The following is a 56,718-nucleotide window of genomic DNA, read 5'->3' on the forward strand; positions in this document are numbered from 1 at the left end:
GGCCGCTTTGGACGCCCTGGCCGTAAAAGGGCGGCTTGTGGTGATGAGCTACCAATCTTTGGAGGACCGGATCGTCAAGCGTGCCCTCACCGCGAGGACGCGCAGCACCGGGCCGGTCGATCTGCCGGTCGAACTGCCCGGGACGGGTCCGACGCTGCGGCTGCTGACAAGGGGGTCAGAACCGCCCAGCGAGCAGGAGGTCGCGGACAACCCGCGAGCGGCTTCGGTGAAGCTGCGCGCGGTCGAGCGCCTCGACCGGAACGACGGAACGCCCGGGGCCGCCCGCGAACGGCCCCGACTGTCTACAACGCACGGGGGACGAGGGCGGTTACGCCCGGGGGAACGGGAAGAGGGGGAGGGGAGAGCATGAGCGAGCGCATCCAGACGCCGCGGCCGGGGGGCCGGGCCGCGGACGAGCACCGCCCGGTGGCCGGACGGCGCGACACGGGATCGAGCCGCGATGCGGACGCCCCGGGAAGTGCCGGCCGGGGGGCGCGGCAGTTCGCCGGAGCTGAGGACCGGGCGGCGGCACGCCGGTCCGACACGCGCCGGTCAGGGACCCGTAAGAACGAGGACAGCCGGACGCCGGCCGAGGTCCGCCGGGAGCGGGCCGAGGCGCGGGAGGCACGGGAGGCGGCCCGCCAGGCCCGTCAGGCCCGGGCCGCCGGCAAGAGCCCGGCCCGCGAGCGCAAGCCGGTCGTGCCCGGCCGGGGCCGCCGCGACGTGCAGGCGCCGGTCGACGGTGCGGCCGCGCTGCAGATCGAGGTGACCGAGGCCGAGCCGATCCGGGTGACCGACGCGCCCGCCGCGCCGCGCCTGCGGGTCGCTCCGCCGCCGCCGATCCACGGTGGACCGCGGGCGCCCTTCGTCGCCGGTGTGATCGGCGTGGTGATCGTCGGGGTGCTCGGCATCCTGCTGATCAACACGAAGACCAACGAGAACTCGTTCCGGATCGCCGACCTGCAGAAGCAGAACACCGCCCTGGAGAACCAGCGGCAGGATCTGGACAACCAGCTGGTCGAGGCGTCGAGCATCGGCAACCTGGACGCCGCGGCCCGCCGGCTCGGCCTGGTGCGGGCGAACATCCAGGACGTGGCCCAGCTGCGCCTGCCCGACGGCAAGATCATCCGGGTGCCGAAGCCGGCCCGCGGGCCGATCTCGGTGACCCACCCGGACGCGGTGACCGACAAGGGCAGCGAGAACATCTCGCCGGCCGACGGCACGGGCCAGAACACCGGCACGGGCACCGGCCAGAACACCGGCACCGGTCAGAACGCGGGCACGAACACCGGCACCGGGCGGTAGAAAACGATGCCGCCGCGAGCCGACGACACTCCACCGCGCCGGGGCGCTCAGCCCCGGCGCGGTACGTCTCGTGACGTTCCCGCCGAGGGTGACGAGACGCCGAAGCCCAGCCGCGGGTTCGGTGGCATCGGCGACGCGCGGGCCTACACCCCGCGCGGCCGCACCGTGGCCGAGCGCGACCAGCGCACCCGCTCGCCGCGGGCCGGGCGCACGACCGACCCCTTCCGCCCCGCGCTGCAGGTGCTCGACGGCGGTCAGCCGCCGCGCCGCGGCCGCCCGGTGACGGAGGAACCGCCCGCCGAGAAGCCCACCGCGAGGCCCGCCAAGCGAACGCCGGAGAAGAAGCAGCCTCCGCGCAGCCGCCGCCCCGAGATCGAGGACGACGAGGACGACGAGGTCCGTCCCGCGCGCCGCACCGGCGGGCGGGTCGTGGCCGACCGCGAGCGGGTCCGCACCACCGCCTCCAAGCCGGCCCGGACGACCGCGACCCGGCCGGCCCGCTCGGGTCGTCCGACGGCCTCACCACGTACGGGAAAAGCGGCCGGACCACGACGGACCGTGAGCGGACCGCGGGTCGAACGGGCCGTGCGCGCCGTCTCGGCCGAACCGCCCAAGCTCGCCAACAGCACCCGGCGGTTGCGGGTCGGCGCCGTCCTCGCGCTCTCCCTGTTCGTGATGATCGGTATCCGGCTCGTGGTGCTGCAGGTCGCGTCCTCCCCCGAGGACGCGCAGATGCTGATGGACCTGCGCAAGGACCGCCTGGCCGAGGTCACCCTGCCGGCGCCGCGGGGCAGCATCCTGGACCGGGACGGCAGCGTGCTCGCGCACAGTGTCGAGGCCCGGTTCATCGGCGCCGACCCCGGCCTGGTCAAGGACCCGGCCCAGACCGCGGCCATCCTCAGCCCGATGATCGGTGTTCCCCAGTCGAAGCTGATCCCGCTGATGACCCCGCACGAGCGGCCCGGCGGCGGCGAGTCGCGCTTCGAGTTCCTGGCCCAGGGTGTCGACATCTCCACCGGCGACCGGATCGCGGCCATGAAGCTCGACGGCATCGTGGTCAAGGAGGACGAGCGGCGCGACGTGCCGAACGCCAACCTGGCGGCCAACCTGATCGGCTGGACCGGCTCGGACAACTCGGGTCTGGAGGGGCTCGAGGCCCGCTACGACTCGCTGCTGCGCGGCACCGACGGCGAGCGCGTCTTCGAGATCGGCAAGGGCGACCTCAACAAGCCCATCCCGGGCGGGTACGAGAAGTACACCGAACCCCAGCCGGGCACGTCGCTGCAGCTGACCATCGACGGCGACCTGCAGTACGAGGTGCAGCGCATCCTGGGCGAGCAGGGCAAGCGCACCAAGGCCATGATGGCCGCGGCCGTGGTGCTCGACGTGAAGACCGGTGAGGTGCTGGCCCAGGCCAGCTACCCGACCTACAACGCGGCCAAGCCGCTGGACGCCACCCCGACCGAGCGGGAGGACGCGGCCAGCAGCGTCGTGGCCGACCCGGGCTCGGTCCACAAGGCCTTCATCTTCGGCGCGGCCATGCAGGAAGGGCTGATCGACAAGAACTCCACGCTGGCCATCGGGCCCGCCCTGGAGCGTGGTGGCTACCGCTTCCAGGACAGCCACCAGCAGGACAAGGGCACCCTGATGACGATGCCGGGCCTGCTGGCCTACTCGTCCAACGTGGGCACGATCCTGATCGCGGACAAGCTCGGCAAGCAGAAGGTCTATGAGTACCAGCAGAAGTTCGGGCTGGGGAAGGCGACCAACGAGGGCATGCCGGGTGAGGCCGAGGGCAAGCTCCTCACGCCCGACGAGTGGAGCGGTTCGGCGTCCGGCTCGGTGCCGATCGGCATGAGTGTGGACGCCACGCTGATCCAGATGGCGGCCGGGTACGCGGCGATCGCCAACAACGGCACCTACATCCAGCCGCACCTGATCAAGTCGATGATCTCGGGCCGGGACGGCGAGGTCACCGCGGCCGGCAAACCCGCGTCGCACAAGGTGCTCGACCCGGGCGTGGCCTCCGACCTGCGCGAGATGATGGAGTCGGTGGTCGACAACGACGGCGCCACCGGCACCCAGGCCGCGGTCAGCGGCTACCGCGTGGCCGGCAAGACGGGCACCGGCAAGCGGCTCATCGACGGGCAGTACACCAGCGCCAACTACGGCTCGTTCATCGGCATGGCGCCGGCCGAGAACCCGCGGTATGTCATCGCGGTGTCGGCCGACGTGCCCAAGGGCACCGGCGGCGACGTGGCGGCCCCGGCGTTCTCCGAGATGATGTCGTTCGCGCTGCTGCACTACCGGGTGCCGCCGTCCTCGACGCCGGCGCCGAAGTTCAAGATCCATCCATGAACCTGCGCATGGCGTTTTCGTGGCAAAGCCGGGCACGGGGTAGGGTCTGACGCCGTGCCCGGCATTCCCCGTCCCGAAACCGTTACGCCGTACCGTCTGGCCCGGCTGGCGGCTCTTCTCCCGGCCACGCTGACCGGCCCGGATGCCGGCGTCACGGGTGTGACGCACGACAGCCGCGCGGTCCGTCCCGGTGACCTCTACGCGGCGCTGCCCGGTGCGAACCGGCACGGCGCCGAGTTCGTCAGCGACGTGGCCGCGGCCGGAGCGGCCGCCGTGCTGACCGACGCCGACGGCCACGCCGCCGCGGTCGCCGCCGGTCTGCCGGTGCTGGTCGCCGACGATCCGCGGGCGGTGCTCGGCACGGCCGCGGCCGCGATCTACGGCGACCCGTCGGGCCGGCTGACGATGATCGGGATCACCGGCACGGCCGGCAAGACCTCGACCGCCTATCTGGTGGAGTCGGGCCTGCGGGCGGCCGGCGTGACCACCGGGCTGATCGGCACGGTCGAGACCCGCATCGGCGACCTGGTCGTGCCCAGCGTCCGCACCACCCCCGAGGCCACCGACGTGCACGCGATCCTGGCCGCGGGTCTCGAGCGCGGGGTCGGCGCCGTGGTGATGGAGGTGTCCAGCCACGCCCTGGCCGTCGGCCGGGTCGGCGGCATCGGCTTCACGGTCGGCGGCTACACCAACTTCGGCCTCGACCACCTCGACTTCCACGCCGACGCCGACGACTACTTCGCGGCCAAGGCCAAGCTCTTCGACGGCCGCTGCCAGTTCGAGGTGCTCAACCTCGACGAGCCGGCGCTGCGGCCGCTGTTCAAGCCGGCCACGATCAGCTATTCGGCGGCGGGCGACCCGGCGGCCACGTGGTGGGCCTCCGACGTGCGCCCGTCCGAGTTCGGCCAGCGGTTCGTCGCGCACGGCCCCGGGGTCGAGGTCGAGGCCGGGGTCGCGCTGCCCGGCCGGCACAACGTGGCCAACGCGCTGCTGGCCCTGGCCTCGCTGGTCGCCGCGGGCATCGACGCGCGGACCGCCGCCGAGGGCATCGCCGCCTGCCCGGGGGTGCCGGGCCGGCTCGAGCAGGTGTCCGCCCCGGGTGAGGTGCTCGGCGTGGTCGACTACGCGCACAAGCCCGACGCGATCGTGGCCGCCCTGGCCGCGCTGCGCGAGCTGGCGACCGGGCGCGGGGGCCGGCTGATCGGCCTGATCGGGGCCGGGGGCGACCGCGACAAGGGCAAACGGCCGCTGATGGGTGCGGCCGCGGCCCGGGGCGCCGACCTGGTGATCATCACGGACGACAACCCCCGGACCGAAGACCCGTCCGCCGTACGGGCGGCGGTGCGCGCCGGGGCCGAGGAGTCGGGGGCACCGGCGAAGATCATCGAAGTCGCGGGGCGGCGGGCCGCCATCGACGAGGCCGTGCGGCTGGCCGGCGCCGGCGACGTCATCGCGTTGCTGGGCAAGGGACACGAGCGGGGCCAGGAGGTGAACGGGCAGATGCTGCCGTTCGACGACCGGATCGAGCTCGCCGAGGCGCTGACCGCCGCGGCCGGGGGCGTCTCGTGATCCGACTGACGCTGGGGGAGATCGCTGAGATCACCGGCGGCCGCGTGGTCAACGCGCAGCCGGAGGTCGCGGTCACCGGGGGAGTGGAGTACGACTCCCGCAAGATCGGCCCGGGTGGCCTGTTCGTCGCGTTCGAGGGCGAGAAGGTCGACGGGCACCGGTTCGCCGGCACCGCCGTGGCCGCGGGCGCGGCCGCCGTGCTGAGCACCCGCGACACCGGCGAGCCGGGCGTGGTCGTCGAGGAGCCGCTGGCCGCGCTCGCCGCGCTGGCCCAGGCCGTCGTCACCCGTCTCGACCGGCTGACCGTGGTCGGGCTGACCGGTTCGAGCGGCAAGACCACCACCAAGGACTACATCGGCCAGCTGCTCGCGCGGCTCGGGCCGACCGTGGCGCCGGCCGGGTCGCTCAACAACGAGCTCGGCTTTCCGTACACGGTGTTGCAGGCCGGCGAGGAGACCCGGTTCCTGGTGCTCGAGATGGGCGCGCGGGGGATCGGGCACATCCGCTACCTGACCGACATCGCCCGGCCGTCGATCGGCGTGGTGCTCAACGTCGGCGCGGCCCACATCGGCGAGTTCGGTTCGGTCGAGGGGACCGCGCGCGCCAAGGGCGAGCTGGTCGAGGCGCTGCCGGCCGAGGGGGTGGCCGTTCTTAACGCCGACGATCCGCTGGTGGCCGGGATGGCATCACGCACCCGGGCGCGCCTGGTCCTCGTCGGCGAATCGGGCAAATCGGATTTGCGGGCGACCGATGTCAACGTCGACGATCGCGGCCGGGCGTCCTACACGCTGGGGCTTGGCGATGAGTCGGCGCCGGTGAAGCTGGCCGTCGCCGGCCGCCATCAGGTGGCCAACACGCTCGCGGCGGCCGCCGTCGCGCTGTCGGCCGGGATGCCCCTGGCCCAGGTGGCCACCGCGTTGGGCGAGGTCGGCATCGTGTCGGGCCGCCGCATGGACGTCTTCACCCGGCCCGACGGAGCCACGGTGATCGACGACTCGTACAACGCCAACCCGTCGTCGACCGCGGCCGCGCTGCACGCGCTGGCCGCGATGGCCGGCGGGCGCCGCACCACCGCCGTGCTCGGTTACATGGCCGAGCTCGGCGAGCACGAGGTGTCCGGCCACGAGGAGGTCGGCCGGCTCGCGGCCGGGCTCGGGGTGGACCGGCTGATCGTGGTCAGCGCCGAGGCCGCCCCCATCGCCGACGGCGCGCTGGCCACCGAGGGCTGGAAGGGCGAGGCGACCGTGGTGGCCGACCAGGCCGCCGCCGTCGAGATCCTGGCCGGCGACCTCGGCGGCGGCGACGTCGTGCTGGTCAAGGGTTCCCGGTACCGCACATGGGACGTGGTGGACGCGCTGCGCCCCGAGGAGGTTCGCCCGTGAGGGCAGTCATCGTCGCGGCCGCGGTCGCGTTCATCATCTCGCTGTTCGGCACCCCGGTCGCGATCCGGGTGTTCACGGCGCTCAAGGCCGGACAGCCGATCCGCACCATCGGGCCCGCGTCCCACCAGGGCAAGAAGGGCACGCCCACGATGGGCGGGGTCGTCTTCATCATCGCCACGGTCATCGCGTACGCGGCCGGGCACGTCGCCCTGACGACGCTGCCCGAGCGGCAGATCGCGCAGGAGTCGCCGACCATGACGGCGCTGGTCCTGCTCGGCCTGTTCGTGTTCTGCGGCGTGGTCGGGTTCCTCGACGACTTCCTCAAGGTGCGCCGCCGCAACTCCGACGGTCTGAGCGCCAAGGGCAAGCTGCTCGGTCAGCTGATCGTCGGTGGCGCGTTCGCCATTGTCGCGCTCTATGTGCCCAGCACCAACGGCGAGACCGTGGCCAGCGAGTACATCTCGTTCATCCGCGACATCAGCTGGCTCGACGTGGGCAAGGTCGGCTCGGTCCTGGTCTTCGTGTTCGTGATCATGTCGATGTCCAACGGCGTGAACCTCACCGACGGCCTCGACGGTCTGGCCACCGGCGCCTCCATTCTGGTGCTGGGTGCGTACTCGCTGATCGGCTTCTGGCAGTACCGCCACTGGTGCGGTGACTCGGACTACGCCCGGGTCAACGAGTACTGCTACCAGGTGCGCGATCCGCTCGAGATCGCGATGATCGCGGCCGCGGCGGCCGCCGCCTGTGTCGGCTTCCTCTGGTGGAACACGTCGCCGGCCCGCATCTTCATGGGTGACGCGGGCGCGCTCGGGCTCGGCGGCCTGATCGGCGGGCTCGCGGTGGCGACCCGCACCACGCTGCTCTCGGTCATCATCGGCGGCCTGTTCGTGATCATCACGATGTCGGTCGTCATCCAGATCATCTCGTTCAAGACCACCGGCAAGCGCGTCTTCCGGATGTCGCCGCTGCAGCACCACTTCGAACTGGCCGGGTGGAGCGAGGTCAACATCGTGGTCCGGTTCTGGATCGTGGCGGGCATCTGCGTCGCCATCGGTCTCGGGCTGTTCTATTCGGACTTCCTCGCGACCAACGGATAGATCTCACAGGCGACACGCCAGAGCCAAGACACCGTCTGGCGTGTCGCCGGTATGAAGATGAGTGAATGGCGGAAGACCGGACCCAGCAGGCACCCCGCCCGTCACTGAGCCGGCAGCTGCTGCCCGCGGTGCACGGGCTGCTGGCGCGCCCGCTCTCGTCGTACTACCTGCTGATCGCGAGCTCCGGTCTGCTGCTGCTGATCGGCCTCACCATGGTCTTCTCGGCGACCAGCGTGAAGGCGTACGCGGAGAACGGCAACGCCTTCAGCGCGATCGCCAACCAGGCCGTCTTCGCGCTGCTCGGCCTGTTCGCGTTCTGGGTCTGCCAGCGGCTGCCCGCGGGCACCCTGCGCGACCTCGGCCGCTACGTCCTCGGGCTGTCGATCGTGCTGCTCGGCATCCTCGACCTGCTGCGGGCGCTCTTTTCGGTCGGGGTGCTGAGCGCGCCCGAGATCGGCCCGATCCACGCCGACCTGCTCTGGCTGTACTTCGGGCCGATCGGTCTGCAGCCGGCCGAGTTCGCCAAGCTGGGCATGGTGCTGTGGGGCGCCGACATCATCGCCCGCAAGGGCCCGGCCCTGGGGCACTGGCGCGAGCTGTCCCGCCCGCTCTTCCCGGTCGTCGGCCTGCTGTTCGTGCTGGTCGGCTATAACGACCTGGGCAGCATGCTGGTGCTGCTGGCCCTCATCGTCGGCCTGCTCTGGGCGGCCGGCGTCCGGTTGCGGATCTTCGCCGCGCTCGGCGTGCTCGGCCTGGCCGGCATCAGCCTGCTGATCGCGGCCGCCTCCGGGGGCGCCGGCTCGGGCCGCGAGGGCGAGTCGAACTACCGGCTGGCCCGGCTCACCGACTTCCTCAAGCCGCTCGACCAGTGCGACCTGGACGCCTGCTACCAGATCATCCAGGCCCGCTCGGCGATCTTCGAGGGCGGCTGGTTCGGCGTCGGCCTGGGCAAGGGCGCGCTCAAGTGGAACTGGCTGCCGCAGGCCGACAACGACTTCATCTACGCCGTGGTCGCCGAGGAGCTGGGCGTGGTCGGCTGCGCGGTGATCCTGGCGCTGTTCTCGGTGCTGGCCTACACCGGGTTCCGGATCGCCCGCCGCTCGCAGGACCCGTTCCGCCGCCTCGCCGCGGCCGCGATCACCACCTGGCTGGTCGCCCAGGCCGTCATCAACATCGGCGGCGTGACCGGCATGCTCCCCATCACCGGCCTGCCCCTGCCGTTCATCTCCGCAGGTGGTAGCGCGCTCGTCGTGACCATGGCGGCGGTCGGCATGCTCGCCTCGTTCGCCCGTGCCGAGCCCGGTGCGTCACGCGCGCTGAACGCGCGTCCGCCCGCGAGATGGGTACGGCTAGTCTGGGCCCCGCTGCCGCCGCTCCCCCCGCCGCGTCGGCCGAGCCCGGCTCCGGTCCGGGAGACTTCGGGTGCGGGGGCAGAAAGGAGACGGTGATGGGGTCGCTGCGGTCGGTCGTGCTCGCCGGGGGAGGCACCGGCGGACACATCTATCCGCTGCTCGCCTTCGCCGACGCCGTGAAACGGCACTTCCCCGACGTGCGGATCACCGCGCTGGGCAGCCCGCAGGGCATGGAGAACGAGCTGATCCCGCCGACCGGCTACGACCTGCGGGTCATCCCGGCGTTCCAGCTCCCGCGCTCGGTCAACATGAACCTGCTGCGCACCCCCGACCGCATGTGGAAGTCGGCTCACGCCGCCGGCAAGATCCTCGACGAGGTCCAGGCCGACGTGGTGGTCGGTTTCGGGGGCTACGTGTCGGTCCCGGCCTATCTGGCGGCCTGGCGGCGTGAGCTGCCGATCGTCATCCACGAGGTCAACGTGCCGCCGGGTGTGGCCAACCGGATGGGCATGAGGTTCACCAAGAACGTCGCCGTCGGGTTCCCGCAGCAGCCCCAGCAGGCCGAGTCGCTCAAGGACGCGCGGGTCGTCGGCGTCCCCCTGCGCACGTCGCTGACCCACCTCGACCGGGCCGCGCTCCGCCCGCAGGCGCTCTATCACTTCGGTCTGCGCCCCGACCTGCCGGTGCTCTTCGTCTCGGGCGGTTCCTCCGGAGCCCGTACGGTCAATCTGGCCGTCGCCGCCGCGGCCAAGCGCCTGGCCCACGCCGGTGTGCAGGTGCTCCACGTGCAGGGTGGGCGCAACGACCCGTTCGAGGTTCCCAACGACCTTCCGGTGCCGTACGTGGTTCTGCCCTACCTCAGCGACATGCAGCTCGGCTATGCGGCGGCCGACCTCATGCTCTGCCGCGGAGGCGCGATCACGGTGGCCGAGACGACGGCGCTGGGCGTGCCCGCGATCTATGTGCCCTACCCGTTCAGCAACCAGGAGCAGACGCGCAACGCGCAGCCGGTGGTCGAGGCGGGCGGCGGCATCCTGGTCGACAACAGCGAGCTCACTCCCGAGTGGATCGAGCAGAACATCATCCCGCTGGCGCGGGACAGGCAGCGCCTCGCCGGGATGAGCCACGCGGCCGCCCGGTACGGTCGTCGCGACGGTGACGAGGCACTGCTCGAATTCGTTCTCGAAGCGGTGGCGAACGCCCGATGAGTTTCCCCATGATCGAGGGAGTGGACCAGTGAACACGGCGGAGCTGCGGCCGGCCGGCGAGTTGACCGCCGAAGACCTGGGCAGCGTGCACCTCATCGGCATCGGCGGGGTCGGCATGGCCGGCCTGGCCCGCCTGCTGCTCACCCGGGGCGTCCCGGTCTCGGGCAGCGAGCTCCGTGAGTGGCCGGCGCTGGCCGGGCTGCGCGCGCTGGGCGGCACGGTGCACATGTCCCACGTCGCCGAGAACCTCGACGGCGTCGACACGGTCGTCTACTCCACCGCCATCCCGCACGACCACCTCGAGCTGGCCGAGGCGCGCCGCCGGGGGCTGCGGGTGCTGCACCGCTCCGAGGCGCTGGCGGCGGCGATGACCAACCGGCAGACCATCGCGGTGGCGGGCACCCACGGCAAGACCACCACCACGTCGATCATGACGGTGATCCTGCAGCACGCCGGTCAGGACCCGTCGTTCGTCATCGGCGGCGAGATCAGTGAGGCCGGGTCGAACGGCCACCACGGCACCGGGCCCCACTTCGTGGCCGAGGCCGACGAGAGCGACAAGTCGTTCCTGATCTACCGCCCGCACGTCGCGATCATCACCAACATCGAGGGCGACCACCTCAACAACTGGGGCGACCTCGACGGCCTCAAGGCGGGCTTCCTGCAGTTCGCCGAGCTGGCCGAGCCCGACGGCTTCGTGATCACCTGCGCCGACGACCCCGGCACCCAGGAGCTGATCGCGGCGCTGCGGGCCAACGGCAAGACCGTTTACACGTACGGCGAATCCGACGGCGCCGACCTGCGCATCAGCGACGTGGTCTCGACCGTCAGCGGTGTCCGTTACACGGCCGAGCTCGACGGCCAGCCGCTGGGCGAGATCAAGCTGGCTCTGCCCGGCCGGCACATGGGCCTCAACAGCGCCGCCGCGGTGCTGACCGCCCTGCGCCTGGGCCTGCCGCTCGACAAGATCGTGGAGGCGCTGGCCTCGTTCCCGGGCGTGCGGCGGCGCTTCGAGCGCAAGGGCATCGCGGCCGGCGTGCGTGTCTACGACGAATACGCGTACCACCCGACCTCGGTCAAGGCGGCGCTGCGCACCCTGCGCGAGGTGGCCGGCGACGGCCGTCTGCTGGTGGTCTTCCAGCCCTACCGGGTCTATCGCACCCGTGACCTGCAGGCCGAGCTGGCCGAGGGGCTGGGCATCGCCGACCAGGTCATCTGCATGGAGGTCTTCGGTCCGGGCGAGGTGCGCGGGCCCGGCGAGGGCGGCATCGCGCTCACCGCGGCCATCGACCTGCCCGCCGATCAGAAGGTCTTCGTGCCCGACTGGGAGGACGTGCCGGCCGAGGTCGTGCGGCGCAGCCGGCCGGGCGACGTCGTGGTGACCATGGGCGCCCCGCCGATCTCGCTGATGGGCGACGAGCTGCTGGCCGCGCTGGACGAGGCCGACCGGGTCTAGGAGCGGGGAGCGGCATGAGCGGGGGGCGTAACTGGAGGCTGGTGCGGGCCGACACCGATGCGGTGCCGTCGTCGGCCCGCCGGTTCATGGCCCGGGCCCGTCAGCGCCGCATGCGGGCCGCTCTGCCCTGGGCGGTCGCGGCCGGCGTGCTGCTCGTGATCGGCGGCCTGGCCTGGCTCGTCTACGGCACCTCGGTGCTGGGCGTGCGCGAGGTCCGGGTGGTCGGCGTCCAGTTCCTCGCCCCGCCCCAGATCGAGCAGGCGGCGAACGTGCCCGACGCCGAGCCGCTGGCCCGGGTCGACCTCGACGGCGTGCGGTCCCGGGTCCGCGAGATCCCGGCCGTCGAGCGGGTGGTGGTCCGCCGCAGCTGGCCGTCCACCCTGGTCGTCGAGGTCGTGGAGCGCACGCCGGTGGCCGCCGTGCCGCAGAACGGCGAGTTCACGCTGATCGACCGGGCCGGTGTCGCCTACCGCACGGTCAAGGAGCCGCCGTCCGGCCTGCCACTGGTGCGGGTCGACTTTCCCGGGCCGTCCGACGTGAACACGAAGTCCGCGCTGACCGTGCTGGCCGCGCTCAGCGACGAACTGCGCGAGCAGGTCGTGGCGGTCTCGGTGGCCGCGCCCGCGCAGATCCGGCTCGAGCTCCGCAAAGAGCGTGTGGTGGTGTGGGGCGACGACACCCAGAGCGACACCAAGAGCCAGGTCGCGACCGCGTTGCTGAAGCAGAAGGGCAACGAGATCGACGTCTCCGCGCCGACCGTGGTGACGATCCGCTAATCTTACCGACTAAGCGGACATCGGGGCGGAAACGGCATATTTTGGTCGAGGTTACGGGTCCGTCGGATTTTCGCCACGTAAGCGGACGCCGACACGCCGCGCCGGTTCTTTGGTTGAGGTCGGAACTCCGCTTACGTTGCCACGAGGGGCTGAGTGGTTGACATAAACCTAAGCCTCTAGTAGAGGGTGAGGGTTTCCTCGCCCTCCCTTGTCCGGCAGCGGGTGTCGAAGGTGCGGTCTGGCCGGACCGCACGGGACCCCACGACATCCACAACCCTGGAAGGGAAGGCTGAGCCCATGACACCTCCCCACAACTACCTGGCGGTCATCAAGGTCGTCGGTATCGGCGGCGGCGGCGTGAACGCGGTCAACCGAATGATCGAGGTCGGGCTCAAGGGCGTCGAGTTCATCGCGATCAACACCGATGCTCAGGCGCTGCTGATGAGTGACGCCGACGTCAAGCTCGACGTCGGCCGCGAGCTGACCCGGGGCCTCGGCGCCGGCGCCCAGCCCGAGGTCGGCAAGAACGCCGCCGAGGACCACCGCGACGAGATCGAAGAGGTGCTCAAGGGCGCCGACATGGTCTTCGTGACCTGCGGTGAGGGCGGCGGCACCGGCACCGGCGGCGCGCCGGTCGTCGCGAACATCGCCCGCAAGCTCGGCGCGCTCACCATCGGCGTCGTCACCCGCCCGTTCTCGTTCGAGGGCAAGCGCCGTCAGGTGCAGGCCGAGTCCGGCATCGACGAGCTGCGCAACCAGTGCGACACGCTCATCGTGATCCCGAACGACCGGCTGCTCGCGCTCGGCGACCGCGGAATAAGCATGATGGACGCGTTCCGTCAGGCCGACCAGGTGCTGCTCTCCGGCGTGCAGGGCATCACCGACCTGATCACGACCCCCGGTCTGATCAACCTCGACTTCGCCGACGTCAAGAGCGTCATGAGCGGCGCCGGCAGCGCGCTCATGGGCATCGGCAGCGCCCGCGGCGACAACCGCGCGGTCGAGGCGGCCGAGAAGGCGATCTCGAGCCCGCTGCTCGAGCAGAGCATGGACGGCGCCCGCGGCGTGCTGCTCTCCATCGCCGGCGGCTCCGACCTGGGCCTGTTCGAGATCAACGACGCGGCCCAGCTGGTCACCGACGCGGCCCACCCCGACGCCAACATCATCTTCGGCGCGGTCATCGACGACGCGCTCGGCGACGAGGTGCGGGTCACCGTGATCGCGGCCGGCTTCGACGGGGGCACCCCCTCCTACAAGCCGTCCGAGCCGGCCCGCAAGGTGGTGCAGCAGCCGACCGAGCGGACGGCCGTCACCCCGCAGGCGGCGGCCGCGGCCGCGGCGACGACACCTCCGCCCGCGCCGGCCCAGACCACCCCGCCGCCGCGGCGGGTGCTCTTCGACGACGTGGACGTGCCGGACTTCCTCAAGAACGGCTCGTGACCGACCAGGAGCGGCGGGCCCAGCTGGCCGCCGCTCTGGCCGAGGTGAACGGCCGGATCGGCCGCGCGTGCGCGGCCGCCGGCCGGCCCGCGGACGAGGTCACCCTCGTCGCGGTGACCAAGACCTACCCGGCGAGCGACGTCATCCTGCTCGCCGGGCTCGGCGTGACCGACGTCGGGGAGAACCGCGACCAGGACGCCGCGCCCAAGGCCGAAGAGGCCCGGGCGGCCGGGGCGACCCCGCGGTGGCACTTCATCGGTCAGCTTCAGCGCAACAAGGTGCGCTCGGTGGTCCGGTACGCCGACGTCGTCGAGTCGGTCGACTCCGTGCGGCTGGCCGAGGCGCTGGCCCGGGCCGCCGCCGACCGGCCCGAGCCGCTCGACGTGCTCGTGCAGGTCAGCATCGACGGCGCGGCCGGTCGCGGGGGAGCGGCCGGGGACGAGCTGTGGCGGGTATCCGACTCCGTCGCGGATGCGAACGCTTTGCGGCTGGGCGGCGTCATGGCGGTGGCGCCGATGGACTGGGACCCCGACCGGGCGTTCTCGGCGCTTCACGCGCTCTCGGAACGCCTGGTCAAGACCCATTCGGGCGCCACCGTGATCTCGGCCGGCATGAGCGGCGACCTGGAGGCGGCCGTCCGGCACGGCGCGACACACGTCCGGATCGGCACTTCTTTGCTCGGAATGCGAAACCCGCTGCGGTAGCCTTGCGGCGGGCAGCAAACTACATGGGTGTTGTTTACGCGACACCGTCCTGGGGGACGGGTCTCTCGCGTCGACGGCGCGGCACGCCACGGAACGAAGGTTCGCGAAACCTTCCGCCCGTGCAAAGGGGGAATGCGGTACGCCGAGGGGGTGCGTTCCGCAGCAGCGGACGAAGGTGGGGGCACATGGCTGGTCGGGTCAACGCGCGGTGGTGTGACGGGGTGATGGCATGAGCGCGCTTCGCAAGGCGGGCGTGTGGCTGGGCCTCGTCGAGGAGGATGACGACCGCGGCTACAACGATTACGACGACAGCTCCTACCGTCCTCGGAGCCGGTACTCGGGAAGCCGGTACTCCGACGACGAGTTCGCCGACGAGGAAGACGTCGAGGAGGAGCGCCCGGTGCCGCGGGCGCGTACGGAGCGCACTCGTCCGTCCGACCGTCTGTCACCGCATGCCGACATGGACGACCACGATCGGGTGGAACGTGCCGAGCGCAGCGAGCGCGCCAGCGTCCGTTCGATCACCCGGCCGAGCACGTCGAGTGACAGCTCGTCTGCTCTGAGCTACTCCACTCGGGAGAATCTGGCCCTCGCGCCGGAGCCGGTACGTCAGCCGGAGCCCCGCGCCCGGGCGGTCGAGGAGGAGCAGCGGTACCAGATCACCACGCTGCACCCGACTACGTACCGTGAGGCCCGCACCATCGGAGAGCACTTCCGGGACGGCGTTCCGGTGATTATCAATCTCACCGAGATGGATGAAGGTGACGCCCGCCGGCTGGTCGACTTCGCCGCCGGACTGGCCTTCGGTCTACGCGGTACGATCGAGCGCGTGACCAACCGGGTTTTCCTGCTCTCACCGGCAAATGTCCAGGTCACCGCGGAGGACAAGGCCAAGATCGCTGAGGGTGGGTTCTTCGGTCAGGCCTGAGGCGAGCCCGCGCGCGTCGCTCGCCACCCAGATGGGGGATCCGCACGAGTGCTCTCGATCGTGTTCCAAATACTCTATTTAGTCGTTTACGTCTTCTTCCTCGTCCTGCTTGCCAGGTTCGTGCTGGGTGCGGTACTCCAATACGGTCGTCGGTGGCAGCCCAGTCGTGGCGCCTCGGCGGCATTGGAAACGGTGTGGAGCGTCACTGATCCGCCCCTCAAGGCGTTGAGGCGTGTGATCCCACCGCTGCGCATTGGTAACGTGAGTTTGGACCTGGCTTCCCTCGTGCTGCTGGTTATCCTGTTCGTGCTCATGAGGTTCGTGCTTCAAAGATTGATCCTGAACTTCAGCTAAACAGCAGCCCCAACCGCGGCCGCGACTGACCCGAGGAGTTTCGATGCCGCTGACCCCGGCCGACGTGCATAACGTCGCCTTCAAGAAACCCCCCATCGGCAAGCGGGGGTATGACGAGGAGGAGGTCGACGCCTTCCTGGACGAGGTCGAGCGTGAGCTCGCCCGTCTGATCGAGGAGAACAACGAGCTGCGCGCCCAGGTGGAGCGCGGCGGTCGGGGTGGCGCGCCAGCCGGTCCGAGCGCCGACCCGCGCCTCGCGGCCGAGCTCAACGAGGTCAAGGCTCAGCTTGACCGTGTGCAGCGCGACAAGTCGCAGGCCGAGCAGGCCGCGCGTCAGATGCAGGCCGAGCTCGAGCAGGTCCGGGCCCAGGGTCCGGCCGGCGGCAGCCCCGCCGGTGCCGGCGCCGACGGCGAGCAGCAGGCTCTGCGGGTGCTCATGATGGCCCAGCGCACCGCCGACGACCACGTCGCCGACGCGCGCCGCGAGGCCGACAAGCTTCTCTCCGACGCCCGGTCCAAGGCGGAAGAGGTCACCCGCGAGGCCCGCGCCAAGGCCGACGCCCTCGAGCGCGACGCCCGTCAGCGCCACCAGGAAGCCATGGGCGGCCTCGACGCGAAGCGCTCCGCTTTGCAGAAGCACATCGAGGAGCTCAAGCAGTTCGAGCGGGAATACCGCACGCGGCTCAAGGCCTACCTCGAGAGCCAGCTGCGCGACCTCGACGGCCGGGGCCAGGGCCTCGAGGCCGAGATGTCGCGGGCCGACTCGGGCCGTGCCGTCGGCGGAAGCGGAGGTCTCGCCGCGGCCGGTCTCGCCGGTTCCTACGGTGGCCGCAACGCCATCGAGTCCGGGCGCTGAGCTTCTCTCCCCCTCATCACCCGACGAGGATGAGCCATGATCGTTGTTAGTCTTCTGCTCATCCTCGTCGCGGTGACGCTGCTCGTGCTGGGCCTCACCGGCGGATCGAGCGGTCTGCTCATCAGTTCCATCGTGGCCAGTCTGGTGGCCGCGGTCTTCCTGGTCATCGGCGCGCGTCAGGCCGCCGGGGCACGGCGCGCGACGCCGGCCGCTCCCGAGGAGCCGGCCGCTCCGGCCGACGAGAACTCCGTTTTTGTGGCCGAGCCCGAGTTCGCGGCCGCCGCCGAACAGGCCGGCGCCCGGCGCCGGCCGGTCCCGCCGCCCGACGATCAGCGCGACACCGTCCAGTTCGATCCCCGTGACGTCGCCGCCGCCCAGCCGTCCGCCGGCCCCGACTTCGAGGACGCCCCGCGCGTGGACGCCTCCTACGCCGGCCCCTCGTCTGCTGACGCCTCTTACGCCGGCGGCCCTTCTGTTGACGCTTCCTTCGCCGATGCCTCTTTCGCGGATCAGGCCGGGGCTGCCCCGCGGGGCGATTTGTCCGCAGATGATGGCGGTCGTCGGGATCTTGAGGCCGAGGACGACGGCCCCGACTACGAGCGCGCCTCCGAGGCGATCAACGCGGCCCGCAGCGAGACCCCCAACCAGGACGCGTGGCGGCGCGAGCCCGCCGACGAGGCCGCCGAGCGGGCCCGGGCCGAAGCGGCCCAGGCCGAGGAGTTCGACGAGGCGGACGACGACGACCCCGAGGACGAGCCGCTGCCCCAGGCCGTGCAGCCCACCGACGCCGTGCGGGTGGCCCGGCTCGACGCCGAGGTGCTGGTCGTGGACGGGCGCCCGCGCTACCACGTGGCCGAGTGCCCCAGCCTGGTCGGTCGTCTGGCCGAGCCGGTGCCGGTGTCCGAGGCGGTCGAGCTCGGCTTCAGCCCGTGCGGACTGTGCCGCCCGGTCGACCGCCTGGTCGCCGCCGCCTCCCGCCGCTGATCATCCGGCCGCGACCACCCGCTTCCCGCCGCCTGCCGCGGCTGATCATCTGGTGGCCGTCGCCTCGGGTTGACGAGGGCATCGACGAGGGTAGGAAAGGGCACCGAACGCGGGCCTCCCGTGGGCCGCCCTCGATCGGCACAATGAGGCATGGTCAAGCGCCCTGTGCCCCCGCCCGACGAGACCGCTCTCGCCGTTCCCGTGCGGGTGCGCCCCGGCGCCGGGCGCAACCGGGTCGGCGGCCGCTACGAGGGCCCCCACGGCCCCGCGCTGATCATCGCCGTCGGTGCGCCGGCCGTCGACGGCAAGGCCACCGAGGCGGTCCGGCGCGCGCTGGCCGCCGCGCTCGACGTGCGCCCGGCCGATGTGGAGCTCAAGCTCGGCGCGACCAGCCGCGACAAGGTCTTCACCGTCTCGGCGCCCGGGGCCGGGCTCGCCGGTCGGCTGGCCGCGCTGCGGGACGGTTCGGCCTCGCGGTGACGGCCGGGCTGGACTACGGGCTGCTGATCGGCGCCGCGGTCCTCCTGGTGGCCGTCGCCGCCGTCCGGGTGTCGACCCGGGTCGGCCTGCCCAGTCTGCTGGTCTACCTCGCGATCGGCATGGTGATCGGCGAGGCCGGGCTGGGCATCCGCTTCGACGACGTCGAGCTGACCCGCACGCTCGGCTTCTGCGCGCTCATCGTGATCATCGCCGAGGGCGGCCTGACCGCGCGGTGGAGCACGCTGCGGCCGGTGCTGGGCCTGGCCGCCTCGCTGTCCACGGTCGGTGTCGCGGTGAGCATCGCGGTGGTCGGGGTCGCCGTCCACGTGATCCTCGACCTGCCGTGGCAGCTGGCCCTGCTCTATGGCGCGGTGCTGTCGTCGACCGACGCCGCGGCCGTCTTCGCGACCCTGCGCCGGCTGCGGCTGCCCCCGCGCCTGGTGGCCACGCTCGAGGCCGAGTCCGGCATGAACGACGCCCCCGTGGTGCTGCTGGTCGTGCTGCTCAGCGCCGACCTCTCCGAGATGCACCCGTGGTGGTACGAGCTGGGCATCGTCACCTACGAGCTGCTGGCCGGGGCGGGCATCGGCTTCGTGGTCGGGGCGGCCGGTCGCTGGCTGCTACGCAACGCGGCTCTGCCCTCGGCCGGGCTCTATCCGATCGCGGCGGTCGGCCTCACGGTTCTCGCGTACGCGGCCGGGGCCGTGGCCCACGCGTCCGGGTTCCTCGCCGTCTACGTCGCCGGCGTCGTGCTGGGCAACGGCCGGATCCCGCACCGCCGCGCCATCCTCGGGTTCGCCGACGGCCTGGCCTGGGTGGCCCAGATCGGGCTGTTCGTGCTGCTCGGGCTGCTGAGCTCGCCCAGCCGGCTGAGCGAGGCGCTCGGGCCCGCGCTGGTGGCCGGGGTGGCGCTGGTGCTGCTGGCCCGGCCGATGTCGGTGGTGATCTCGGCCGTGCTGGCCCGGCCCGTACGCGGTCCCCGCCGTCCCGGCAACCGGGTGGGCTGGCGGGGGAGCGCGTTCCTCTCCTGGGCCGGGCTGCGCGGCGCCGTCCCGATCGTGCTGGCCACGATCCCGCTCTCGGTCGGCACCCCGGGCGCCAACGGCCTCTTCGACGCCGTGTTCGTGCTGGTCATCATCTTCACGCTGCTGCAGGCGAGCACGCTCGGCCCGGCCGCCCGCCGGCTGAAGGTGACGGCGCCGGCCGAGGCGGCCGAGGTGCAGATCGAGACCGCGCCGCTCGAGCGGATGCACGCCGATCTGCTGCAGATGGACGTGGCCGAGGGCTCCCGCCTGGCCGGGGTGCACATCGACGAGCTGCGCCTGCCCAGGGGCGCCTCGGTGACGCTGGTGGTGCGGGACGGCGCCGGGTTCGTGCCCGGCCCCGACACCCGGCTGCGCACCGGCGACGCCCTGCTGATCGTGGCCACCGCGGCCGCCCGCGACGTGGCCGAGCGGCGTCTGCGGGCGGTGAGCCGGCGCGGCCGGCTGGCCCGCTGGTTCGGCGAGGAGGGGGCCGAAGACCCGGCGTCGGGTATTTGACGCATCTTTCGGGGAGATTTACGTGGATTGAACTCACTGATCCCGTACGCACTGTTGTCGGTCCGGTATACGTTCCGTATCCTTGCCACCCTCCGGGGTGCGCGGCTGGGATTTTCGGCCGCGCCGTTTGTGCAGGTGGGGGAAGATCTACTGCGCGGCCGTGCGGGAAAAGCGGCGTGAGGCTGTCCCCGGGTGGGCACTCGAAGAACCGACAGAGCAGAGCCGGCAGGCGCCAGGGGGAAGCCACCGGTTCTCAGGACGCCGATCGCCGCGCGGGCGCGTGGCTGAGGGAGCGACGATGGCGACGAAGGCAACCGGCACCAAGGCGGCCGTGAGCAAGACCGACGACAAGGGCGCCGCCAAGCGCTCCCGCAGCGCCGCCGAGACCGAGAAGATCCGGGTCGCCCTCGTCGAGCGGCGTGACGAGCTGCAGGCCGAGTACGACACGTCGATCACCGAGATCACCGAGTTGCAGCGCGGCCGCCTCGACGACTCGGCCGGTGACGACCAGGCCGACACCGGCACCAAGACGTTCGAGCGTGAGCAGGAGATCACTCTGGCGAACAATCTGCTGGAGCGCATCACACAGGTGGAACGCGCCATCGACCGCCTCGGGGAGGGCAACTACGGTTGGTGCGAGCGGTGCGGCAACGCGATCCCGGTCGAGCGACTGGCGGCGTTCCCCTCCGCGACCCTGTGTGTGCATTGCAAGCAGCTGGAGGAACGACGCTGAACGCCGACGAGCAGGCGGGAGCGGCCACGGTGGACGAGCCGGAGCCGGGGCCGAGACCCGGGTTCACCGGCCGCGCCGTGGCGGTGCTGGGCGCCACCGCCGTGATCGCCGTGGCCCTCGACCAGTGGGTCAAGTGGCTGTCCACCGAGAACCTGGACGAGGGCAACCCCGTCCGCATCCTCGGCGGGCTGGTCTACCTTTCGCTGCTCCGCAACAGCGGGGCGGCCTTCAGTTTCGGCAGCGACCACACCTGGGTCTTCCCGGTGATCACGCTGATCGTCATCGGCTGGATCACCTGGATGGCGACCCGGCTGCGGTCGGTGCCGTGGGCGCTGGCGCTCGGCCTGGTGCTCGGCGGAGCGCTGGGCAACCTGATCGACCGGCTGTTCCGCGCGCCGGGCTTCCTGCACGGTCACGTGGTCGACATGATCAGCGTCTTCGGGCCGTACGCGGAATACTTCGCCGTCTTCAACATCGCCGACAGCTGCCTGAGTGTCGGCGTCGTGCTGGCGGTGCTGCTCGAGCTCACCGGCCGGCAGCGGGACGGCAGCCGGATCTCCGTACGCAGGAGCAGGACGAAGGACGTGGCCGAGTGAGCTCGCAGCGGTCCCTGCCGGTGCCCGACGGCCTCGACGGCATGCGCCTCGACCAGGCCGTCTCGCGGCTGTTCGGGCTGTCCCGCACGGCCGCCGCCACGCTCGTCGAGAGCGGTGACGCGCTGGTCGACGGCTACCCGCGCCCCAAGTCGGACAAGGTCTCGGCGGGCGCGTGGCTCGAGGTCACCCTGCCGTCGCCGGCCGCACCCCCGGCCGTGGTGGCCGAGCCGGTGCACGGCCTCCAGGTGATCTACAGCGACGACGACATCGTGGTGGTCGACAAACCGGTCGGCGTGGCCGCGCACCCGAGCCCCGGCTGGACCGGCCCGACCGTGGTGGGCGGGCTGGCCGCGATGGGGCAAAATGTCGCGACCAGCGGCGCCGCCGAGCGGCAGGGCGTCGTCCACCGGCTCGATGTCGGCACCACCGGCATCATGGTCGTGGCCAAGAGCGAGGTGGCCTACAGCGTCCTCAAGCGCGCCTTCAAGGAGCGCGAGGTCGACAAGCGCTACCACGCGGTCGTCCAGGGCCATCTGGACCCGCTGCGGGGCACGATCGACGCCCCGATCGACCGCCACCCGACCGCCGACTACCGGTTCGCCGTGATGTCGACCGGCAAGCCGAGCGTGACCCACTACGACACGGTCGAGGCGTTCCGGTCGGCCAGCCTGGTCGACGTGAAGCTTGAGACCGGCCGCACCCACCAGATCCGGGTGCACTTCTCGGCGCTGCGCCACCCCTGCGTGGGCGACCAGCAGTACGGCGCCGACCCCACGCTGGCGGCCCGGCTCCAGCTGACCCGCCAGTGGCTGCACGCCCGTGAGCTGTCCTTCCTCCACCCGCGCACGCACGACGAGGTGCGCTTCGTCAGCGACTATCCCGACGACCTGAAGCACGCGCTCAGCGTGCTGCAGGACGCGAGCTGATCCAGGGAAGCGGCCACCGGTGGGGTCCGCGGAACGAGTACGGGGGCCCGCGCTGCGCGGCGCCCCGGCGCTCCGTTTGGCCGGCACGGTCGCGGCCGCCTCGGCCGGGGTCCTGCTGCTCGGGCTGATCTGGGTGAGCCGGCCGGGCGCGGTGCCCGCCGAGGAACCGGGCGACGTGGTGCGGGTCGGCGTGGTGCAGGGGCAGTCGGTGCCCGGCTACCTCGACTCGGTCCGCGGCGAACTGGCCACGCTCACCGACCCGACGGGCCCGGCCGCCGGCGATACCTGGGCCCTGGTCAGCCTCGACGGCTACGTCTCGGCCGGGATGCTGCCGGGCCTGCTCGACGGCAGCGCGGTCGCGCAGGTGTACACCCGGGTTCCGCTCCCCGAGACGCACACTCCGGTTGTCCGGATCCCGGTCTATCGTCTGCCCGCCGACGTGCTCTCCGGCATGCTCGACACGGCCCTGGCCCGCGACCGTGAGCATGCCGACTACGAGCGGCTGGCCCGCGGTCTGGCCGGGGACGACGAGAGCCGGCAGCGCGCCCGGCGGGCGTACGCGACGGCGGCCCGCACGGCGGCGCAGGAGGCCGCGGCGTACCGGTCGGGCTGTTCCTGTGTCTTCGCGGCCGTGGTCCACGCCACGCCGTCGCTGTTGCGCGGGCTCGCCGACCGGCCGGGGGTGCGCGCGGTCGACCCGGCCCCGGAGGTCAGGCGTCTGGACCGTACGGAGTTCCGCCCGCCGCTGCCCGAGCAGACCGGCACTGTGCCGCCCGAACCCTCCCGCTCGCCCGCTGTGCCAACCGGCACACCGGGCATTGCCACCCGCACGCCCGCGCCGATAGTGTCGTCGCCCGGAGCGCCTGTGACATCTGCCTCATCCAGTGTCGCCCGGCGCACGACCCCGCCTTCCAACCCGGCCCCCGAGGAGCGCTCTGCCGTACCCTCTGCCTCAGACGCGACCCCTGCTCACGATGCGACGAGCCGATCGGCAGCACCTTGAACCCGGTCCGGCCGTTAGTTTTTTCGTCCGCCGGCGGGGCCGCCGTTGACGGTTTCAGTTCGGGAGAACGGGCAGTGGCCCGATCGGGGTTAGCTCCGTAGCCTGTCAGGGGCGAGGGGCCCGGCCGTGGGCATCACCGAAAGCATGTGCAGGGAGGACGAGCCGTGGACGGGACCGAGACCGGCTGGGGCCGGCCTGCGGAACCAGCCCCGCGATGGCGGGCGCTGCTCGACCGCGCCCGGCACGGTTCCCGGCAGGCCGAGGAACAGAACGAGCAGGAGAACGAGGCCCCGCCCGGTCAACCGGCCCCCTCGCAGCAGTATGGGCAGCCGCTGCCGACCCGCCGCCCGGTGAACCCGCTGGAGACCCGCGGGCAATACGGCGGCGGCCGGTTCGACCAGGCCCGCCCGCCCGAGCCGGCGCCCCAGCCCGAGCCGCGCCCGATGCCGCAGCGGCCGGTCAACCCGCTCGACCCGCGCTGGCAGGGCCGCCCGCCCTCACCCTCGCCCGAACCCAACGGCGGCCGTCGCGCCGCCCCGCCGCCCGGCCCGGCCCCGGCCGAGGAACCACACAGCTTCTTCAGCCCCTCCGCCCGGCCGCCCGCGGCGCCGCCCCCGGGCCGCGAATATCCGCAGGTGCGCGCCTCGGCCGCCGCTCCCGTGATGCAGCCGCCGCCGGTGATGCCGCCGCCTGTCATGCCGCCGCCGGCGATGCCGCAGCCGGTTCCGGTCCCCGTTCCCGTCGCCGCGCAGCCGACCTCGCCGGCCGCCGCGCGCATCGAGTGGCGCCAGGGCCGCACCGACGACGAGCTCGAGCGCGCGGTCTCGGTGATGCGCCGCAAGCTCGGCAAGCCCCGCGTGCTCGCCTTCGCCAACCCCAAGGGCGGCGTGCACAAGACCACCGCGACCGTGCTGGCCGCCGCCACCATCGGCAGCGTCCGGGGCCGGGGCGTGCTCGCCTGGGACGACAACGAGCTGCGGGGCACGCTCGGCCTGCGCGCCGGCAGCGCCCGGCACGCCCGCACGATCAAGCATCTGCTGGCCGACCTGCTGCAGATCGAGAACCTGCACGGCGACGGCCTGCTGCAAGAGCTCGACGGCTATCTGCGGCACGCCTCCGACGGCTCCTACGACGTGCTGGCCGGCGAGGAGAACCCGCGCTTCGCCCAGCGGCTCGACCAGGGCACCGTACGCCGGGTGATGGATCTTCTGCGGCGCACGCACGACGTCATCTGCGTCGACACCGGCAACAACGTCGAGAGCGTGAACTGGCAGACCGTCATGCGCCAGGCCGACCAGCTGGTGATCACGACGGTGCCCCGCGAGGACGCCGCGTTCACCGCCGACTGGATGCTCGACGTGCTCGACGACAGCGGCATGGGCGACCTGGTCTCCAACGCGGTCACGCTGATCTCGTGCCCCTCGCCGGGGCCGCTGCCGCTGCTCAACGACTTCGCGAAACACTTCGCCACCCGCACCCGGGCCGTCGCGATCGTGCCCTACGACCAGGCGCTCGAGGTGGGCTCCTCGATCGAATACGCCGACCTCCAGCAGGAGACGCGCACGGCGTGGCTCAAGGCGGCATCTGTGATGATCGAGCCATTCGCGGAGTGACACGCGTGTAGCCCTCGTTCTTGTCGGGGGGTCCGGCTAAAGTCGCTGGGTCGTCACAACTTAAGGGGGCCCGGGGTGTCTGACTCGTTCGTGCATCTCCACGTGCACACCGAGTATTCGATGCTCGACGGGGCAGCCCGGGTGAAGGAACTTCTGGCCGAGGCCAGACGGCTGGGCATGCCGGCCGCCGCCATCACCGACCACGGCAACATGCACGGGGCCTACGACTTCTACACCCAGGCCAAGGCGGCCGAGGTCATCCCGGTGATCGGCGTCGAGGCCTATGTCGCGCCCGACTCGCGCGACAACAAGAGCCGCGTCAAGTGGGGCCGTCCCGAGCAGAAGAGCGACGACATCTCGGGTAACGGCGCATACACCCACATGACCATGTGGGCCCGCAACGCCGTCGGCTTGAAGAACCTCTTCCGGCTCAACTCGCGCGCCTCGATCGAGGGCCAGCTCGGCAAATATCCGCGCATGGACTTCGACATCATCGCCGAGCACGCCGAGGGCATCATGGGCACCACCGGCTGCCCGTCCGGCGCGGTGCAGACCCGGCTGCGGCTCGGCCAGTTCGACGAGGCGCTGAAGTCGGCCGCGAAATACCAGGAAGCCCTCGGCAAGGACAACTACTTCCTCGAGATCATGGACCACGGTCTGTCCATCGAGAAGCGGGTCCGCGACGGCCTTCTCGAGATCGGGCAGAAACTCGGCATCCCGCCGCTGGTCACCAACGACTCCCACTACACGCACGAGTCGCAGGCCTCGGCCCACGACGTGCTGCTGTGCGTGCAGACCGGCAGCAACGTGGCCGACCCCAACCGGTTCCGGTTCGACGGCGCGGGCTATTTCGTGAAGTCGGCCGACCAGATGCGCGCGGTCGACTCGTCCGAGGCCTGGCAGGAGGGCTGCCGCAACACGCTGCTGGTGGCCGAGAAGGTGGACACCGAGGGGATGTTCACCTTCAAGAACCTGATGCCCCGGTTCCCGATCCCCGACGGTTACACCGAAGAGGAATACTTCCGCCACGTCGCCTACGAGGGTCTGCGCTTCCGCTTCCCCGACGGCATCCCCGACACGCACGTCAAGCAGGCCGAATACGAGCTCGGCGTGATCATCCAGATGGGCTTCCCGGCCTACTTCCTGGTGGTCGCCGACTTCATCCAGTGGTCCAAGCGCAACGGCATCGCGGTCGGCCCCGGCCGTGGCTCGGCCGCGGGCTCGCTGGTGGCCTACGCGATGGGCATCACCGACCTCGACCCCCTGCCCCACGGCCTGATCTTCGAGCGGTTCCTCAACCCCGAGCGCATCTCGATGCCCGATGTCGACATCGACTTCGACGAGCGCCGCCGCGGTGAGGTCATCAAATACGTGACCGACCGCTGGGGCGACGACAAGGTCGCCCAGATCGCCACCTTCGGCACGATCAAGGCCAAGGCCGCGATCAAAGACTCCGCCCGCGTGCTGGGCTACCCGTTCGCGGTCGGCGACCGGATCACCAAGGCGCTCCCGCCCGACGTCATGGGCAAGGGCATCCCGCTGTCCGGCATCTTCGACAAGGAACACAAGCGCTACAGCGAGGCCGGCGAGGTCCGCACGCTCTACGAGACCGACCCCGACGTCAAGAAGGTGATCGACACCGCGCGCGGCATCGAGGGCCTGATCCGCCAGACCGGTGTGCACGCCGCCGGCGTCATCATGTCGGCCGAGCCGATCATCGACCACATCCCGCTGATGCGCCGCGCCTCCGACGGCGTCATCATCACGCAGTTCGACTATCCGACCTGCGAGACGCTCGGCCTGCTCAAGATGGACTTCCTGGGCCTGCGCAACCTGACGATCCTCGACGACGCGGTCAAGAACATCAAGCTCAACCACGACCTCGACCTCGACCTGCTGGCGCTGCCGCTCGACGACAAACCGGCCTACGAGCTGCTGGCCCGCGGCGACACGCTCGGCGTGTTCCAGCTCGACGGCGGGCCCATGCGCTCGCTGCTGCGCCTGATGAAGCCCGACAACTTCGAAGACATCTCGGCCGTCCTGGCGCTCTACCGGCCCGGCCCGATGGGCGTCGAGTCGCACACCAACTACGCGCTCCGCAAGAACAAACTGCAGGACATCACGCCCATCCACCCCGAGCTCGAGGAGCCGCTGCGCGAGATCCTCGAACCCACGTACGGGCTGATCGTCTATCAGGAGCAGGTGCAGCGCGCCGCGCAGATCCTCGCCGGTTACAGCCTCGGCCAGGCCGACCTGCTCCGCCGCGCCATGGGTAAGAAGAAGAAGGAGATCCTCGACAAGGAGTTCGGCCCGTTCCAGCAGGGCTGCATCGACCACGGATACTCCAAGGAGGCCATCCAGGCGGTGTGGGACGTGCTGGTCCCGTTCGCGGGCTACGCGTTCAACAAGGCCCACTCCGCCGCGTACGGCCTGGTGTCCTACTGGACGGCCTATCTCAAGGCCCACTACCCGGCCGAATACATGGGTGGTCTGCTGACCAGCGTCGGCGACGACAAGGACAAGATGGCGATGTACCTGGCCGAGTGCCGGCGCATGGGCATCCAGGTCCTCCCGCCCGACGTCAACGAGTCGGCCGGTCCGTTCACCCCGGTCGGCAAAGACATCCGCTTCGGCTTGGCCGCCGTGCGCAACGTCGGCAACAACGTCGTCGAGGCGATCGCCCGCTGCCGCGAGGAGAAGGGCAAGTATCAGGACTTCTACGACTTCCTGTCCAAGGTCGACGCCGTCGCCTGCAACAAGAAGACGATTGAATCCCTGATCAAGGCGGGCGCGTTCGACTCGATGGGCCACAGCCGCAAGGGGCTGCTGGCCGTGCACGCCGAGGCGATCGACGCGTACGCCGACGTCAAGCGCAACGAGGCGGCCGGCCAGTTCGACCTGTTCGGCGCGTTCGGCGACACCGAAGGCGGCAGCTCGGCCACCGTGGCCATGCCCCCGATCGGCGACTCCGAGTGGGACAAGCGCGACAAGCTGGCGTTCGAGCGCGAGATGCTCGGCCTCTACGTCTCCGACCACCCGCTCGCGGGCCTCGAGCAGTTGCTGCACAACGCAGCCGACACCACGATCGCCGCGCTGAACGAGGAGGGCTCGGTCCCCGACGGCCAGGTCGTCACGCTGGCCGGCATCCTCACCGGCGTGCAGCGCCGCATCACCAAGCAGGGCCGCGCGTGGGCCTCGGCCACACTCGAAGACCTGGCCGGCGGCGTCGAGGCGCTGTTCTTCCCGAACACCTACGAGGTGATCGGCCAGTTCATCGCCGAAGACGCGATCGTGGTGGTCAAGGGCCGGGTCGACCGGCGCGACGACACCCCGCGCATCATGGCGATGGACATGTCGCTGCCCGACATCAGCACCAACCCCGACAGCAAGCCGGTCACGCTGACCATGCCGATCACCCGGTGCACGCCGCCGCTGGTCTCCGAGCTCAAAGACATCTTGAAGAGCCACCCCGGCGAGTCCGAGGTGCACGTCCACCTGCAGAACGGCAGCCGCACGACGATTCTGCGGCTGGGCGCGGTGCGGGTCGCGCCGACCCCGGCGCTGCGGGCCGACCTCAAGATGATCCTCGGCCCGTCCGCGGTGGCCTGACGGTCTGGCAGGATCGTAGGGTGAACGCGAGTCAGGAACCGTCGCCGCATCAGCCCGGCGAACACCCGTCGCCCGAGGCCGGCGGCACGGTGGGCTACGGGACACCCCCACCCGCATCGGTGGAGGGCGGCTACGGGCTCGCTCATCCGTCGGGGCCGGTCGGCTTCGCCCGGTCGTTCAGCATGCGCATGTCGGAGCGACGGCCGTGGAAGCGCACGCTCGCCGTCACGGTGATCTGTGCCCTGGTGATCCTCGCCCTGGGCGGCCCGCTGGGTCTGCTGTGGCGGGCGCTCGCGCCCGACGTGCCGGTGATCAACACGGGTCAGGGCGGCATCGTGGTCAACGATCCGTCCCCCGAGGAGTTCATCGCCGCCGACGGCTGGTTCACGCTGCTCGGCCTCGGCTTCGGGCTGCTCGTCTCGATCGTCGCGTGGCTGGTGCTGCGCCGCGACCGGGGCCCGTTCCTGCTGCTCTCGGTCGTGCTGGGCACGCTCGGGGCGGGCTGGCTGGTGGCGCCGTGGGCGGGCGAGCTGATGGGCCGGTCCGGCTACGAGAGCTGGATGGAGACGGCCCAGCGGGGCGCGACGTACATGGCTCCGCCCGAGGTGCATTCGCTCGGGCCGACGCTGGTCCCCGCGTTCGCGGCGGCGATCGTGCTGACGCTGATGGCCGGCTGGTCCAACGACCCCGACCTCGACCACCCGGGCGCGAAGCCCGGCTACGGCCCGAACAGCGAATATGCGGAAGGGTTGCCCGCTGAGGGCTACCCGCAGGCGCACTGGTCGGGCACCGACCCGGCCCCCGGTAACCCGTCGTCGCCCTGGCCGGGCGACGGCACCTCGCCGGCTGAGGGCTATCCGTCCCCGGGCCGCCCCGGCTCGGGTGGCGCCCCGACCGAGCCGCGCGGCTAGCCGCAGCCGGGCCACCGACCTCGCCTCGTTATCGGCGCGTACGGCACCGCTGCCGGGCGAGTTGCTTACGGCCTGGTCAGTTGGGGCTGGCCGGGCGGGCCAGGTCGCTCAGCGGCACCGGGACCGCCCGCACCCGGGCCAGCAGGCCCGCTTCGCGGTTGAGCAGCTTGAGCTCGGTGCGCAGCCGGGTGGCGGTGTCGGGCGCCGACAGCAGCAGCTGACGCTCGTCGGTGGTGAGCTGGGCGGTGGCGGCGATCAGGTGGGAGAGCACGGTCGCGTCGGCCGGCACGGCGTCGAGGCCCTCGGAGTCGGGGCGCAGCAGTTCGAGGTAGCCCCGGAAGGCGGCCAGGGCCCGCGGCGCCAGCAGCTCGGCCGTCTCGTCGGCGGACTCCTCGGGCAGCCACTCGACGTCGGCCGTCAGGTAGGGCTCGTCGCCCTGGCGGACGTCTTTGACCGTGAACCGGCGGCGGCCCACGGTCATGATGTCGTAGCGGCCGTCGGGCAGCTCGGTGACCTGGCGCAGTTCGGCGGTGCAGCCGGTGGGGTAGAGGTCGTCGGCGACGATCGGAGCCGTCTCGGGGGTCGGGCCGTCGGCGCCCTCGGGGGCCGGGGCCTCGGCGCCCCGGCGCAGCGTGACCACGCCGAACTCGTGCGGGCCGTCCTCGGGGCTGGCCACGAGCTCGCGCACGAGCGTGCGGTAGCGCTCCTCGAAGATGTGCAGGGGCAGCACAAGGCCGGGGAACAGCACCGTACCCAGCGGGAACACCGGTAGCCGCTTGCTCACGGGTTCAGCCTATCGGTCGGCCCCCCATGGTCAACCCGCCGCCACCGGGTGATCGCCGTCCCAAGTCTCGGGCCGGCCTGCGGCGGAGAAGGTTTCGTCGGAGGTTCCGCCTAGACTGGCGGCGTGCTGAATCGGATCGACCTGCGCGGCTCCACCCGTGACCCGCGAGGCCTGCTGCCCCGTGCCCAGCTCGACGTCTCCGTGGCCGTCGAGCAGATCCGTCCGGTCGTCGAGGCGGTCCATCAGCACGGCTTCTCCGCGATCCGCGAGGCGACCGAGCGGTTCGACGGCGTCCTGCTCGACCGGCTGCGGGTGCCCGCCGCTGCGATTGCCGCCGCCGCCCAGACGCTCGAACCCGACGTACGGGCCGCTCTGGAAGTGGCGATCGAGCGCGCGCGCAAGGTGCACGCCGATCAGCGGCGCACCGACGTCACCACCCAGGTGGTCGACGGCGGCACGGTCACCGAGCGCTGGATCCCGGTCCGCCGGGTCGGGCTCTATGTCCCCGGCGGTCTCGCGGTCTATCCGTCCACCGTGGTCATGAACGTGGTGCCCGCGCAGGAGGCCGGCGTCGAGGGGCTGGTCGTGGCGAGCCCGCCGCAGAAGGAGAACAACGGCCTGCCCGACTCCCGGGTGCTGGCGGCGTGCGCGCTGCTCGGCGTCACCGAGGTCTACGCCGTCGGCGGCGCCCAGGCGATCGCCATGCTGGGCTACGGCGCCGACGGTGCCGACGAGGGCGACCGCTGTGAGCCGGTCGACGTGATCACCGGCCCGGGCAACATCTGGGTCACCGCGGCCAAGCGGATGCTGCGCGGCTTCGTGGGCATCGACGCCGAGGCGGGCCCGACCGAGATCGCCATCCTGGCCGACGACACGGCTGACCCGCGCCACGTCGCGGCCGACCTGATCAGCCAGGCCGAGCACGACCCGCTGGCCGCGAGCGTGCTGGTCACCGACTCCGAGGCGCTGGCCGCGGCGGTCGACACCGAACTGGTGCGCCAGGTCGCGAGCACGAAGCACGCGGCCCGGGTGCAGACGGCGCTGGCCGGCGAGCAGTCCGGGGTCGTGCTGGTCGACGACCTCGAGCAGGGCCTGCGGGTCGTCGACGCCTACGCGGCGGAACACCTCGAGATCCAGACCCGTGACGCGCGCGAGTGGGCCTTGCGGGTCCGCAACGCCGGGGCGATCTTCGTGGGGGCGTGGTCGCCGGTGTCGCTGGGTGACTATGCGGCCGGCTCCAACCACGTGCTGCCCACCGGCGGCTGCGCGCGCCACTCGTCGGGCCTGTCGGTGCAGTCGTTCCTGCGCGGCGTGCACGTCATCGAGTACGACGAGGCCGCGCTGCGCGATGTCGCCGGTCACGTGGTCGCGCTGGCCAACGCCGAAGACCTGCCCGCGCACGGCGACGCCGTCCAGGCGCGCTTCCCGGCGGGAGAGCAGGCGTGAAGCGCGGCGAGCCTGTCCAGGCGCTTCCCGGCGGGAGAGCAGGCGTGAAGCGCGGCGAGCCTGTCCAGGCGCTTCCCGGCGGGAGAGCAGGCGTGAAGCGCGGCGAGCCTGTCCAGGCGCTTCCCGGCGGGAGAGCAGGCGTGAAATGCGGCGAGGCGGTCCAGGCGCGATTCCCCGGGGGTGGACAAGCGTGACGACCATCGACGATCTGCCCATCCGGGATGATCTGCGGGGCAAGACGCCGTACGGGGCTCCGCAGCTCGATGTCGCGGTCCGGCTGAACACCAACGAGAACTCGTACCCGCTGCCCGACGCCGTGGTCGACGCCATCGCCAAGGCCGTGCAGTCCGAGCTGCGCGACCTCAACCGCTATCCCGACCGCGACGCCGTGGCGCTGCGGGCCGACCTCGCCGACTATCTCGGTCTCGGCCTGACCAGCGCCAACACGTGGGCGGCGAACGGCTCCAACGAGATCCAGCAGCAGCTGTTGCAGGCGTTCGCCGGTCCGGGCCGCACCGCGCTCGGCTTCGGCCCGTCCTATTCGATGCACCCGCTGCTGGCTCAGGGCACGGGCAGCCGGTGGGTGGGCGCGCTGCGCGACCCCGACTTCGGGCTGACCCCGGCGGCGGCGCTGGCCCAGATCGAGGAGCACGACCCCGATCTGATCTTCCTGTGCTCGCCCAACAACCCGACCGGCACCGCGCTCGACCCCGAGGTCGTCACGGCCGTGCTCGAGGCGGCCCGCGGCATGGTGATCGTCGACGAGGCGTACGCGGAATTCGCCCGCCCCGGCATCCCGAGCGCGCTCACCCTGCTGCCCGGCCACCCGCGTCTGGTCGTCACCCGCACGATGAGCAAGGCGTTCGGGTTCGCCGGCGGCCGCCTGGGCTATCTGGCCGCCGACCCGGCCGTGGTCGACGCGGTGCAGCTGGTCCGCCTGCCCTACCACCTGTCCGCGCTCACCCAGGCCGCGGCCCGGGCGGCCCTGGCCCAGCGTGACGCACTGCTCGCCACCGTCGAGGTGATCAAGGAGCAGCGTGACCGCATCGTCACCACGCTGCGTGAGCGAGGCTTCAGAACCGCCGACAGTGACGCCAACTTCGTGCTGTTCGAGGTCGGCGGCGATCAGAAAATCGCCTGGCAGCGGCTGCTCGACCGTGGTGTGCTCATCCGCGACGTCGGCCTGCCCGGCTGGCTGCGGGTCACCGCCGGAACTCCCGCCGAGACCGATGCTTTCCTGGAGGCACTGAAGTGAGCCGCACCGCGCGCGTCGAGCGCGTCACCAACGAGACCAAGGTGCTCGTCGAGATCGACCTCGACGGCACCGGCAAGGGCGACCTGAGCACGGGCGTCGGCTTCTACGACCACATGCTCAACCAGCTCGCCCGGCACGGCGGCTTCGACCTCACGGTGCGGTGCGAGGGCGACCTCGAGATCGACGCCCACCACACGATGGAAGACACGGCCATCACGCTCGGCGAGGCGTTCGCCCGCGCGCTGGGTGACAAGGCGGGCATCCGGCGCTACGGCGCGGCCACCATCCCGATGGACGAGGTGCTGGTGCGGGCCGCGGTCGACCTCTCCGGCCGGCCCTACATCGTGCACGACGAGCCCGAGCTGGCGCCGTACATCGGCCCGGTCTACCCGACCAGCATGACCCGGCACATCTTCGAGTCGTTCGGTCACGCCGCGAAGCTCACCCTGCACGTCAGCGTGCTCCGGGCGGCCCGCGACGGCGGCAAACCCGACGCCCACCACGTCGTCGAGACCCAGTTCAAGGCGTTCTCGCGGGCGCTGCGCGAGGCCGTCGAGATCGACCCGCGCAACGCCGGTCAGCTGCCCTCCACCAAGGGCGTGCTGTGATGGCGATCGTGCTGTTCCTCGTGGCCGGCTTCCTGGTCGGCGGAGTGATCCAGCTCGTCCGCTCGGGGGCCACCAAGTTCAGCATCGGCCTGGTCGGGGCGCTCGCCGCTCTGGCCACGGCCGGCGGCATCCTGTGGTCGATCTGATGACCGACGTGGTGGTGCTCGACTACGGATCGGGCAATCTGCGGTCGGCGGAACGAGCCGTGGCCCGCACGGGCGTGAACGTCACCGTGACGAGTGACCTCAACGCCGCGGCCGAGGCGGACGGCCTGGTCGTGCCGGGCGTGGGGGCCTACGCGGCGTGCATGGCCGGCATCGAGGAGATCGACGCCGGTCCGATGATCGCGGCCCGGGTCGCGGCCGGTCGCCCGGTGCTCGGCATCTGCGTGGGCATGCAGATCCTGTTCGAGGCCGGTGTCGAGCACGGCGTCGAGACCAAGGGGCTGGGTCTGCTGCCCGGCGTGGTCAACCGGCTGACCGCCGAGCGCATCCCGCACATGGGCTGGAACACGGTCGACGTCGCCCCGGGCTCGCGGCTGTTCGACGGGTTGCCCGGTGACGCCCGGTTCTACTTCGTCCACTCGTACGCCGCCAACGACCTCGACGCGCTGCAGGACGCGAAGGTGACCACGGCCAGTCACGACCGGCCGTTCGCGGCGGCGGTCGAGGCCGGCCCGCTCAGCGCCGCCCAGTTCCACCCCGAGAAGTCGGGCGACGCGGGCTACGCGCTGCTGCGCAACTGGGTCTCCGGTCTGTAGGACATGTCGAAGGAGCGTGCACGGCGGCGCGAGGCACGCCTCGCCGTGCTGGAGAAGGAGAAGGCGGCCCGGGCCCGCAAGGTGGCGCGGCGTCAGCGCCGGCGTCAGCTGGTCCGGCGCCTGACCCCGACCACCCGTAACGCCGGGCGGCTGCATCGCCGCAGCCGGGGCGAGCGGCTCGGCATCCTGCTCGTGCCCGCGGTGGCCATCGCCGCGGTCTGGCTGTTCGTGCCCGAGATGTCGCTGCGGATCGTGCTCACCGCGGTGCTCGTTCTCGCCGCGCCGGCCCTCGTGGTCGTCGTCCTCGGCCGCAAGGCCGGCTGAGACTTCCTGTTGTGCGACCTTTGCCGGGCCGTGAGCGGGCTGACCTGACACCTGGGCCGGGCCGTGAGGCCTGCTCACCTGACACCGAGACCCGGGCTCGGCCGCGAGGCCGGCCGACACCGACACCTGGAGAAGAAGAACATGACGCTTGAGCTGCTGCCCGCCGTCGACGTCGCGGACGGTCAGGCCGTCCGCCTCGTGCAGGGCGCCGCCGGCTCCGAGACGGCCTACGGCGATCCGCTCGAGGCCGCGCTGGCCTGGCAGAACGACGGCGCCGAGTGGGTGCACCTGGTCGACCTCGACGCGGCGTTCGGGCGCGGCTCCAACGCCGAGCTGCTGGCCGGGGTGGTCGGCCGGCTCGACGTCAAGGTGGAGCTGTCCGGCGGGATCCGGGACGACGAGTCGCTGACCCGGGCCCTGGCCACCGGCTGCGCCCGGGTCAACATCGGCACCGCCGCGCTCGAAGACCCGGAGTGGTGCGACCGGGTGGTGGCCGAGTACGGCGACCGCGTCGCGATCGGCCTCGACGTGCGCGGCCGCACCCTGTCGGCGCGCGGCTGGACCCGCGACGGCGGCGACCTGTACGAGGTGCTGGCCCGGCTCGACAAGGCGGGCGCGTCCCGCTACGTCGTCACCGACATCACCAAGGACGGCACCATGCGCGGTCCCAACCTCGACCTGCTGCGCGAGGTGTGCGCGGCCACCGACAAGCCGGTGATCGCCAGCGGTGGGGTGTCCACGCTGGACGACCTGCGGGCCCTGGCGACGCTGGAGCCGGTCGGGGTCGAGGGTGTGATCGCCGGAAAGGCGCTCTATGCGGGCGCGTTCACCGTGCGGCAGGCGCTGGACGTGCTCGCCCAGCCCTGACCGGTGGGTGCGGGGCGCGCGCGGCCGGCCGTTTCAACGCCGGTCGTGCGAGGCCGGCCGTTCTCGCGCCGGGCGTGCGTGGTCGGCTGATCTCACGCCGGGTGGGCCGAGCCGGCTCTGACCCATGACTGGCGCAGGGCCTCCACCGCCGCCCCGATGGCGGGACGGGCGGCGGAGGCCTCGCGCCAGGCGACCACGACCCGGCGCTTCGGCTCGGGCGTCACGTGCACCACCCGTACGCCCGGGGGAAGCTCTTTTGATCGTGCGAGCCGGGGAATGACCGCGACACCCAGCCCGGCCGCGATCAGGGTCAGCTGGGTCTCGAACTCGCCCACGTGGAAGTCGGGTTGCACGCCGGGGATCGCCCGCAGCAGCCACTGGTGGCAGACGTCGCCCGCCGGGGCCGCGATCCACCGCTCACCCAGGAGCTGGGAACGCGGCACCGTGTCACCGAACCGGTGGCCGCTCGGCACGATCAGGTCGGCCACGTCCCAGCCCAGCTCGACGTGGGCGACGCCGCTCGGATAGCGCAGCGCCACCTCGGGCCAGTCGTCGAGCACCGCCAGGTCGACGTGCCCCCGCTGCAGCACGTCGAGACCCTCGTGCGGGTTCACCTCGACCAGACCCGTGCTCAGCTGCGGGTGTTCCGAGGCGAGACGATGCAGCGCGTACGGGAGGAGGGCCCGGCAAGCCGTCGCGAACGCGGCCACCGTGAGCCGCCCGGTGACCGTGTCCCGGTGAGCGGCCAGCGCCGCTTCGGCCTCGTCGACGGTCGCGAGCACCTTCTCGGCGTGCCGGGCCAGCATCTGCCCGGCCTCGGTGAGCCGCAGCCGCCGCCCGTCCTTCTCGACGAGTGTGGTGCCGGTCTCGCGCTCGAGTTTCGACAGCTGCTGCGAGACCGCGGACGGCGTGCAGTGCAGCGCCTCGCCCGCCGCCACAACGGTCTTGTAGCTGGCCACGGCGTGCAGGGCGCGCAGACGGCCCAGGTCGATCATTCAGCCAGGCTACAACTTCGATGTAGCAGTATTCGATAGTGCTTAAGAGTCTCCGTGACCGACGCTGAGCGCATGAGACCACGGGACATCGGGCTGGCTGTCGCCGTCATGGCGATCTGGGGCTTCAACTTCGTCATGATCGAGACCGGCCTCGACCATTTCCCGCCGCTGCTCTTCAACGCGCTGCGCTTCACCCTGGCCGCGTTCCCGGCCGTGCTGTTCGTCGGCCGCCCGCAGGTGCCGTGGCGCTGGATCATCGCGGTCGGGCTGATCCTCGGTGTCACCAAGTTCTCGCTGCTGTTCGCGGGCATGGCGGCCGGGATGCCGGCCGGGCTGAGCTCGCTCGTGCTGCAGAGCCAGGCCGTCTTCACGGTGGTCTTCGCCGTGCTGCTGCTGCGCGAGCGGCCGCGCCCGGTGCAGATCACCGGCCTGCTGGTGGCGACCGCCGGGGTCGGCCTGGTGGCGACCCGCATGGGGGCCGCGTTCGGCGCCTTCCTGCTGATCGTCGGCGCCGCCGCCTGCTGGGGCCTGTCGAACATCGCCACCCGCAAGGCGTCCCCGCCCGACACGCTGCGCTTCATGGTGTGGGTGAGCGCCGTCGCGTCGGGCCCCCTGATCGTGCTGTCGTTGCTGGTCGACGGTCCCTCGGCCGACCTGGCGGCGGTGCGCTCGACCCCGGTCGACGCGTTGGTGGCGCTGCTCTACGTCGCCCTGATCTCGACCCTGGCCGGGTTCGCGGTCTGGGGCAACCTGCTCAACCGGTACGGGGCCTCGACCGTGGCGCCGTTCTCGATGCTGGTCCCGTTCTTCGGCATGGCCTCGGCCGCCGTCTTCCTGGGCGAGCGGATCCACGCCGTCGACGTCGCCGGGGGAGTGCTGGTGGTCGGCGGCATCCTGATCGGCCTACTGAAAAATCCCGTTCCGCGCCTGGTTAGGGTGGAGGCATGACGGTTGCCGTACGCGTGATCCCCTGCCTCGACGTGGACGCGGGACGCGTCGTCAAGGGGGTCAACTTCGTCGACCTGCGCGACGCCGGTGACCCGGTCGAGCTGGCCGCGGCCTACGACCAGGCCGGGGCCGACGAGCTGACCTTCCTCGACGTGACCGCCTCGTCCGACGACCGCGGCACGATGCTCGACGTGGTACGCCGTACGGCGGAATCGGTCTTCATCCCCCTGACCGTGGGCGGGGGCGTGCGCTCGGTCGGCAACGTCGACGTGCTGCTGCGGGCCGGCGCCGACAAGGTGGGCGTCAACACGGCGGCCATCGCCCGGCCCGAGCTGATCCGCGAGATCGCCGAGCGGTTCGGCAACCAGGTGCTGGTGCTCTCGCTCGACGTGCGGCGCTCCGCCGACCAGCCGAGCGGCTGGGAGGTCACCACACACGGCGGCCGGCGCAGCGCGGGCCTCGACGCGATCGAGTGGGCTTCGCGGGTCGCCGAGCTCGGCGCCGGGGAGATCCTGCTCAACTCGATGGACGCCGACGGCACGAAGGCCGGGTTTGACCTCGACCTGATCGCCGCCGTCCGCGCGGTGGTCGACATCCCGGTGATCGCAAGCGGCGGCGCCGGCGCGGTGGACCACTTCCCGCCCGCGGTGACCGCCGGAGCCGACGCGGTGCTGGCGGCCAGCGTCTTCCACTTCGGCGACCTGACCATCGGCGAGGTCAAGGAATCACTGCGCGAGGCCGGCAACCCCGTCCGCTGACATCGGCCGTAGGCAGTTACCTACTTTTCCCGCCACCACCCCGACCCCCCGCCCAGGGGGAATGCCGTGAACCCTAGACCCACCGGCCGACAGTTCAGCGCGTTATCCACAGGCGCGACCCTTTACATTGACTGGGAATGTACTGAGAACCCGCCCCCAGTGGCATGGGTCACGTTCCGTGCAAAAGGGCCGAAACTTTCCGGCCGCCTGCCCAGTGGGCACGTTTCACGTCGTGAGACGGCGCGCAGCCGCGGTCGATAGACTTGGGGGAAGATCCCCGGTCGCGGTCGGTGCCGGGGCGGCACTAGCCCTCCCGCCGCCGGGCCAATACCCTCTGGTTACTCAGAAGTTAACTCCCCCGCAAAATACGGACATAAGGCGGCGCCGATGGCAGTTGAGGTTCCCTACCGGTCGATCCCCGACATGTTCTTCAAGCGTGTGGCCGCCACTCCCAACGGCCAGGCGTTCGCCGTTCCGAACTCGGACGACACGGGCATGGTCTGGTTCACGTGGGCGCAGGTCGGCGAGCGCGCATCGGCGATCGCGGCGGGCCTTCGCGACCTCGGCGTCGGTCTCGAGGACAGGGTGGCGATCCTCTCCGGCACCCGCTTCGAGTGGGTTCTGGCCGACCTCGGCATCAACTGCGCCGGCGCCGCCACCACCACGGTCTATCCGACGACCGAGCCCGAGGACGCCAGCTACATCATCTCCAACTCCGGCTCCAAGGTGCTGATCGCGGAAGACGCGAAGCAGGCCCTGAAGATCGCGGGAGTCGACACCGACGTCACCCACGTCGTGCTGATCGACGGGCCGGCCGACGCGGGGGCGACGCCGCCGCAGATGACGCTGGCCGAGCTCGAGGAGCGGGGCGCGGCCGTCCTGCGCGACCGTCCCACCCTCATCGACGAGGTGGTCGAGAGCATCGGCCCCGACAACCTCGCCACCCTCATCTACACCTCCGGCACCACCGGGCGGCCCAAGGGTGTGCAGCTGCTGCACGCGGGCTGGACCTGGGAGGGCGTCGCCCAGCAGGACCTCGGCCTGTTCGAGTCGACCGACCTGCAATATCTCTGGCTGCCGCTGTCCCACTCGTTCGGCAAGACGCTGCTCTGCGGCATCATCCACGTGGGCGTCCCGACGTACGTGGACGGCCGCGTCGACAAGCTGGTCGACATGCTCTCGGTGGTCCAGCCGACGCTGATGTGCGCCGCGCCCCGCATCTTCGAGAAGGTCTACAACAAGACCGTCACCACGGCCCTGTCCGGCAGCCCGGCCAAGGTCAAGATCTTCCACTGGGCCGTCGCCACCGGCAAGCAGAAGGTCGAGCTCGAGCAGGCCGGCAAGCCCTTGCCGGGCGGCCTCAAGCTGAAATACGCGGTGGCCGAGCGTCTCGTGTTCTCGAAGCTGCAGACCCGTCTCGGCGGCCGGCTTCGGGTGCTGGTCAGCGGCTCGGCGCCGCTCAGCCGCGAGATCGCCGAGTTCTTCGCGGCGGCCAACCTTCCGATCATGGAGGGGTACGGCCTGACCGAGAGCAGCGCGGCCAACTTCGTGAACCGTCTCGACCGGCTCAAGATCGGTACGGTGGGCCTGCCGCTCGGTGACCTCGAATGCAAGATCGACTCGGACGGCGAGGTGCTGCTGCGCGGCAAGCCGGTCATGCGGGGCTACCACGACCTGCCCCAGGAGACCGCCGAGGCGTTCACCGAAGACGGCTTCCTGCGCACCGGCGACATCGGCGAGGTCGACCCGGACGGGTTCCTGCGCATCACCGACCGCAAGAAAGACCTGGTCAAGACGTCGGGCGGCAAATACATCGCCCCCAGTGCGATCGAGGGCCAGTTCAAGGCGGTCTGCCCCTACACCTCGCAGGCGGTCGTGGTCGGCCAGGCCCGCAACTTCGTCACCATGCTGATCTCGCTCGACGAAGACGCGATCAAGGGCTGGGCGGCCGGTGGCCCGCTCGCCGGCAAGAGCTACGAAGAGATCGTCGTCGCCCCCGAGACCGAGAAGATGGTCGAGGGCTACGTGGCCGAGCTCAACGCCAAGCTCAACCGCTGGGAGACGATCAAGAAGTTCGCGATCCTCCCGCGCGACCTCAGCATCGAGGCCGGCGAGATCACGCCCTCGATGAAGATCAAGCGGCGCTCGGTCGAGACCAACTTCTCCGAGCAGATCGACAAGATGTACGCGGGTTCCCTCGCGCAGATCTGAGAAAACGCGAGAGCGGATCACCCCACGACAGTGGCGGTGATCCGCTCTTTGTCCGCCACCTGCTCGACGGCCGAGATCCACCCGGCCTCGTCGTCGAACGACAGATGGAACACGACGATGACGTGGCCCTCCGAAACCTCGACCAGCCCGGGTACGCCCTCCAGAAGCGCGACGGCCTTGGTCTGCGCCCGCCCGTTGAACACCCCGGCCACCCCGGCCGCGCCGTTCACTACCGCCGTCGCCCCCAGTGTCACGGCGGCCGAGTCGGCCTGCAGCACCGCCTCGGGGTCGAGCAGCGCCAGCAGTCGGTCCAGCTGTCCGCCCTTCGCCGCGGCCAGGAACGACTCCGCGATCGCCCGCCGCCGGTTGACGTTTCCGACGTCCGGCGATGTGAGGCGCTGATTCTCGTTCATCGTCAACCCCCTGTGTGACGGGACCACCGCGCCCCGTTTGCGCCCCGTAGGCTACGGCGATGGCGGATGAGGCGCGGTCCAAAGAGCAGCGCAAGCGTGACGTCCTGGCGAGGCTGAGCGGTCCCGTGGCCGACGCGTGGATGGCCACGGCCGGCGGCGACCAGCCCTATCTTGTGCCGCTCACCCTGGCATGGTTCCGGGAACGCCTCTTGATCGCCACCGGCCGTGACATGGCCACCGCCCGCAACATCATCGCGAGCGGCCGGGCCCGCATCGCCTTCGGCCCGACCCGCGACGTCATCATGGTCGACGCCACGCTCGAACGCAGCCTCCCGGTCACGCAGGCCGGCGAGGAGGGTGCGGCATACGCGGAGCAGAACGACTGGGATCCCCGTACGGCCGGAGACGCGTACGTCTTCCTGGTGATGCGCCCCGAGCGGGTGCTCGCGTGGCGCGAGGAGAACGAGCTGCGCGACCGCCTCCTCATGCGCGACGGCGTCTGGCTGGTCTGAGCCGCCGCGCGCGGTGCGGGAAAGCGCCAGGCTCCACGCGCGAGGAGGAACGCGTCAGGCGATCACCGACGGGCTGCGCCAGGACGGGACCGACGTGCGGTCCAGGTCGTGACGGACCGAGGCGATGCGCCGTACGGCCTCGACCAGCTCCTCGGGCGGCAACGTGAACGGCAGCCGCAGGTAGCGCTCCAGCGTCCCGTCCAGCCCGAACCGCGGCCCGGGGGCCAGCCGTACGCCCACGTCCTCGCTGGCCCGGGCCAGCGCGCTGGAGATCGGCCCGTCCAGCTCGGCCCAGAGCGACGCCCCACCCCGCGGCAGCACGAAGCTCCACTCCGGCAGCAGCTGGCGCAGCGCCTCGGCCAGGGCGTCGCGACGTTCGCGCAGCCGGGTGCGGCGCTCGGTCAGGATCTCGGGGGCCTGGTCGAGCAGCCGTACGGCGACCAGCTGCTCGAGCACGGGACTGGCCATGTCGACGCCGACCCGGATCGCGGCCAGGCGCTGCACGAGCGGGGCCGAGGCGCGGACCCAGCCGATGCGCAGCCCACCCCAGTAGCCCTTGCTCATCCCGCCGATCGACACCACCCGCGAGTGCCGGTCGAAGACGGCCACCGGCGGCGGCATCGTCTCGCCCTCCAGCGCCAGGTCGACCCAGCTCTCGTCGACCACCAGCTCCGTACCGGTCGAGTGGGCCGTGGCGGCCAGACGTTCGCGCAGGTCGGCGCCCATCAGGTGCCCGGTCGGGTTGTGGAACTCGGGGATCACGTACGAGAGCCGGGGCCGGGTCTGCCGGAGCGCGCCGAGCAGCATCTCGCCGTCCCAGCCGGTCTCGGTGTCGAGCCCGTGGGTGTTGATGCGGGCGCGCCGCGCGGCCAGGGCGGCCAGCGCGTTCGGATAGGTCGGCGCCTCGACCAGCACCGGCGAACCGGCCGGCACCGAGAGCCGCAGCACCAGGTCGAGGGCCTGCTGGGTGCCCGCGGTGATCAGGATCTGCTCGGCCGAGGTGGCGACGCCCCGGTCCCGGTAGCCGGCGGCCACCACGTCGCGCAGCTCCATCAGTCCGGTCGGGTGGTAGCCGGCGCTGCCCAGATAGCGCGGGAGGTCGTCGGCGGCGGCGCGGGCGGCCGGGACCAGCTCGGCGGGCGCGGCCGACGCGGCCACGCCCAGGTCGATCATGTCGCGGTCGTCGCCGGCCGCCCACAGACCCGAGGTGGCCACGCGGTGCCCGTGGGGCAGGGTGGTCCAGCTCCCGGCGCCGCGGCGGCTGGTGAGGTGGCCGGTCTCGCGCAGGGTCCGGTAGGCGGCGCTGACCGTCGTGCGGCTCACGGCGAGCGATTCGGCCAGTTCGCGTTCGGCCGGGAGGCGTACGCCCAAGGGAAGCCGGCCGTCGCTGAGCAGGCCCCGCACGGCCGCGGCCAGAGCGGCGTAATCCGGACTCCGGTGGCGGCCCGGAAGGGAGTGCCACTGACCGAGCAGCCGCGCCAATTGGCCCCCACGTATCGTCGTGGTCACAACCACCTCCGCCGAATTGGCTCTTCAAGGTCGCGCAATTGGCCTTCAGAGTGGCATTCATGCAACCGAGTGGCAACGGAGATCGACGTCTCACCCGTCGTGTGATCCAACTTTTCGCGGGGCTGGTGCTCTACGGCGTCAGCATGGCGTTCATGGTCGAGTCGGCGCTCGGGCTCAACCCGTGGGACGTGTTCCACCAAGGCCTGTCCGAGGTCACCGGGATCAGCTTCGGCTGGGTGGTGATCCTGGTCGGCGTCCCGGTGTTGCTGCTGTGGATCCCGCTGCGGCAGCGGCCCGGCTTCGGCACCCTGGCCAACCTGGTCGTGGTCGGCTTCGCGGTGGACGGGGCGCTGGCCCTGCTACCCGCGGGCGAGGGCATTCCGGCCCGGGTCGGCTATCTCGTCGGCGGCATCCTGCTCAACGGTCTCGCCACCGGCCTCTACATCGGCAGCCGGTTCGGTCCCGGTCCGCGCGACGGGCTGATGACCGGCATCGTCGGGCGGTTCCCGCGCCTGTCCGTGCGGCTCGTGCGCACCTCGATCGAAGTGCTCGTCCTCCTGGTGGGTTTCCTGCTCGGGGGCACGGCCGGGATCGGCACGGTGGCGTACGCTCTGGCGATCGGCCCGCTCGTGCAACTGTTCCTGCCGTGGTGCACGGTCCCCGAGCCCGGCCCGAGGCCCACGCACCTCGATGCACGGCCAGCCGAGACCGCGTGAGACTCGCGCTCGCGCGGTGACCCTCACGTTCACTCAGACGGGGCGCGAGAGGCCCGGCGGGCGGCATCTGTCCCCTTTGGACTGAGCGAAATGCCCCACTGATTCGGTTTAGCCTCCAAGATCATCGGTCACAGCTTTGTGATCATCGGGACACATTCGCTTCCCGGCATGGGAGCCGCACGGCATCATTGCCGCATGGGGGCTGGCGACTGGCAGTGGAACGACGCTTGGATCTTCGTGTCCGCGGTCATCGCCGAGCGCCTGGAGCGTGACCGGGCCCTGCACGCGGCCCTGCCGATGGCCGGCGCCAGCCTGGCTGACGTGCTCGCCGCGGCCGACTTCCTGCACCACAGCGTGCCCAGCCGGGCCGAGCTCGAGGAGTCCGTACGCCGTCTGGCCGGCGCCGGTCTCATCGTGGTCGAGGACGATCTGGTCGAGGTGGCCCCGGCCGGTGAGCAGCTGTGGCGCAGCCGCCCGTTCAGCGGGCTGTCGTCGGCCGTGATGACGTTGCAGACCCAGCTCAACCGGGCCGCCTCACCGGGCGACTCCGACTGGAACCTCGACGAGCAGACGTACGCCGCCGCCGTCCGCGAATACAGCCACCGCCTCGCCGACGGCCGCTGACCAGGCGCATGCCGCGGCTCAGCGGACGGCCGCCGACTCGCCGATCGGCCGCATGTCACGGATCGCCGGGGCCAGCGTGGCGGTGACCGCCGACGCCGAGACCGCCGCCGCGAAGATCAGGACGCTGGTCGTCGGGCTCCACACCGTGACGAAGACCCCGGCCAGCAGCGGCGCCGCGGCCGCGGCCGACATGGCCACCAGGAAGATGACGCTCAGCACCCGGCCCTGCAGGTGGTCGGGCGTGATGGCGGCCTGATAGCCGAACAGCGCCGCGTTGCAGGCCGGCCCGACGAAGATGGCCAGGGCCACCGGCACGGCCGCGGCGACGCTCATCGTCAGCAGCGCGCTGACCGTCAGGAACAGCGTGGCCGCCCAGCCCAGCCCCCGGATCAGCGTCGCGAACGACAGCCGGCGCAGCAGCGCGGGGGCGGCCAGCGCCCCGATCAGGCCGCCCGCGCTGACGATCGTCTCGGTGAGACCGATCACGCCGGGCGCGACGCCGTGCTTCTGCAGCGTCACGATGATGGTGAAGATCGAGCCGTACAGGGCGAAGTTCAGCGGCGCGGCGATGAGCAGCACCGCGCGCAGGAACGGGTTGCCGAAGACGAACCGCAGCCCCTCGAGCAGTGCCGCCGTGTGGCCGGCCTGGTCGGCCGGGCGTTCGGCCTGCAACGGCTTGCGGATCAGGGCCACCCCGATCAGCGAGGCCAGATAGGACAGCGCGTTGCCCAGAAACGGCAGCGCGTGCGCCCAGCCGAAGAGCAGGCCGCCCAGCGGCGGGCCGGCCAGCGAGGTGCCGTAGCTGCGGGCCTCGTTGCGGGCCACGGCGTCGGGCAGCTGGGTGGCGGGGACGATGCTGCGCAGCGAGGCGTGCTCGGTGGTGTTGAACAGCGAACCGCAGATCGCGTCGACGACCGCCACCACGATGATCGCGGGAAGCGCCGCCTGCCCGGCCGCGACGGCGACGGCCAGCGCCACGAACGCGATCAGCCGGATGACGTCGCAGGCCAGCATCGCCCGGCGGCGGTTGAACCGGTCGGCCAGCACCCCGGCCGGGAGCCGGCAGACCAGCTTGGTCACCTGGGCCGCGGTGCCGACCGCGCCGGCCTGGACCGCCGAGCCGGTCACTTCGAGCACCAGCAGCGGGATGGCCAGCAGGGCGATCGCGCCGCCGAGATCGGACAGGCACTGACTCGTCCACAGCAGAGTGAATTCGCGGTTGCGCCACAGGCTGGTCACGGCGGGATCCCGACGGTGCGCAACGTGATGGTCACGCAGTGCAGGATATGTACTGCATTCGATCTCCGCCGTCCCGGCGAGAGCGCCCGGCCACCGTCCACGGTGGCCGGGCGCCGGGTGAGACCTATTGGACGACGAACAGCAGGCGGTTCGGGGAACCGCTGCCGGCGCTGGTCACGACGCCCGTGGTGGCGTTGTTGACCAGGCTGTCGCGCACCTGGGCGGGGGTGTAGGACGGGTTGCGCGAGAGCACGAGCGCGGCCGCGCCGGCCACGTGCGGGCTCGCCATCGACGTGCCGCTGATGGTGTTGGTCGCGGTGTTCGAGTTGTACCAGGCCGAGGTGATCGACGAGCCCGGCGCGAAGATGTCGAGGCAGCTGCCGTAGTTGGAGTAGCTCGCCTTGGCGTCGGTGCTGGTCGTGGCGCCGACTGTAATGGCCGCGGCGACCCGGGCGGGCGAGGAGTTGCAGGCGTTCGCGGTCGAGTTGCCGGCCGCCAGCGCGTACGTGACCCCACTGCTGATCGAGCGGGAGACCGCGCTGTCGAGCGTGGAGCTGACGCCGCCGCCGAGGCTCATGTTGGCCACCGCCGGCTTGACCGCGTTGCTCGTGACCCAGTTGACGCCGGCGATGACCCCGGCCGTGGTGCCGCTGCCCGAGCAGTTCAGCACGCGCACGCCCACGAGCCGCACCTCCTTCGCGACCCCGTACGTGGATCCGCCGACCGTGCCCGCCACATGCGTGCCGTGGCCGTTGCAGTCCACGGCGCCCGAACCGACCGCGTCGTAACCGGCCGTGGCCCGCCCGCCGAACTGGTTGTGCGTGTAGCGGATGCCGGTGTCGATGATGTACGCCGTCACGTTGGAGGCGGTCACCGGATAGGTGTAGGTCGTGCTCAGTGGCCGGTTCCGCTGGTCGATGCGGTCGATACCCCAGGTGGCGTTGGTCTGGGTGGCCGTGAGCGTGATGGTCTGGTTCTGCTCGACGTAGGCGACGCCGGGGCTGGCCGCGAGCCGTTCGGCCTGGGCCTCGGACAGGGCCGCCTCGTAGCCGTTGATGATCGGGAGGCTGCGCTTGATGCTGGTGGCGGAGAGGGTGCTGGCCTTGCCGGGCTTCATCACGACGATGTAGCTGCCGGGGATCGCGGTGGCGGTGCCGGCGAGCCGGATCTCTCCGGTGGCGGGGGCGGCCGCGGCGGGGGTGCCCGACGCGACGGCCGCGGTGACGACGGCGAGCAGACTGGCGGCGAGGATGCGGGGAGTCGCCATGCTCTTCCCTTCTGAATAGACGGTTATCACTTCAGATACGCAGAGCATAGGAGTGATGGACCTCGATCGCTGCCATACCGGTTGGGCCATAGTGCGCAGAATGAGCACGTGGACCTGATCATTCGGCTGGACGGCGCGGACACCAAGCCCGCCGCGGTGTACCGCGCGCTGCGGGCCGCGATCGTCGACGGACGGCTCCCGGCGGGCGAGCGCCTGCCGCCGACCCGGGCCCTCGCCGCCGACCTGGGGGTGGCCCGGGGCAGCGTGGCCGGCGCCTACGAACGCCTGGTGGCCGAGGGTTATCTGACCTCCAAGGTGGGCGCCGGGACCTTCGTCGCGTTCGCCGGCGAGAAGCGGACCCGCAAGGCGACCACGGCCAACCCCTTGCGTCCGCGGGAGGACTGGTCGTTCAAGCCGCTCGCGACCAGCGGTGGCGTGACCCGGCCGCGTTACGACTTCCGCACCGGCATCCCCGATGCCGGTCTCTTCCCGTTCGACGCGTGGCGCCGCCTGGTCACCGCCGAGCTTCGCCTCAGAGCCAACAACCCCGGCACGTACGGGGAACCGGCCGGCCACCCCGCGCTGCGTTCCGCCATCGCCCGTTACCTCGGCGTCTCGCGGGGCGTGCGCACCAGCGCCGACGACGTGGTCGTCACCAACGGCGCCCAGCACGCGTTCGACCTGATCGCCCGGGTGCTCGTGCGGCCGGGCGACGTGGTCGCGGTCGAGGAGCCGGGCTACCCGCCGGCCCGCCGCATCCTGGCCGCGCTCGGCGCCCGCGTCACCTCGGTGCCGGTCGACGCCGAGGGGCTGGTCGTCGACGATCTGCCCGCGCACTGCCGGCTGGTCTACACGACCCCGTCGCACCAGTTCCCGCTCGGCCGCGCGATGAGCCTGGCCCGGCGGCGTCAGCTGCTCGACTGGGCGCGGACCCGGCCGGCCGCGATCGTCGAGGACGACTACGACAGCGAGTTCCGCTTCTCGGCCCGGCCGCTCGAACCGCTGCACAGCCTCGACACCGCGGGCCGCGTGCTCTACGTGGGCACGTTCTCCAAGAGCATGCTTCCCGCCGTACGCACCGGATTTGTCCTCGCCCCGCCCGGCCTGCGCGATGCCCTGACCGCGGCCCGGCAGCTCAGCGACGGCTACGGGCAACCGGCGATCCAGGCCGCGCTGGCCCGCTTCCTCGACGAGGGGCTGCTCGCGCGGCACGTTCGTAAGGCCGGACGCGCGTACGGGGAAAGGCACGCCCGCATCTCGGAGGCGCTGGACTCGCTCGGGAACGTCCAGGTGCTCCCGTCGGCCGCCGGTCTGCACGTCGCGGCGCTGACCGGCGTGGACTCGACCGCGGTGGTGTCGGCGGCCGCCCGCGCCGGTCTGGCCGTCGACGACCTGCGCGCCTACTCGGCCTCCACGCCCGCGCAGACCGGGTTCGTCTTCGGGTTCGGCGCCGCCGACCCGTCGTTGATCGGCGAGGGCATGACGGTCTTCGCCGAGGTCCTGGCCCGCCACGCCTGATAGGCCAGCGACGCGCCCACGATCACGAGGCTGAGCAGGGCCGGCGCGCCGTTGAGCCCGAGCAGCGCGACCACCGCCACGAACGCCGTGCCGGCCACGACCCGCCACCGCCCGGCCGGCAGCAGGCGCAGCGCAGCCGCCGTCCCGATCACGTAGACCAGCGTGAAGCAACCGGTGACCAGCAGCAGGGCGGTGTGCAGGCTGAGCGGCAGCACGGCCGAGACCAGGCTGAGCACGAAGATGGTGAGCAGGGCCCGGCGCGGCGAACGGCCCATCCAGACCGGCAGCGCGCCGTCGCGGGTGAGCGCGGCCCCGAGCTGCGAGGCGCCGGCCAGATAGGCGTTGACCGCCCCGACCGTCAGCAGCACGGCGACGACCGCGGTGAGGATCCGGACCGGCCCGCCGACCCCGGCCGCGAGCAGGTCGGCCAGCGGCGCCTCGCTCGAAGCCAGCGCCGGCCCGAGCACGACCACGCTCACGAACGCGACGGCCAGGTAGAGCACGCCGACCAGCACCACCGCGACCGCCGTGGCCCGGGGCACGTCCCGGCTCGGGTTGCGATAGGAGGCGGCCAGCGACGACACCGCCTCCCACCCGGCGAAGCCCCAGACCAGCACCGCCGCCGCCGAACCGACCCCCGACCAGCCGTGCGGCGCGAACGGCGTCAGGTTCCCGAGGTCGGCGTGCGGCAGCGCGGTGATCACGGTGACCAGCAGCAGGGCGGCCAGCACGCCGGTGAGCACGAGCTGGACCCGGCCCGAGACGCGCACCCCGAACCAGTTCATGGTGAACACGGCCGAGACGATGGCCAGGAACGTGAGCAGGGTGGTGGCCCGGCCGCCACCGAGGATGTCGGCCACATAGCCACCGGCGAACGCGGCCGCGGCCGGAGCGCCGAGCGGGACGGCGAAGAAGAACGTCCAGCCGATCGCGGCGCCGGCCCGGGGACCGAACGCGAGCCGGACATAGGTGGAGACGCCGCCGCCGTCCGGGTGCCGCCCGCCGAGCGCCGCGAAGGTGAGGGCGAGCGGCGCCGACAGCACGATCAGCGCGATCCAGGCGACCAGCGAGGCGGGCCCGGCGACCTCGGCGGCCAGGGCCGGCATCGAGATGACGCCGGTGCCGAGGACGGCGCCGACGCAGAGCGCGGTGCCCTGGGCGAGGGAGAGTCCGGAGTTCTGAGCCATGGCCTCACGCTAGGCCCGCATTGGCTCACGATTCGAACCAATCCGGGCCGGATCAAAAGAGCCAATCAGATGCCCAGCCGTACGCCGTCCAGGCCGTCCCCGTCGATGGTCACGCGCGCGGCCCCGGTCCGTCCGGTGAGATACATCGCGAGCTCCCCGGGTGGCCCCGAAAGAGTGGTCGTGGGGGAGCTGCCCACGGCGAACGAGCCGTATCCCGGGGAGGTGACCGTGACCGCCACGCCGGCCCGCCGCAGCACGAGTCGGCTGGTCAGCCGGACATTTCGCCACAGCGCGGCCTCGAGGCCGGGATCGAGATCGCGCGGCTGCCAGTCCGGTTGCCCGCGCCGGGCGTCCTCGTGGTGCACGAAGAACTCGATGGTGTTGGCCATCTCGTCGGTGAGAGGGTTGCTCACCGGGCTCCACCAGGGTGGCGTCCGCACCTCGTGCACGACCTGCTCGTAAGGGCGGGCCGCGGTCTGTTTCCGCACCCGTTCACCGTGCTCGCGCAGCGGCGGGATCATCGCCCCGGCCGCCGCGTCGGGCCGCCGTTCCCGCACCACCAGGTGCGCCGCGAGATCGCGGGTCGTCCATCCCTCGCAGAGGGTCGGCTCGTCCGGTCCGAGACGAAGGAGCAGGTCAGCGAGTAAGCGGCGTTCGCGCTGGGCATAGGCGGTCACAAACGTGATCGTAGACACATGTTACGAACGTGAACGACGGCGGCCTGTTCGGCAGGATGGGAATGTAAGGCCGGAACTGTCGGCGAACACTTACCAGTCGGGTAGGAATTTTGAGCACCAGGACCAGCCGCGATGTGCTGGTACGGGGACTGCGCGTGCTGGGCCACTCGATCCGGACAGAGCCACGCCTGTTCACGATCGGCGCCCTCGGCAGCAGCCTGTTCGGCCTTCTCGTCATCGCCAACTCCTACGTCGTCGGCGCCGTGATCGGCCATGTCGTCGTCCCCGCGTTCAGCAGCGGGTCGGCCGACACCGGCACGCTCGCGCTGATCGCCGCGGTGTTCCTCGGCCTCAGCGGGCTGCGGGTGGCGACCATCTTCGGCCGCCGGCTCGGCGCCGGTTACATGCAGTTCCGGCTGCAGGCCCGCTACCGCCGCGCGGTGACCCGGCGCTATCTGTCGCTGCCGCCGTCGTGGCACCAGAAACACGCGACCGGCACCCTGCTCTCCAACGCGAACTCCGACGTCGAGGCCGCGTTCGTGCCGATCGCGCCGCTGCCGTTCGCGGTCGGCACGATCGTGATGATCTTCGCCGCGGTGGTCGCGTTGTTCCTCACCGACTGGGTGCTCGCGCTGGTCGGGGTCGTGCTGTTCCCGGCCCTGTTCGCCCTCAACACCTTCTATGCCCGCCGCATGTCGCCGCGGCAGATCCGGGCCCAGCAGATGCGGGCCAAGGTCAGCGCGGTCGCCCACGAGAGCTTCGACGGCGCGCTGGTGGTCAAGACGATGGGCCGTGAGGAGGACGAGTCCCGCCGCTTCAAGGTGTTCGTCGACGAGCTGCGCGACTCGCTGATCGCGGTGGGGCGGCTGCGCGGCCTGTTCGACCCGGTCATGGACTCGCTGCCCAGCCTCGGCACCCTGGCCGTGCTGCTGCTCGGGGCGTGGCGGCTGCAGAGCGGGGCGGTCACCGTGGCCGAGGTCGTCACGGTCGCGTTCCTGTTCACGGTGCTCGCCTTCCCGGTGCGGGCGATCGGCTGGGTGCTGGGCGAACTGCCGCGCAGTGTCGCCGGGTGGGACCGGGTGCAGGCGGTGCTGGCGGCCGAGGGTGACCTCGCCTACGGCTCGGCCACGGCGCGCGCGACGGGTCCGGCCACGCTGCGTTTTGATGCGGTGGATTTCGCGTACGGGGAAGGCCCGTTGGTCCTGCACGACGTGTCGTTCACCGTGCCCCCCGGCAAGACCGTGGCGCTGGTCGGCGCGACCGGCTCCGGCAAGTCGACCATCGCGTCACTGGCCGTCCGGCTGGTCGACCCGGGGGCGGGCCGGGTGACCCTCGACGACACGCCGCTGCCCGCGCTCAGCGAGGCCGCCCTGACCGGTGCCTCCGCCCTCGTACCGCAGCTGCCGTTCGTCTTCGACGACACCGTGCGCGGCAACATCACGCTCGAACGGGACGGCCTCGACGACGACTCGGTCTGGACGGCGCTGCGGCTCGCCCAGGCCGACGGGTTCGTCGCGAAGCTGCCCGAGAAGATCGACACGGCGGTGGGGGAGCGCGGAACCTCGCTCTCCGGCGGGCAACGACAGCGGATCACGCTGGCCCGTGCCCTGGCCGGTCATCCACGGCTGCTCGTGCTGGACGACGCGACGAGCGCGGTCGACCCGCGGGTCGAGGCGGCCATCCTGGCCTCGCTGCGCAGCCGGGACGCGGGGGCCTCGATCCTCGTGGTGGCCTACCGCCGGGCCACGATCGCGCTGGCCGACGAGGTCGTCTATCTGGAGCAGGGCAAGGTGGTCGCGACCGGCACCCACACCGAGCTGCTGGCCGCCCACCCCGGATACGCCGACCTGGTGACGGCGTACGAGAAAGCCGAAGCGGAAAGAGTCGAAGCGTGAGCAGCGAGGGAACTTTCGCCACCATCAAACGTGGCCTCGCGCTCTCGCCCGAGCTGCGGCCCGGCATGGCCGGCACGATCGCGCTGGCCGTGGTGCAGATGGGCGGCCGGGTCGCCGTGCCGATCGCCGTGCAGCAGGGCATCGACCACGGCATCCGCGCCGAGGGCGGCCCCGACCTGCAGTTTGTCACCGCCGTGGTGGCGCTCACGTTTGTCGCGCTGATGATCTCGACGCTGGCCGGCTATCTGATGACCCGCCGCCTGTTCACAGTCAGCGAGACCGCGCTGGGCGCGCTGCGCTCCCGCACGTTCCGGCACATCCACGACCTGTCGATGCTGCACCAGCAGTCCGAGCGCCGCGGCACGATGGTGTCCCGGGTGACCAGCGACGTCGACCAGATCTCGATCTTCCTGCAGACCGGCGGCGTGCAGTTGCTGCTGGCCAGCGGTCAGCTGCTGGTCTCGACGATCGTGATGTTCGTCTACTCCTGGGAGCTCACCATCGTGGTGCTGCTCGCGTTCGGGCCGGCCGTGGCGGTGATCCGGCTGTTCCAGAAGCGGCTGGCCGCCGTCTACGGCGCGGTCCGCGAACGCACCGGCGTCATGCTGGGCGCGATCGCCGAGAGCGTCGTCGGGGCCATGGTCATTCGCGCGTACGGGGTGGCCGGCCGCACCGAGAAGCGCCTGGACACCTCGATCGACCGTCTGCGGGTGGCCCAGCAGCACGCGCTGCGCACGAGTGTGACCAGCTTCTCCAGCGGCGAGCTGGGCGCGGGCCTGGCCCTGGCCGCGGTGGTGGTGGTCGGGGTGCTGATGGGCGTGGACGGCGGCCTGACCGTGGGCGCGCTGACCGCGTTCCTGTTCCTGGTGACGCTGTTCATCCAGCCCGTGCAGATCGCCACCGACATGCTCAACGAGGCCCAGAACGCGGTGGCCGGCTGGCGGCGGGTGCTCGACGTGCTCGACCTGGAGCCCGACGTCAAGGACCCGGACGAGGTGGGCGTCGACCTGCCCGAGGGCCCGCTGTCGGTGCGCTTCCAGGACGTGTCGTTCCGCTATCCCGGCGGCCCGATCGTGCTCGCCGACGTCGACCTCTCGCTGGCCGCACGCACCAAGGTCGCGGTGGTCGGCGAGACCGGAAGCGGCAAGACCACGTTCGCGAAGCTGCTCACCCGCCTGATGGACCCCGTCGAGGGTGAGGTCCTGCTCTCCGGAACCGCGCTGCGCACGGTGAAGTTCGCCGCCCTGCGCTCGCGGGTGGTGATGGTGCCCCAGGACGGCTTCCTGTTCGACGCCACCGTCGCCGAGAACATCCGCTTCGCCGAGCCGTCCCTGACCGACGAGCAGTTGCGCTCCGCCTTCGAAGAGCTGGGCCTGGCCGACTGGCTGGCCACCCTGCCCGCCGGCTTGGAGACCCCGGTAGGCGAGCGAGGCGAGGCCCTGAGCGTAGGCGAACGTCAACTGGTAGCCCTCGTACGTGCCTACGTAGCCGACCCCGACCTGCTGGTCCTCGACGAGGCCACAAGCGCCGTAGACCCAGCAACCGAGGTCCGCCTCCAGCGAGCACTAGACACGGTCACCCGCGGCCGCACCACGGTAGCCATCGCCCACAGGCTCTCAACCGCCCAGTCCGCAGACGAGGTAATCGTCGTAGACGCAGGCCGCGTTGTACAGCGCGGCCCACACGCCCAACTGGTAACAGAAGAGGGCTCAATCTACGCAAAGCTATACGCAAGCTGGTTAGAACAAACCCGCTAATCCACACGCAACTGGCTCGAACAAACCCGCTGTCCCACACGCACTGGCTCGAACAAACCCGCTAGTTTCCGGGCGCCCGTCGATAGTCCAGCGGCCAGCGATCGCCTCGCAAAGGAGGAGGCACCCGATTTTCCGTCGCCGCGGGGTTTGCGGCGCCGGAAAATCGGCTGCCTCCTCCTTTGCCTCAAAGAGGCGATCGCCCGCTTCGCGAAGCGAAGCCGGAAAGACAGTTGCTTCTGTCCGGCCGCCCTGTGGGTTTGCTTCTGTCCGGCCGCCCTGTGGGTTTGCTTCTGTCCGGCCGCCCTATGGGTTTGCCCCTGTCCGGCCGCCCCACCGGTTTGGGTTGGGCAGCCGCCCCACCGGTTTGGGTTGGGCAGCCGCCCCACCGGGTTTGCGTTAGGCAGCCGCCCCACCGGGTTTGGGTTGGGCAGCCGCCTCATCCCGGTTTGCGTTTGGGTAGCTGCCTCACCCAGGTTGAGTTCGTGCAGCTGCCCTCTTCGCCCGCCCTACTTATCGGGCGTAGAACTCCACGACCAGCTGCTCGTCGCAGTGGACGCGGATCTCCGAGCGCTCCGGCACCCGCAGCACGGTGATGCGCAGGTCCTCCAGCACGGTGGAGAGGTAGGGCGCGGTCGGGCCGTCCTGGTGGGCGCCCGCCTTCGCGATCTCGAACGGCGGCTTCTGCCGGCTCGACTCGCGGACCTCGACGACCTGGCCCGGCTTGAGCCGGTAACCCGGGCGGTCCACCTTCTTGCCGTCGACCGTGAAGTGGCCGTGCACGACGAGCTGGCGGGCCTGGTAGATGGTGCGGGCCAGGCCGGCGCGCATCACGGTGGCGTCGAGGCGGCGCTCGAGCAGGCTCACCATCGTCTCGCCGGTCTTGCCCTCGGCGCGGTGGGCGTCGTCGTACGCCTTCCGCATCTGGGCCTCGCTGATGTTGTACTGGTGGCGCAGCCGCTGCTTCTCCAGAAGCCGGACCTGGTAGTCCGAGGCCTTGCGGCGGGAACGCCCGTGGACACCCGGCGGGAACGGCCGCTTCTCGAAGTACTTCACGCACTTCGGCGTCAGAGGGATGCCGAGCGCCCTGGAGAGCTTGGCCTTCGGTCGGGAGTTGTTCATGAAGTCTCCGAGTCACTTGCGCTTGAGGCTGGTGTTACGGTTAGCCTCACCTTACTAAGGTAAGCCTAACCGGTGCCCGGAGGTCGTCACCATGCAGCCCACCCATGCCGAGATCGCGCGTACGCTCGCCGCCGGTCACCTGCCCGGCGTCGCGCACATCGCGTGCCGTCCGGGCCCTCTTCCCGTGCGGCACGTCACCGACGCGAACGGCCGGGTTCTCCTGCTCTCGCCGCGTGACGGCGCCTTCGCCGCGGCGCTGCGGCCCCAGGAGGGCAACGACGACACCGCGATGGTGCTCGACATCTCGGACGTGCCGCCGATGGCGGGCTCGCCGGCCCTCGGTCGCGTGTGGATCTCCGGCTGGGCCACCGTACTCGAAGGTGACGAGGCTCGATCGGCGGCGCTCGATTACGCCGAGATCGACGCCTCGGGTGACCTGCTCGACGTCGGCAACGGCCAGGTGCTGCACCGCATGGACGTGGCCGAGGTCCGGTACGAGCGCAACGAGAACCTGAACGACGTCGACGTGGACGATTTCGCCGAGGCCACGCCCGACCCGCTCTGCCGCATCGAGTTCGACCTGATCGCCGACCTGGCCGACCACCACGAGGCCGAGATGAGCGCCTATGTGCGGCGCCAGCTGGGCAGCAAGTTCCAGCCGGTCGCCGAGCCGCGGGTGGTGCGCATGGACCGCTACGGCTTCATGGTGCGCCTGGACGACAAACTGGCCCGGCTGGCCTTCCCGCGCCCGGTGACCGACCGCCACGACCTGGCCCACCTGTTGCACCCGGTGCTCTGCCACCGTTGCACCGACAACTAACTCTTGAAGACCTCAGGCATGGGGTCAGTGAGGAAGCGCTGCACGTTGGGGCCGATGGCCGCGGCCAGCGTGTCGATGTCGGCACTGGCCAGGGGCTCGATCTTCAGCACGTAGCGGGCCATGATCGTGCCGGCGATCTGGGTGGCGACCAGCGCCGACCGCATCTCGGCCTCGGCCGGGTCGAGCGTCATCTCGCTCACCGCCCGCCGCAGCACCTGCGTGACGACGAAGTCGCGCAGCAGCCGCGCCGTCCACTCGTTGCTCAGCGCCGAGCGGAAGACGGCCAGCGCGGCCGTGCCGGCCGGCGAGTCCCACACGCCCAGGGCCACCCGCACCAGCCTCTCCCCGGCCTGCTCCCGGGGCCCGGCGAGCGCCTGCGGCACCAGCTCGGCCGGGTTGATGGGCGCGTTCATCACGGCCAGGAACAGCTTCTCCTTGGTGCCGAAATAGTGGTGCACCAGGGCCGGGTCGACGGCGGCGTCACCCGCGATGGCCCGGATCGAGGCCTGGTCGTAGCCCTTCTCGGCGAAGGTGTTCCGGGCGGCCTCCAGGATGGACTCGCGGGTGTCCTGATTGCCGGGACGCCGCCCGCTGCGCCTTGCCAAGCCTGCTCCTAGGGAGTCCGTCGCCGCAGGGTCGCGGCCGCCAGCACGAGGGCGACCACCGCCGCCCCCGCCACGATCGCCAGGTCGCGCCACATCGTCGTGGTCGCCTCGGCCGAGCGGCCGACCTGGACCAGCGCCTCCACCGCGTACGTCAGCGGCAGGGCGTTGCTGATGCCCTCGAGCCAGCCTGCCATCTGCTCGCGCGGCACGAACAACCCGCACAGCAGCAGCTGGGGCACGACGACCACCGGTAGGAACTGTACGGCCTGGAACTCGGTGCGGGCGAAGGCGCTGCAGAACAGGCCCAGCGCCACCCCGAGCACGGCGTTCACCACGGCGATGAGCACCACCAGGCCCGCGTTCCCACTGGTCTGCAGGCCGAGCAGCCAGTACGCGGCCCCGGTCGCGACCGTGCCCTGCACCGCCGCCGCGAGACCGAACGCCAACCCGTACCCGAACAGCAGGTCGATCTTGCCCAGCGGGGTGGTGAGCAGGCGCTCCAGCGTGCCGGTGGTGCGCTCGCGGAGCATGGCGATGCTGGTCACCAGAAACATGATCACGAACGGGAAGACACCCAGCATGACCAGGGCGATCCGGTCGAAGGTGCCGCCCGCGCCGTCGTACATGAAATAGAGCAGAGCCAACAGCAGCGCCGGTACGACGATGAGGAGCGCGACGGTCCGGCGGTCGTGCCGCAGCTGGCGCAGCACCCTTCCGGCC

The 56,718-nt window shown here is 71.4% G+C and carries 53 protein-coding genes (2 of these 53 only partly in view); 42 read left to right on the forward strand and 11 right to left on the reverse strand.

Features of this window, described 5'->3' with window-relative positions; all coding sequences use genetic code 11:
* The 25 genes from rsmH to JIG36_RS06885 form a co-directional block, all read left to right on the forward strand.
* Nucleotides 1-370, forward strand: the final stretch of a protein-coding gene (gene rsmH / locus JIG36_RS06765) for a 16S rRNA (cytosine(1402)-N(4))-methyltransferase RsmH (protein ID WP_203375177.1). Its footprint begins 704 nt before the window's first position; 370 of the gene's 1,074 nt are visible here — the last part of the coding sequence; its start codon lies beyond the left edge, outside the window; the stop codon is at nucleotides 368-370.
* Nucleotides 367-1,305 (forward strand): cell division protein FtsL, encoded by a 939-nt coding sequence (gene ftsL, locus JIG36_RS06770; protein WP_203375178.1) that lies wholly within the window; start codon nucleotides 367-369, stop codon nucleotides 1,303-1,305. Before rsmH ends, ftsL begins: the two co-directional genes overlap by 4 nt.
* Nucleotides 1,306-1,311: 6 nt before the next feature.
* The gene (locus JIG36_RS06775) at nucleotides 1,312-3,663 is read left to right on the forward strand and encodes a peptidoglycan D,D-transpeptidase FtsI family protein (protein WP_203375179.1); all 2,352 of its coding nucleotides are present in this window, start codon (nucleotides 1,312-1,314) and stop codon (nucleotides 3,661-3,663) included.
* A gap of 54 nt (nucleotides 3,664-3,717) precedes the next feature.
* On the forward strand, nucleotides 3,718-5,232 hold the full coding sequence (locus JIG36_RS06780; RefSeq protein WP_203375180.1) for a UDP-N-acetylmuramoyl-L-alanyl-D-glutamate--2,6-diaminopimelate ligase: 1,515 nt from the start codon (nucleotides 3,718-3,720) through the stop codon (nucleotides 5,230-5,232).
* Nucleotides 5,229-6,614, forward strand: coding sequence for a UDP-N-acetylmuramoyl-tripeptide--D-alanyl-D-alanine ligase (locus JIG36_RS06785; protein WP_203375181.1), 1,386 nt, complete (start codon nucleotides 5,229-5,231; stop codon nucleotides 6,612-6,614). Before JIG36_RS06780 ends, JIG36_RS06785 begins: the two co-directional genes overlap by 4 nt.
* Nucleotides 6,611-7,714, forward strand: a complete 1,104-nt coding sequence (mraY, locus tag JIG36_RS06790) for a phospho-N-acetylmuramoyl-pentapeptide-transferase (RefSeq protein WP_203375182.1) — start codon at nucleotides 6,611-6,613, stop codon at nucleotides 7,712-7,714. The genes JIG36_RS06785 and mraY overlap by 4 nt, the downstream gene beginning before the upstream one ends.
* A gap of 65 nt (nucleotides 7,715-7,779) precedes the next feature.
* Entirely contained in the window at nucleotides 7,780-9,162 is a 1,383-nt protein-coding gene (locus JIG36_RS06795) for an FtsW/RodA/SpoVE family cell cycle protein (RefSeq protein ID WP_203375183.1), read from the forward strand.
* On the forward strand, nucleotides 9,162-10,274 hold the full coding sequence (murG, locus tag JIG36_RS06800; RefSeq protein WP_203375184.1) for an undecaprenyldiphospho-muramoylpentapeptide beta-N-acetylglucosaminyltransferase: 1,113 nt from the start codon (nucleotides 9,162-9,164) through the stop codon (nucleotides 10,272-10,274). The genes JIG36_RS06795 and murG overlap by 1 nt, the downstream gene beginning before the upstream one ends.
* 28 nt (nucleotides 10,275-10,302) lie before the next feature.
* On the forward strand, nucleotides 10,303-11,730 hold the full coding sequence (gene murC / locus JIG36_RS06805) for a UDP-N-acetylmuramate--L-alanine ligase (RefSeq protein WP_203375185.1): 1,428 nt from the start codon (nucleotides 10,303-10,305) through the stop codon (nucleotides 11,728-11,730).
* A gap of 14 nt (nucleotides 11,731-11,744) precedes the next feature.
* The gene (locus JIG36_RS06810; protein ID WP_203375186.1) at nucleotides 11,745-12,506 is read left to right on the forward strand and encodes a cell division protein FtsQ/DivIB; all 762 of its coding nucleotides are present in this window, start codon (nucleotides 11,745-11,747) and stop codon (nucleotides 12,504-12,506) included.
* A gap of 297 nt (nucleotides 12,507-12,803) precedes the next feature.
* Entirely contained in the window at nucleotides 12,804-13,946 is a 1,143-nt protein-coding gene (gene ftsZ / locus JIG36_RS06815; RefSeq protein WP_203375187.1) for a cell division protein FtsZ, read from the forward strand.
* Nucleotides 13,943-14,650 carry a YggS family pyridoxal phosphate-dependent enzyme gene (locus tag JIG36_RS06820; RefSeq protein ID WP_203375188.1) on the forward strand — a complete coding sequence of 236 codons (708 nt, stop codon included), beginning with the start codon at nucleotides 13,943-13,945 and terminating at the stop codon, nucleotides 14,648-14,650. The genes ftsZ and JIG36_RS06820 overlap by 4 nt, the downstream gene beginning before the upstream one ends.
* Nucleotides 14,651-14,879: 229 nt before the next feature.
* Nucleotides 14,880-15,578 (forward strand): cell division protein SepF, encoded by a 699-nt coding sequence (locus JIG36_RS06825; protein ID WP_203375189.1) that lies wholly within the window; start codon nucleotides 14,880-14,882, stop codon nucleotides 15,576-15,578.
* 48 nt (nucleotides 15,579-15,626) lie between these two features.
* Nucleotides 15,627-15,932: a YggT family protein gene (locus tag JIG36_RS06830; RefSeq protein WP_203375190.1), complete on the forward strand. Its 306-nt coding sequence runs from the start codon at nucleotides 15,627-15,629 to the stop codon at nucleotides 15,930-15,932.
* A gap of 43 nt (nucleotides 15,933-15,975) precedes the next feature.
* Nucleotides 15,976-16,788, forward strand: coding sequence for a DivIVA domain-containing protein (locus JIG36_RS06835; protein WP_203375191.1), 813 nt, complete (start codon nucleotides 15,976-15,978; stop codon nucleotides 16,786-16,788).
* 36 nt (nucleotides 16,789-16,824) lie between these two features.
* Entirely contained in the window at nucleotides 16,825-17,772 is a 948-nt protein-coding gene (locus JIG36_RS06840) for a hypothetical protein (protein ID WP_203375843.1), read from the forward strand.
* A gap of 150 nt (nucleotides 17,773-17,922) precedes the next feature.
* Nucleotides 17,923-18,252, forward strand: a complete 330-nt coding sequence (locus JIG36_RS06845; RefSeq protein ID WP_203375192.1) for a DUF167 domain-containing protein — start codon at nucleotides 17,923-17,925, stop codon at nucleotides 18,250-18,252.
* A complete protein-coding gene (locus JIG36_RS06850) occupies nucleotides 18,249-19,793 on the forward strand; it encodes a potassium/proton antiporter (protein ID WP_203375193.1) in 1,545 nt (514 codons plus the stop codon). Before JIG36_RS06845 ends, JIG36_RS06850 begins: the two co-directional genes overlap by 4 nt.
* Before the next feature lie 298 nt (nucleotides 19,794-20,091).
* On the forward strand, nucleotides 20,092-20,526 hold the full coding sequence (locus JIG36_RS06855) for a TraR/DksA family transcriptional regulator (protein WP_203375194.1): 435 nt from the start codon (nucleotides 20,092-20,094) through the stop codon (nucleotides 20,524-20,526).
* Nucleotides 20,427-21,122 carry a signal peptidase II gene (gene lspA, locus JIG36_RS06860; protein WP_438870702.1) on the forward strand — a complete coding sequence of 232 codons (696 nt, stop codon included), beginning with the start codon at nucleotides 20,427-20,429 and terminating at the stop codon, nucleotides 21,120-21,122. Before JIG36_RS06855 ends, lspA begins: the two co-directional genes overlap by 100 nt.
* Before the next feature lie 41 nt (nucleotides 21,123-21,163).
* Nucleotides 21,164-22,048: an RluA family pseudouridine synthase gene (locus JIG36_RS06865; RefSeq protein ID WP_236046310.1), complete on the forward strand. Its 885-nt coding sequence runs from the start codon at nucleotides 21,164-21,166 to the stop codon at nucleotides 22,046-22,048.
* 19 nt (nucleotides 22,049-22,067) lie between these two features.
* Nucleotides 22,068-23,051, forward strand: a complete 984-nt coding sequence (locus JIG36_RS06870) for a hypothetical protein (protein ID WP_203375196.1) — start codon at nucleotides 22,068-22,070, stop codon at nucleotides 23,049-23,051.
* 164 nt (nucleotides 23,052-23,215) lie between these two features.
* Nucleotides 23,216-24,664: a MinD/ParA family ATP-binding protein gene (locus JIG36_RS06875; RefSeq protein ID WP_203375197.1), complete on the forward strand. Its 1,449-nt coding sequence runs from the start codon at nucleotides 23,216-23,218 to the stop codon at nucleotides 24,662-24,664.
* 75 nt (nucleotides 24,665-24,739) lie between these two features.
* Complete coding sequence (gene dnaE, locus JIG36_RS06880; RefSeq protein WP_203375198.1) at nucleotides 24,740-28,273, forward strand: DNA polymerase III subunit alpha; 3,534 nt, start codon at nucleotides 24,740-24,742, stop codon at nucleotides 28,271-28,273.
* A gap of 20 nt (nucleotides 28,274-28,293) precedes the next feature.
* Entirely contained in the window at nucleotides 28,294-29,184 is an 891-nt protein-coding gene (locus tag JIG36_RS06885) for a hypothetical protein (RefSeq protein ID WP_203375199.1), read from the forward strand.
* Nucleotides 29,185-29,260: 76 nt separating this feature from the next.
* Here the strand turns inward: JIG36_RS06885 and JIG36_RS06890 are convergent, their stop codons facing one another.
* Nucleotides 29,261-29,968: an LON peptidase substrate-binding domain-containing protein gene (locus JIG36_RS06890; RefSeq protein ID WP_203375200.1), complete on the reverse strand. Its 708-nt coding sequence runs from the start codon at nucleotides 29,966-29,968 to the stop codon at nucleotides 29,261-29,263.
* A gap of 123 nt (nucleotides 29,969-30,091) precedes the next feature.
* Between JIG36_RS06890 and hisD the strand changes: the two genes are divergently transcribed.
* From hisD to priA, 7 genes are all read left to right on the forward strand, one after another.
* The gene (gene hisD, locus JIG36_RS06895) at nucleotides 30,092-31,414 is read left to right on the forward strand and encodes a histidinol dehydrogenase (protein WP_203375201.1); all 1,323 of its coding nucleotides are present in this window, start codon (nucleotides 30,092-30,094) and stop codon (nucleotides 31,412-31,414) included.
* A gap of 190 nt (nucleotides 31,415-31,604) precedes the next feature.
* Nucleotides 31,605-32,669 (forward strand): histidinol-phosphate transaminase, encoded by a 1,065-nt coding sequence (locus tag JIG36_RS06900; RefSeq protein WP_203375202.1) that lies wholly within the window; start codon nucleotides 31,605-31,607, stop codon nucleotides 32,667-32,669.
* Nucleotides 32,666-33,277 carry an imidazoleglycerol-phosphate dehydratase HisB gene (hisB, locus tag JIG36_RS06905; protein WP_203375203.1) on the forward strand — a complete coding sequence of 204 codons (612 nt, stop codon included), beginning with the start codon at nucleotides 32,666-32,668 and terminating at the stop codon, nucleotides 33,275-33,277. Before JIG36_RS06900 ends, hisB begins: the two co-directional genes overlap by 4 nt.
* Nucleotides 33,277-33,423 (forward strand): CG2302 family histidine operon protein, encoded by a 147-nt coding sequence (locus JIG36_RS06910; protein WP_203375204.1) that lies wholly within the window; start codon nucleotides 33,277-33,279, stop codon nucleotides 33,421-33,423. Before hisB ends, JIG36_RS06910 begins: the two co-directional genes overlap by 1 nt.
* Complete coding sequence (gene hisH, locus JIG36_RS06915; protein ID WP_203375205.1) at nucleotides 33,423-34,037, forward strand: imidazole glycerol phosphate synthase subunit HisH; 615 nt, start codon at nucleotides 33,423-33,425, stop codon at nucleotides 34,035-34,037. Before JIG36_RS06910 ends, hisH begins: the two co-directional genes overlap by 1 nt.
* A 3-nt stretch (nucleotides 34,038-34,040) precedes the next feature.
* Nucleotides 34,041-34,361: a hypothetical protein gene (locus tag JIG36_RS06920; protein ID WP_203375206.1), complete on the forward strand. Its 321-nt coding sequence runs from the start codon at nucleotides 34,041-34,043 to the stop codon at nucleotides 34,359-34,361.
* Nucleotides 34,362-34,502: 141 nt separating this feature from the next.
* On the forward strand, nucleotides 34,503-35,228 hold the full coding sequence (gene priA, locus JIG36_RS06925; protein ID WP_203375207.1) for a bifunctional 1-(5-phosphoribosyl)-5-((5-phosphoribosylamino)methylideneamino)imidazole-4-carboxamide isomerase/phosphoribosylanthranilate isomerase PriA: 726 nt from the start codon (nucleotides 34,503-34,505) through the stop codon (nucleotides 35,226-35,228).
* A gap of 92 nt (nucleotides 35,229-35,320) precedes the next feature.
* Here priA and JIG36_RS06930 read toward each other — a convergent pair whose 3' ends face one another.
* The gene (locus JIG36_RS06930; RefSeq protein ID WP_203375208.1) at nucleotides 35,321-36,223 is read right to left on the reverse strand and encodes a LysR family transcriptional regulator; all 903 of its coding nucleotides are present in this window, start codon (nucleotides 36,221-36,223) and stop codon (nucleotides 35,321-35,323) included.
* 72 nt (nucleotides 36,224-36,295) lie between these two features.
* Between JIG36_RS06930 and JIG36_RS06935 the strand changes: the two genes are divergently transcribed.
* The 3 genes from JIG36_RS06935 (at nucleotide 36,296) to JIG36_RS06945 (ending at nucleotide 40,140) form a co-directional block, all read left to right on the forward strand.
* On the forward strand, nucleotides 36,296-37,171 hold the full coding sequence (locus tag JIG36_RS06935; protein ID WP_203375209.1) for an EamA family transporter: 876 nt from the start codon (nucleotides 36,296-36,298) through the stop codon (nucleotides 37,169-37,171).
* The gene (gene hisF / locus JIG36_RS06940) at nucleotides 37,168-37,929 is read left to right on the forward strand and encodes an imidazole glycerol phosphate synthase subunit HisF (RefSeq protein WP_203375210.1); all 762 of its coding nucleotides are present in this window, start codon (nucleotides 37,168-37,170) and stop codon (nucleotides 37,927-37,929) included. Before JIG36_RS06935 ends, hisF begins: the two co-directional genes overlap by 4 nt.
* Nucleotides 37,930-38,316: 387 nt before the next feature.
* A complete protein-coding gene (locus JIG36_RS06945) occupies nucleotides 38,317-40,140 on the forward strand; it encodes an AMP-dependent synthetase/ligase (protein WP_203375211.1) in 1,824 nt (607 codons plus the stop codon).
* A gap of 17 nt (nucleotides 40,141-40,157) precedes the next feature.
* On the opposite strand, the gene JIG36_RS06950 is transcribed toward JIG36_RS06945, so the two are convergent.
* On the reverse strand, nucleotides 40,158-40,553 hold the full coding sequence (locus tag JIG36_RS06950) for a sigma-70 family RNA polymerase sigma factor family protein (RefSeq protein WP_203375212.1): 396 nt from the start codon (nucleotides 40,551-40,553) through the stop codon (nucleotides 40,158-40,160).
* 59 nt (nucleotides 40,554-40,612) lie between these two features.
* Here JIG36_RS06950 and JIG36_RS06955 point away from each other — a divergent pair, with 59 nt between their 5' ends.
* A complete protein-coding gene (locus tag JIG36_RS06955) occupies nucleotides 40,613-41,065 on the forward strand; it encodes a pyridoxamine 5'-phosphate oxidase family protein (protein ID WP_203375213.1) in 453 nt (150 codons plus the stop codon).
* 54 nt (nucleotides 41,066-41,119) lie between these two features.
* Here JIG36_RS06955 and yczR read toward each other — a convergent pair whose 3' ends face one another.
* Nucleotides 41,120-42,574 (reverse strand): MocR-like transcription factor YczR, encoded by a 1,455-nt coding sequence (gene yczR / locus JIG36_RS06960; protein WP_203375214.1) that lies wholly within the window; start codon nucleotides 42,572-42,574, stop codon nucleotides 41,120-41,122.
* Between the two features lie 59 nt (nucleotides 42,575-42,633).
* Between yczR and yczE the strand changes: the two genes are divergently transcribed.
* Nucleotides 42,634-43,290: a membrane protein YczE gene (gene yczE, locus JIG36_RS06965; RefSeq protein WP_203375215.1), complete on the forward strand. Its 657-nt coding sequence runs from the start codon at nucleotides 42,634-42,636 to the stop codon at nucleotides 43,288-43,290.
* A 195-nt stretch (nucleotides 43,291-43,485) separates the two neighbouring features.
* Nucleotides 43,486-43,914, forward strand: a complete 429-nt coding sequence (locus JIG36_RS06970) for a hypothetical protein (RefSeq protein WP_203375216.1) — start codon at nucleotides 43,486-43,488, stop codon at nucleotides 43,912-43,914.
* 18 nt (nucleotides 43,915-43,932) lie between these two features.
* On the opposite strand, the gene JIG36_RS06975 is transcribed toward JIG36_RS06970, so the two are convergent.
* Both JIG36_RS06975 and JIG36_RS06980 read right to left on the reverse strand, forming a co-directional pair.
* The gene (locus JIG36_RS06975) at nucleotides 43,933-45,153 is read right to left on the reverse strand and encodes an MFS transporter (RefSeq protein WP_203375217.1); all 1,221 of its coding nucleotides are present in this window, start codon (nucleotides 45,151-45,153) and stop codon (nucleotides 43,933-43,935) included.
* A gap of 124 nt (nucleotides 45,154-45,277) precedes the next feature.
* Nucleotides 45,278-46,420 carry a S8 family peptidase gene (locus tag JIG36_RS06980; protein WP_203375218.1) on the reverse strand — a complete coding sequence of 381 codons (1,143 nt, stop codon included), beginning with the start codon at nucleotides 46,418-46,420 and terminating at the stop codon, nucleotides 45,278-45,280.
* Nucleotides 46,421-46,528: 108 nt separating this feature from the next.
* On the opposite strand from JIG36_RS06980, the gene pdxR reads away from it, so the two are divergent.
* Entirely contained in the window at nucleotides 46,529-47,938 is a 1,410-nt protein-coding gene (gene pdxR, locus JIG36_RS06985; protein ID WP_203375219.1) for a MocR-like pyridoxine biosynthesis transcription factor PdxR, read from the forward strand.
* On the opposite strand, the gene JIG36_RS06990 is transcribed toward pdxR, so the two are convergent.
* Together JIG36_RS06990 and JIG36_RS06995 are read right to left on the reverse strand one after the other, a co-directional pair.
* Complete coding sequence (locus JIG36_RS06990; protein WP_203375220.1) at nucleotides 47,821-49,125, reverse strand: APC family permease; 1,305 nt, start codon at nucleotides 49,123-49,125, stop codon at nucleotides 47,821-47,823. The genes pdxR and JIG36_RS06990 overlap by 118 nt on opposite strands.
* Nucleotides 49,126-49,190: 65 nt before the next feature.
* Nucleotides 49,191-49,802 (reverse strand): TIGR03085 family metal-binding protein, encoded by a 612-nt coding sequence (locus tag JIG36_RS06995; protein ID WP_203375221.1) that lies wholly within the window; start codon nucleotides 49,800-49,802, stop codon nucleotides 49,191-49,193.
* A gap of 110 nt (nucleotides 49,803-49,912) precedes the next feature.
* Here JIG36_RS06995 and JIG36_RS07000 point away from each other — a divergent pair, with 110 nt between their 5' ends.
* Together JIG36_RS07000 and JIG36_RS07005 are read left to right on the forward strand one after the other, a co-directional pair.
* Nucleotides 49,913-51,697 (forward strand): ABC transporter ATP-binding protein, encoded by a 1,785-nt coding sequence (locus JIG36_RS07000; protein ID WP_203375222.1) that lies wholly within the window; start codon nucleotides 49,913-49,915, stop codon nucleotides 51,695-51,697.
* Entirely contained in the window at nucleotides 51,694-53,454 is a 1,761-nt protein-coding gene (locus JIG36_RS07005) for an ABC transporter ATP-binding protein (protein ID WP_203375223.1), read from the forward strand. The genes JIG36_RS07000 and JIG36_RS07005 overlap by 4 nt, the downstream gene beginning before the upstream one ends.
* Nucleotides 53,455-53,964: 510 nt before the next feature.
* On the opposite strand, the gene rpsD is transcribed toward JIG36_RS07005, so the two are convergent.
* Nucleotides 53,965-54,573, reverse strand: a complete 609-nt coding sequence (gene rpsD, locus JIG36_RS07010; RefSeq protein ID WP_203375224.1) for a 30S ribosomal protein S4 — start codon at nucleotides 54,571-54,573, stop codon at nucleotides 53,965-53,967.
* A gap of 91 nt (nucleotides 54,574-54,664) precedes the next feature.
* Here rpsD and JIG36_RS07015 point away from each other — a divergent pair, with 91 nt between their 5' ends.
* Nucleotides 54,665-55,393 (forward strand): DUF2470 domain-containing protein, encoded by a 729-nt coding sequence (locus tag JIG36_RS07015; protein WP_203375225.1) that lies wholly within the window; start codon nucleotides 54,665-54,667, stop codon nucleotides 55,391-55,393.
* Here JIG36_RS07015 and JIG36_RS07020 read toward each other — a convergent pair.
* Together JIG36_RS07020 and JIG36_RS07025 are read right to left on the reverse strand one after the other, a co-directional pair.
* Nucleotides 55,390-55,998, reverse strand: a complete 609-nt coding sequence (locus JIG36_RS07020) for a TetR/AcrR family transcriptional regulator (RefSeq protein ID WP_203375226.1) — start codon at nucleotides 55,996-55,998, stop codon at nucleotides 55,390-55,392. The two genes, JIG36_RS07015 and JIG36_RS07020, sit on opposite strands and share 4 nt — an antisense overlap.
* Nucleotides 55,999-56,006: 8 nt before the next feature.
* A protein-coding gene (locus JIG36_RS07025) for an ABC transporter permease (protein WP_203375227.1) crosses the window boundary here: on the reverse strand, nucleotides 56,007-56,718 show its 3' portion. Its footprint extends 26 nt past the window's final position; 712 of the gene's 738 nt are visible here — the last part of the coding sequence; its start codon lies beyond the right edge, outside the window; the stop codon is at nucleotides 56,007-56,009.

The organism is Paractinoplanes ovalisporus (genome assembly GCF_016834655.1).
Classification (GTDB): domain Bacteria; phylum Actinomycetota; class Actinomycetes; order Mycobacteriales; family Micromonosporaceae; genus Actinoplanes; species Actinoplanes ovalisporus.

Excerpts from the sequence above, each read along its gene's own strand:
- ftsL (WP_203375178.1), top strand. The coding sequence starts at position 367 with ATGAGCGAGCGCATCCAGACGCCGCGGCCGGGGGGCCGGGCCGCGGAC.
- JIG36_RS06775 (WP_203375179.1), top strand. The coding sequence starts at position 1,312 with ATGCCGCCGCGAGCCGACGACACTCCACCGCGCCGGGGCGCTCAGCCC.
- JIG36_RS06795 (WP_203375183.1), top strand. The coding sequence starts at position 7,780 with ATGGCGGAAGACCGGACCCAGCAGGCACCCCGCCCGTCACTGAGCCGG.
- murG (WP_203375184.1), top strand. The coding sequence starts at position 9,162 with ATGGGGTCGCTGCGGTCGGTCGTGCTCGCCGGGGGAGGCACCGGCGGA.
- JIG36_RS06810 (WP_203375186.1), top strand. The coding sequence starts at position 11,745 with ATGAGCGGGGGGCGTAACTGGAGGCTGGTGCGGGCCGACACCGATGCG.
- ftsZ (WP_203375187.1), top strand. The coding sequence starts at position 12,804 with ATGACACCTCCCCACAACTACCTGGCGGTCATCAAGGTCGTCGGTATC.
- JIG36_RS06825 (WP_203375189.1), top strand. The coding sequence starts at position 14,880 with ATGAGCGCGCTTCGCAAGGCGGGCGTGTGGCTGGGCCTCGTCGAGGAG.
- JIG36_RS06835 (WP_203375191.1), top strand. The coding sequence starts at position 15,976 with ATGCCGCTGACCCCGGCCGACGTGCATAACGTCGCCTTCAAGAAACCC.
- JIG36_RS06840 (WP_203375843.1), top strand. The coding sequence starts at position 16,825 with ATGATCGTTGTTAGTCTTCTGCTCATCCTCGTCGCGGTGACGCTGCTC.
- JIG36_RS06845 (WP_203375192.1), top strand. The coding sequence starts at position 17,923 with ATGGTCAAGCGCCCTGTGCCCCCGCCCGACGAGACCGCTCTCGCCGTT.
- JIG36_RS06855 (WP_203375194.1), top strand. The coding sequence starts at position 20,092 with ATGGCGACGAAGGCAACCGGCACCAAGGCGGCCGTGAGCAAGACCGAC.
- JIG36_RS06865 (WP_236046310.1), top strand. The coding sequence starts at position 21,164 with ATGCGCCTCGACCAGGCCGTCTCGCGGCTGTTCGGGCTGTCCCGCACG.
- JIG36_RS06910 (WP_203375204.1), top strand. The coding sequence starts at position 33,277 with ATGGCGATCGTGCTGTTCCTCGTGGCCGGCTTCCTGGTCGGCGGAGTG.
- hisH (WP_203375205.1), top strand. The coding sequence starts at position 33,423 with ATGACCGACGTGGTGGTGCTCGACTACGGATCGGGCAATCTGCGGTCG.
- JIG36_RS06920 (WP_203375206.1), top strand. The coding sequence starts at position 34,041 with ATGTCGAAGGAGCGTGCACGGCGGCGCGAGGCACGCCTCGCCGTGCTG.
- priA (WP_203375207.1), top strand. The coding sequence starts at position 34,503 with ATGACGCTTGAGCTGCTGCCCGCCGTCGACGTCGCGGACGGTCAGGCC.
- JIG36_RS06930 (WP_203375208.1), bottom strand. The coding sequence starts at position 36,223 with ATGATCGACCTGGGCCGTCTGCGCGCCCTGCACGCCGTGGCCAGCTAC.
- JIG36_RS06935 (WP_203375209.1), top strand. The coding sequence starts at position 36,296 with ATGAGACCACGGGACATCGGGCTGGCTGTCGCCGTCATGGCGATCTGG.
- hisF (WP_203375210.1), top strand. The coding sequence starts at position 37,168 with ATGACGGTTGCCGTACGCGTGATCCCCTGCCTCGACGTGGACGCGGGA.
- JIG36_RS06945 (WP_203375211.1), top strand. The coding sequence starts at position 38,317 with ATGGCAGTTGAGGTTCCCTACCGGTCGATCCCCGACATGTTCTTCAAG.
- JIG36_RS06950 (WP_203375212.1), bottom strand. The coding sequence starts at position 40,553 with ATGAACGAGAATCAGCGCCTCACATCGCCGGACGTCGGAAACGTCAAC.
- JIG36_RS06955 (WP_203375213.1), top strand. The coding sequence starts at position 40,613 with ATGGCGGATGAGGCGCGGTCCAAAGAGCAGCGCAAGCGTGACGTCCTG.
- yczE (WP_203375215.1), top strand. The coding sequence starts at position 42,634 with ATGCAACCGAGTGGCAACGGAGATCGACGTCTCACCCGTCGTGTGATC.
- JIG36_RS06970 (WP_203375216.1), top strand. The coding sequence starts at position 43,486 with ATGGGGGCTGGCGACTGGCAGTGGAACGACGCTTGGATCTTCGTGTCC.
- JIG36_RS06980 (WP_203375218.1), bottom strand. The coding sequence starts at position 46,420 with ATGGCGACTCCCCGCATCCTCGCCGCCAGTCTGCTCGCCGTCGTCACC.
- JIG36_RS06990 (WP_203375220.1), bottom strand. The coding sequence starts at position 49,125 with ATGGCTCAGAACTCCGGACTCTCCCTCGCCCAGGGCACCGCGCTCTGC.
- rpsD (WP_203375224.1), bottom strand. The coding sequence starts at position 54,573 with ATGAACAACTCCCGACCGAAGGCCAAGCTCTCCAGGGCGCTCGGCATC.
- JIG36_RS07015 (WP_203375225.1), top strand. The coding sequence starts at position 54,665 with ATGCAGCCCACCCATGCCGAGATCGCGCGTACGCTCGCCGCCGGTCAC.